General features: G+C 75.0%; 21 protein-coding genes and 10 pseudogenes (2 of these 31 cut by a window edge). 7 read left to right on the forward strand and 24 right to left on the reverse strand.

The genetic code is table 11. From position 1 onward, the window contains the following. From ACZ5GH_RS38585 to ACZ5GH_RS38635, 11 genes and pseudogenes are all read right to left on the reverse strand, one after another. Window positions 1–8202, reverse strand: partial view of a non-ribosomal peptide synthase/polyketide synthase gene (locus ACZ5GH_RS38585; protein WP_464337021.1) — the start only. Its footprint begins 10563 nt before the window's first position; the window shows 8202 of its 18765 coding nt (coding positions 1–8202); it begins with the start codon at window positions 8200–8202; its stop codon lies beyond the left edge, outside the window. 61 nt (window positions 8203–8263) lie between these two features. After that, window positions 8264–8656, reverse strand: a pseudogene (locus ACZ5GH_RS38590) (condensation domain-containing protein); the annotation flags it as partial. A gap of 73 nt (window positions 8657–8729) precedes the next feature. Then, window positions 8730–9020 (reverse strand): annotated as a pseudogene (locus ACZ5GH_RS38595) (condensation domain-containing protein); the annotation flags it as partial. A 273-nt stretch (window positions 9021–9293) separates the two neighbouring features. Further along, complete coding sequence (locus ACZ5GH_RS38600) at window positions 9294–9869, reverse strand: phosphopantetheine-binding protein (RefSeq protein ID WP_464336973.1); 576 nt, start codon at window positions 9867–9869, stop codon at window positions 9294–9296. A 41-nt stretch (window positions 9870–9910) separates the two neighbouring features. Next, window positions 9911–10543 (reverse strand): AMP-binding protein, encoded by a 633-nt coding sequence (locus ACZ5GH_RS38605; protein WP_464336974.1) that lies wholly within the window; start codon window positions 10541–10543, stop codon window positions 9911–9913. Between the two features lie 94 nt (window positions 10544–10637). Beyond that, a pseudogene (locus ACZ5GH_RS38610) lies at window positions 10638–12356 on the reverse strand (condensation domain-containing protein); the annotation flags it as partial. A gap of 193 nt (window positions 12357–12549) precedes the next feature. After that, window positions 12550–18774, reverse strand: a pseudogene (locus tag ACZ5GH_RS38615) (amino acid adenylation domain-containing protein); the annotation flags it as partial. Continuing rightward, window positions 18760–20133 (reverse strand): annotated as a pseudogene (locus tag ACZ5GH_RS38620) (amino acid adenylation domain-containing protein); the annotation flags it as partial. The pseudogenes ACZ5GH_RS38615 and ACZ5GH_RS38620, both read right to left, overlap by 15 nt. A 132-nt stretch (window positions 20134–20265) precedes the next feature. Beyond that, window positions 20266–23067: pseudogene (locus ACZ5GH_RS38625) on the reverse strand (condensation domain-containing protein); the annotation flags it as partial. Continuing rightward, window positions 23044–26928: pseudogene (locus ACZ5GH_RS38630) on the reverse strand (amino acid adenylation domain-containing protein); the annotation flags it as partial. The pseudogenes ACZ5GH_RS38630 and ACZ5GH_RS38625, both read right to left, overlap by 24 nt. Window positions 26929–27135: 207 nt before the next feature. Further along, window positions 27136–28503, reverse strand: coding sequence for a serine hydrolase domain-containing protein (locus ACZ5GH_RS38635; protein ID WP_387758790.1), 1368 nt, complete (start codon window positions 28501–28503; stop codon window positions 27136–27138). Between the two features lie 962 nt (window positions 28504–29465). On the opposite strand from ACZ5GH_RS38635, the gene ACZ5GH_RS38640 reads away from it, so the two are divergent. Further along, window positions 29466–30512, forward strand: coding sequence for a lactonase family protein (locus ACZ5GH_RS38640; protein WP_464336975.1), 1047 nt, complete (start codon window positions 29466–29468; stop codon window positions 30510–30512). A gap of 105 nt (window positions 30513–30617) precedes the next feature. Here the strand turns inward: ACZ5GH_RS38640 and ACZ5GH_RS38645 are convergent. Both ACZ5GH_RS38645 and ACZ5GH_RS38650 read right to left on the reverse strand, forming a co-directional pair. Then, window positions 30618–30731, reverse strand: a pseudogene (locus tag ACZ5GH_RS38645) (universal stress protein); the annotation flags it as partial. Window positions 30732–30795: 64 nt separating this feature from the next. Beyond that, window positions 30796–30981 (reverse strand): annotated as a pseudogene (locus ACZ5GH_RS38650) (universal stress protein); the annotation flags it as partial. 173 nt (window positions 30982–31154) lie between these two features. Between ACZ5GH_RS38650 and ACZ5GH_RS38655 the strand changes: the two are divergent. The 4 genes from ACZ5GH_RS38655 to ACZ5GH_RS38670 all read left to right on the forward strand — a co-directional run bounded on the left by ACZ5GH_RS38655 (window position 31155) and on the right by ACZ5GH_RS38670 (window position 36117). Next, complete coding sequence (locus ACZ5GH_RS38655) at window positions 31155–31913, forward strand: class I SAM-dependent methyltransferase (protein ID WP_387758784.1); 759 nt, start codon at window positions 31155–31157, stop codon at window positions 31911–31913. A gap of 158 nt (window positions 31914–32071) precedes the next feature. Further along, the gene (locus tag ACZ5GH_RS38660; RefSeq protein WP_464336976.1) at window positions 32072–33574 is read left to right on the forward strand and encodes a Y4yA family PLP-dependent enzyme; all 1503 of its coding nucleotides are present in this window, start codon (window positions 32072–32074) and stop codon (window positions 33572–33574) included. After that, window positions 33571–34905 carry a pyridoxal-phosphate dependent enzyme gene (locus ACZ5GH_RS38665; RefSeq protein ID WP_464336977.1) on the forward strand — a complete coding sequence of 445 codons (1335 nt, stop codon included), beginning with the start codon at window positions 33571–33573 and terminating at the stop codon, window positions 34903–34905. Before ACZ5GH_RS38660 ends, ACZ5GH_RS38665 begins: the two co-directional genes overlap by 4 nt. A 12-nt stretch (window positions 34906–34917) precedes the next feature. Next, a complete protein-coding gene (locus ACZ5GH_RS38670) occupies window positions 34918–36117 on the forward strand; it encodes an aminotransferase class V-fold PLP-dependent enzyme (protein ID WP_387758779.1) in 1200 nt (399 codons plus the stop codon). Window positions 36118–36206: 89 nt separating this feature from the next. On the opposite strand, the gene ACZ5GH_RS38675 is transcribed toward ACZ5GH_RS38670, so the two are convergent. From ACZ5GH_RS38675 to ACZ5GH_RS38685, 3 genes are all read right to left on the reverse strand, one after another. Continuing rightward, window positions 36207–37046, reverse strand: coding sequence for a PIG-L family deacetylase (locus ACZ5GH_RS38675; RefSeq protein ID WP_387758778.1), 840 nt, complete (start codon window positions 37044–37046; stop codon window positions 36207–36209). A 93-nt stretch (window positions 37047–37139) separates the two neighbouring features. After that, a complete protein-coding gene (locus ACZ5GH_RS38680; RefSeq protein WP_464336978.1) occupies window positions 37140–39086 on the reverse strand; it encodes a B12-binding domain-containing radical SAM protein in 1947 nt (648 codons plus the stop codon). A 698-nt stretch (window positions 39087–39784) separates the two neighbouring features. Then, window positions 39785–42256: a non-ribosomal peptide synthetase gene (locus ACZ5GH_RS38685; protein ID WP_464336979.1), complete on the reverse strand. Its 2472-nt coding sequence runs from the start codon at window positions 42254–42256 to the stop codon at window positions 39785–39787. Between the two features lie 445 nt (window positions 42257–42701). Between ACZ5GH_RS38685 and ACZ5GH_RS38690 the strand changes: the two genes are divergently transcribed. Further along, window positions 42702–43898, forward strand: coding sequence for a MalY/PatB family protein (locus ACZ5GH_RS38690; RefSeq protein WP_464336980.1), 1197 nt, complete (start codon window positions 42702–42704; stop codon window positions 43896–43898). Window positions 43899–43972: 74 nt separating this feature from the next. Then, window positions 43973–45262, forward strand: coding sequence for a condensation domain-containing protein (locus ACZ5GH_RS38695; protein ID WP_464336981.1), 1290 nt, complete (start codon window positions 43973–43975; stop codon window positions 45260–45262). Window positions 45263–45366: 104 nt separating this feature from the next. Here ACZ5GH_RS38695 and ACZ5GH_RS38700 read toward each other — a convergent pair. The 8 genes and pseudogenes from ACZ5GH_RS38700 to ACZ5GH_RS38735 form a co-directional block, all read right to left on the reverse strand. Beyond that, a pseudogene (locus tag ACZ5GH_RS38700) lies at window positions 45367–48030 on the reverse strand (amino acid adenylation domain-containing protein); the annotation flags it as partial. A 61-nt stretch (window positions 48031–48091) separates the two neighbouring features. Further along, complete coding sequence (locus ACZ5GH_RS38705) at window positions 48092–51532, reverse strand: non-ribosomal peptide synthetase (RefSeq protein WP_464336982.1); 3441 nt, start codon at window positions 51530–51532, stop codon at window positions 48092–48094. Between the two features lie 55 nt (window positions 51533–51587). Next, window positions 51588–52340 (reverse strand): thioesterase II family protein, encoded by a 753-nt coding sequence (locus ACZ5GH_RS38710; RefSeq protein WP_387758769.1) that lies wholly within the window; start codon window positions 52338–52340, stop codon window positions 51588–51590. Continuing rightward, a complete protein-coding gene (locus ACZ5GH_RS38715; RefSeq protein ID WP_387758767.1) occupies window positions 52337–52552 on the reverse strand; it encodes an MbtH family protein in 216 nt (71 codons plus the stop codon). The genes ACZ5GH_RS38710 and ACZ5GH_RS38715 overlap by 4 nt, the downstream gene beginning before the upstream one ends. 37 nt (window positions 52553–52589) lie before the next feature. Continuing rightward, a complete protein-coding gene (locus ACZ5GH_RS38720) occupies window positions 52590–53978 on the reverse strand; it encodes a condensation domain-containing protein (protein ID WP_464336983.1) in 1389 nt (462 codons plus the stop codon). Window positions 53979–54037: 59 nt separating this feature from the next. Continuing rightward, window positions 54038–54739 (reverse strand): hypothetical protein, encoded by a 702-nt coding sequence (locus tag ACZ5GH_RS38725; RefSeq protein ID WP_464336984.1) that lies wholly within the window; start codon window positions 54737–54739, stop codon window positions 54038–54040. Next, window positions 54736–56466, reverse strand: coding sequence for a non-ribosomal peptide synthetase (locus ACZ5GH_RS38730; protein WP_464336985.1), 1731 nt, complete (start codon window positions 56464–56466; stop codon window positions 54736–54738). The genes ACZ5GH_RS38725 and ACZ5GH_RS38730 overlap by 4 nt, the downstream gene beginning before the upstream one ends. Window positions 56467–56500: 34 nt before the next feature. Next, window positions 56501–57671, reverse strand: partial view of a cytochrome P450 gene (locus ACZ5GH_RS38735; RefSeq protein WP_464336986.1) — the 3' portion only. The gene runs 26 nt beyond the window's last position; only the last 1171 of its 1197 coding nucleotides appear in the window; its start codon lies off the right edge, out of view; the stop codon is at window positions 56501–56503.

The following is a 57671-nucleotide window of genomic DNA, read 5'->3' on the forward strand; positions in this document are numbered from 1 at the left end:
GGCGGCGAAGTCCAGGGCGGCGTCCCGGGCGACCACCGCGGTGGCGTCCGGGGTGCGGGCGGCCTGGGCCTCGAACAGGGCGGTGAAGGTGGTGTCCGGTACGGGCAGCGGCTCGCCCCGGCCCTGGCGCAGCACCTGCCGCCGCTCCTCCCCGGTCATCAGCGGCAGCGCCCCGACGGCCGTTCCGGGCGCCTCGGCGGCGGCGGCCAGCAGGGTGGTCAGCCGGTCGGCCAGCTGCTCTGCGGTGCGCGCGTCGAACAGCCCGGTGTCGTACTCCAGGTAGCCGGTCAGGCCTCCGTCGTGCTCGGCGAAGTCGAAGGAGAGGTCGAAGGTGGCGTTGCGGACCGGCGGGGTGACGGGTTCCACCGTCAGGCCGGGCAGCCGGGGCGCCTCGGCGCCGAGGTTGTGCAGCGCCACCATCACCTGGAACAGCGGGGTGCGGCTGGTGTCGCGCTCCGGCTGGAGGGCGTCCACCAGCCGTTCGAAGGGCACCTCCTGGTGGGCGAGGGCGTCCAGCACGGTGCGCTGCGCGGCGGTCAGCAGCTCGTGGAAGGACAGTTCGGGGCGGATGTCGCCGCGCAGCACCAGGGTGTTGACGAACATGCCGACCACGTCGTGGAGTTCGCCCTGCTCGCGGCCGGAGGTGACGGTGCCGACGGCGATGTCCCGCTGCCCGGACCAGCGAGCCAGCAGCACCTGGCAGGCGGCCAGCAGGACGGTGTAGAGGGTGCCGTCGGCCTCCCGGCCGCGCTCGCGCAGCCGGGCGGTCAGCCCGGCGGTCAGCGTGAAGGTGACCAGCGCGCCCTGCCGGGTGCGCACCGCCGGGCGCGGCCGGTCGGTGGGCAGTTCCAGCGGGGTCAGGCCGTCCAGCGTCCGGCGCCAGTGGTCGAGGTCGGCCTCGGCGGCGGCGGTGCGGGAGCGCTGCCAGGCCGCGTAGTCGGTGTACCGGACGGGCAGGGCGGGCAGCCGCGGCCGGCGCCCTTCGACGGCGGCCGCGTACAGCTCGCCGAGGTCGCGGCCCAGGACGCCCATCGACCAGCCGTCGGTGGCGATGTGGTGCACGGCCAGGGCGAGGACGTGCTCGTCGGCGGCCGTGCGGGCGAGGTGGGCGCGCAGCACCGGGCCTTCGGCGAGGTCGAAGGGGGTGGCGGCGATCCGCTCCAGCAGGGCGTCCAGGTCCTGCGGCCGGACGTCCTCGCAGGGCAGCGCGACGGGGTGCGGCGGGTGCACCACCTGGCGGGCCCGGCCGTCCCGCTCGGCGTAGCACGTCCGCAGCGCCTCGTGCCGTTCGACCAGGGCGTCCAGCGCGCCGCCCAGCGCGGCCCGGTCGAGGGGGCCGCGCAGCCGCAGCACGGACAGCGCGGTGTACTCGGTGCTTCCGGGTTCGAAGCGGTCGAGGAACCAGAGCCGCTGCTGGGCGTGGGAGAGCGGCGGCTCGGTGCCCGGGTCGGCGGCGGGGATGACGGCCGGTACGGTCTCCGGGCCCGGTGCGCCGAGCGTCTCGGCGAGGTCGGCGAGCACCGGGTGGGTGAACAGCAGCCGGGGCGAGAGGTCAGCGGAGCCGAAGGCGGCGCGCAGCCGGGCGGTGACCCGCACGGCGAGGATGGAGTCCCCGCCGAGGGCGAAGAAGTCGTCCTCGGCGCCGATCCCGTCGGTGTCCAGGACCTCCGTCCAGGCCTCGGCGACCAGCCGCTCGGCGGGGGTGCGGGGCGCGGTGCGCTCGCGGCCGGCCGCGTAGCCGTCCGGGCCGGGCAGCGGCAGGGCGCGCCGGTCGAGCTTGCCGTTGGGGGTGAGCGGCAGGGCGGCCAGCGGGACGTAGGCGGCGGGCACCAGGTAGGCGGGCAGCAGCCGTTCCAGGTGGGCGCGCAGCTCGGCGGCGGACGGGGCCCGCGCCGGGTCCCGGCCGACCACGTGGGCCACCAGCCGGCGGGTGCCGGCGGCGTCCTCGTGGACGCCGACGGTGGCCAGGGCCACGCCCGGGTGGGTCTGGAGGGCGGCCTCGATCTCGCCGGGTTCGATCCGGTAGCCGCGGATCTTGACCTGCTGGTCGGCCCGGCCCAGGTAGCGCAGGGTGCCGTCGGCCTGCCAGCGGGCCTTGTCGCCGGTGCGGTACATCCGGGTGCCGGGGGCGCCGAACGGGTCGGCGAGGAAGCGGGTGGCGGTCAGGCCGGGCCGGTTGAGGTAGCCGCGGGCCAGGCCCTCGCCCGCCACGTACAGTTCGCCGACCGCGCCGGGGGGCACCGGGGCGAGGTCGCCGTCGAGCACGTACAGCCGCAGGTCGGCGATGCCGGTGCCGATCGGGCCGGGGCCGCCGGCGGCGGCGGTGCGCCGGTCCAGCGCGGTGTGGGTGACGTGCACGGTGGTCTCGGTGATGCCGTACATGTTCACCAGGCGCGGTGAGTCCTCGGGGTGGCGCCGGTACCAGTCGGCGAGCCGGGTGACGTCCAGCGCCTCGCCGCCGAAGACCACCGTGCGCAGCGCCAGCCTGCCGGAGACGTCCGGGTGCTGGGCGTCGGCGCGGGCCAGCTGGTGGAACGCGGACGGGGTCTGGTTGAGGACGGTGACCCGCTCGTCGGCGAGCAGCCGCAGGAGGTCCTCCGGGGAGCGGGCGGTGTCCTCGGGCACCACCACGAGCCGGCCGCCGTGCAGCAGCGGGCCCCAGAGCTCCCAGACCGAGAAGTCGAAGGTGTAGGAGTGGAAGAGCGTCCAGACGTCCTCGGCGCCGAAGCCGAACAGTTCCCGGGTCCGCTCGAACAGCCGCACCACGTTGGCGTGCGGCACCACGACGCCCTTGGGGCGGCCGGTGGAGCCGGAGGTGAAGATGGCGTAGGCGGGGCTCTCGGGCAGCGGGCGGTGGCCGGGCCCGAGCGGGCCGGCCGGGCGGCGGGCCAGGTCGGCGCGCACCCCCGGGTCGGCCAGGGCGAGGACGGGGACGTCCACGCCGGCCGGCTCCGTCAGGGTCACCAGGGCCACCGGGGCGGCGTCGCGCAGCAGTTCGTCCCGGCGTCCGGCGGGCAGGCCCGGGTCGAGCGGCAGGTAGGCGGCGCCGGTCTTGAGGACGGCGAGGACGGCCACCACCAGGTCGGCGGTGCGGGGCAGCGCGAGGGCGACGTAGCGTTCGGGGGCGGCGCCGAGCTCGGCCAGCCGGTGGGCGAGCCGGTCGGCGCGGGCGTCCAGTTCGGCGTAGTCCAGGTGCTCCTCGCCGCAGGTGACGGCCTCGGCCCGCGGGGTGCGGGCGGCCTGCGCCTCGAACAGCTCGACCAGGGTGTGCCCGGGCCGGCCCTGGGCGGTGCCGTTCCAGTCGACCAGCAGGCGGCGCCGCTCCTCGGCGGTGGTCCAGGCCAGTGCGCGCAGCGGGCGCTCCAGCCCGTCGGCCAGCTCGGTGAGCAGCAGGCGGAGCCGCTCGGCGAGGGCGCTCACGGTCTCGGCGTCGAACAGTTCCGGGTCGTAGCCGAGGTCGAAGCCGAGCTGCCCGCCCTGGTGGGCGCGCAGCACCAGCGGGAAGTTGGTGGCGTCCCGGGAGGAGACCTCGGCCAGGCGCACCCCGGTGCCGGCGGCTCCGGCGTCGTCGAAGGGGTAGTTCTCGAAGGCGACGATGCTGTCGAACAGCGCGCTTCCGGACGGGACGTCGCTGAATCCGGTGAGTTCGGCGAGCGAGACCGCCGAGTGCCGGCGGGCCTCGGCCTGCGCCTCCTGGAGTTCCCGCAGCCAGTCGGCGGCGGTGCGGTCGCCGTCCACCCGGACCCTGGTGGGCAGGGTGTTGATGAACATGCCGATCATCGACTCGACGCCGGGCAGTTCCTCGGGCCGGCCGGAGACGGTGGTGCCGAACAGCACGTCCGGCTCGCCGCTGTAACGGGACAGCAGCAGCGCCCAGGCGCCCTGCACCACGGTGCCGAGGGTCAGCCCGGAGCTCCGGGCGGTGCGGGCGAGCCGCTCGGACACCCGCTCGGACAGCGCGGCGCTGTGGACGCCGGCCGAGCGGGCCCGGTGAGCCTCGCGGCGGACCCGGTCGGCGGGCAGCGGGGTGGCGGTGGCGAAGCCGTCCAGGACCTGCCGCCAGTGGGCGCGGGCGGCCCCGGTGTCCTGCTCGGCCAGCCAGCGCACGTAGTCGGCGAAGGGGCGGCGCACCGCCGGGGCGGGCGCGCCGCCGGTGGTGAGCGCCGCGTACTCGGCGAACACGTCGGTGAGCACCTGGGCGAGGCTCCAGCCGTCCAGGACCAGGTGGTGGGAGGTCCACAGCAGCTGGAGCCGGGCCTCGGGCAGCCGGACCAGGGTGAGCCGGGTGAGCGGGGCGGTGGCGATGTCCAGGCCGAGCGCGAGGTCGTCGGCGCACAGCCGGGCCAGCCGTTCGGCGCGTTCGGCCGGGTCGGCGTCCCGCAGGTCGAGGTGGGTCACCGGCAGCCGGACGCTCCGGCGGACCACCTGGAGCGGGGCGGGGACGCCCTCCCAGACCACCGAGGTGCGCAGCGCGGGCGTCCGGTCGGCGACCCGCTGCCAGGCCAGGGCCAGGGCCTGCGGGTCGGCGACGCCCTCCAGCAGCAGGGCGGCCTGGTCCAGGTAGACGTCGTCGGGGCCGCCGACCAGCCGGTGGAAGAGCATGCCCTCCTGGAGCGGGGTGAGCGGCAGCAGGTCCGTCACGTCCCGGCCGTCGCCGACGAGCCGGTCCAGCGCGGCCTGGTCGAGGCCGGCCAGCGGGAAGTCGGAGGGGGTGCGGCCGCCGGCGCCGGGGCGGGCGCAGTGCTCGACGATGGCGCCCAGCGCGGTGGTGGTGGCCAGGGCCAGGGCCCGGACGGTGTCCTCCCGGTGCGTCCGGTCGCTGTAGTGCCAGGTGAGTTCCAGCTCGCCGTCGGCGACGACGGCGGAGACGTCGAGCAGGTGGTCCAGCGGTTCGTCCGGGGCGAGGTCCCGGCCCGGGGCCTCGCCGGCGGGGGCGAAGTCGCCGCCGGCGGGGGCGGTCCACTGCCCGTGGTAGTTGAAGCAGACCTGCGGCAGCGGGACGTCCCGCAGGGCCGCGGCGCCGGGGGCGGGCGAGCCGAGCCGGGCGAGGGCCTCGTAGCCGAGGCCGCGGCGGGGCACGGCGCGCAGCCGTTCCTTGGTCTGCTTGAGGGTGGCGGCCCAGTCGGGGGCGTCGGCCGGGCCGGCCGGGGCGAGGGTGACGGGGTACTGGGTGGTGAACCAGCCGACGGTGCGGGAGAGGTCGAGGTCGTCGAACAGCTCCTCGCGGCCGTGGCCCTCCAGGGCGACGGTGACCCGCCCGGTGCCGGTCCAGTCGGCGAGGGCCCGGCCCAGGGCGCTGAGCAGCACGTCGTTGACCTGGGTGCGGTAGACCTCGGGGACCTTGCGCAGCAGCGCCTCGGTGGTGGCCCGGTCGAGCCGGGTGCGCAGGGTGCGCACCGAGCCGGCGGTGGGGGTGCCGGGCAGGTCGACGGGCAGCGGCTCGGCGGGGGTGCCGGTCTCGGCGGTCCAGTACGGCAGGTCCTGGTCCAGGCCGCCGGCCCGGACCAGTTCGGCGAGCCGGTGGGCCCAGTCGGTGAACGCGGTGGGCTCGGGCGCCAGGTCGGGGGCGGCGCCCTCGGCGGCCTGCCGGTAGGCCCGCTCCAGGTCGGCGAGCAGCACCCGCCAGGAGACGCTGTCCACGGCGAGGTGGTGGGCGGTCAGGAGGAGCTGGGGCCGGGCGTCGGCGGCGGGCCGGAACAGGACGGCGCGCAGCAGGGTGCCGGTGGCCGGGTCCAGTGCGGCGCGGGCGGCCTCGGCGGCCCCGGTCCGGTCCGCGCCCGGTTCGAGGACGGCGAGCAGCCCTCCGGCGTCCGCGACCGGTTCCTGTCGCCAGGCGGCCCCGGTGCGGGTGAAGCGGGTGCGCAGCGCGGGGTGGGCGGCTACCACCGCGGCCAGCGCCCGTTCCAGGGCGTCCTCGTCGAGCCGGTACGGCAGGTCGAGCAGCATCGACATGGTGAAGTGGCGCAGCGGGCCGTGGGCGGCGAGGAACCACTCCTGGACCGGGGTGAGCGGGGCGGGCCCGGCCTGGTGCCGCGGTTCGGCGGTGGCGGGCGCCGCCGTGGTGCGGGCCGCGGCGGCGAGGTCGGCGACGGTCTGGTGGCGGAAGACGTCCTGGGACGCGATCCGCAGGCCCGCGGCGCGGGCCCGGGAGACGGCCTGGATGCTCAGGATCGAGTCGCCGCCGAGTTCGAAGAAGTTGTCGGTGACGCCCACTCTCGGCACGCCCAGCACCTCGGCCCAGACGGCGGCGAGGGTCTCCTCCTCGGGGGTCCGCGGGGCGATGAACTCCCCATCCCGGACGTCGACTTCGGGGGCCGGCAGGGCGCGCCGGTCCAGCTTGCCGCTGGTGGTGAGCGGCAGCGTGTCCAGCACGGTGAAGGAGGACGGCACCAGGTGGTCGGGCAGCACCCGGCGCAGGGCCGCGCGCAGGTCGGCGGCGGGACGGGCGGCGCCGTCGGCGAACACCAGGTAGGCGGCCAGCCGGTGGTGTCCCCGGGCGTCGGGTACGGCGAGGACGGCGGCTCCGGCGACCTCCGGCAGGTCGAGCAGGGCGGCCTCGACCTCGCCGGGTTCGATCCGGTGGCCGCGCACCTTGACCTGGTCGTCGGCGCGCCCGAGGTACTCCAGGCGCCCGTCGGCGGTCCAGCGGGCCAGGTCGCCGGTGCGGTACATCCGGCTGCCGGGCGGGCCGTACGGGTCGGCGGTGAAGCGGGCGGCGGTCAGGCCGGGGCGGCCGGCGTAGCCGCGGGCGACCTGCTCGCCGGCCAGGTGGAGTTCGCCGCTCACCCCGGGCGGCACCGGCTGGAGCCGCCCGTCCAGGACGTAGGCGCGGACGTTGGGCAGCGGGCGGCCCACCAGCGGCCGGTCGCCGTCGTCGATCCGGCAGGCGAGCGCGTCGACGGTGCACTCGGTGGGGCCGTAGTAGTTGTAGGCGGCCACCTCGGGGCGGGCGGCGAGTTCGCGCCAGAGCCGGGGCGTGACCGCCTCGCCGCCGAGCATCAGCACCCGGGGGCGGTGGCGGGGGTCGTCGAGCAGCCCGGCGGGCAGCAGTTGGCGCAGGTAGGAGGGGGTGAGGTCGAGGAAGTCGATCCGGTGGCGCACGACGTACCCGACCAGGGCGGCCGGGTCCATCCGGGTGGTCTCGTCGACCAGGTGCAGCGGGTGGCCGTCGGCCAGCAGCAGCACGCCCTCCAGCGAGGTGTCGAAGGAGAACGAGGCGGTCAGCGCGACGTTCAGCGGCCCGCCGCCGGCGTCGGCGACGAAGCCGGCCCGGTGGGCGGCGAGCAGGTGGGTCAGAGCGCCGTGGGGGACGGTGACGCCCTTGGGGCGGCCGGTGGAGCCGGAGGTGTAAAGCACGTACGCGGTGGTCGACAGGTCCGGCGGGGCGAGCGGGCCGGCGTCCTGCGGGTCGGTGTCCGGCAGGGCCCGCAGCGTCTCCTCGTCCAGCAGCAGGGCCGGGCGGGCGTCCTCCAGCAGTCGGCGGACGCGTTCCTCGGGCAGCGCCGGGTCCAGCGGCAGGTAGCCGGCGCCGGCCTTCCAGACCGCGAGGACGGCCACCACCAGGTCGGCGGTGCGCGGCAGCCGCAGCGCGACCAGCCGCTCGGGGCCGGCGCCGCGGGCGGCGAGGTGGCGGGCGAGCCGTTCGGCGCGGGCGTCGAGGGTGGCGTGGTCGAGCCGCTCGTCCCCGGCGACCAGGGCCGGGGCGTGCGGGGTCAGGGCGGCCCGGCGGCGGAACAGTTCGGGGAGGCTGACGGCCTCGACGGGCAGCTCGGTGGCGTTCCACTCCCGGGTGACCTGCGCGGTCCCGCTCGCGGAGAGCAGCGGCAGGGTGGCGAGCGGGCGGTCCGGTTCGGCGGCGGCGCCCTCCAGCAGCCGCAGCAGCTGGTCGGCCATCCGGCGGGCGGTGGGCGCGTCGAAGAGGTCGGCGCGGTACTCCAGGACGCCGGCGAGCGCCTCGCCGTCGGGGACGAACTCCACGCTGAGGTCGAAGGTGGCGGCCTGCCGGGGCACGGTGACCGGGGCGGTGGCGAGGCCCTGCGGGTCGCCGGCCGCGGGCGGCGCGGGGTGCAGCAGCACCAGGACGTCGAACAGCGGGTTGCGGCCTGCCTCGCGGGGCGCGCCGACCGCCTCGACGAGCCGTTCGAAGGGCGTGTCGCCGTGCGCGAGGGCGTCGTTGCCGGTCTCGGTGGCGGCCGCGAGCAGGGTCGCGGAAGGAGCCGTCGGGCTCCACCCGGGTGCGCAGCACCACCGTGTTGACGAAGCAGCCGACGGCCCGTTCCAGCTCGGTGCGGGAGCGCCCGGCCATCAGCGTGCCGACGGTGACGTCCGGTCGGCCGGACCAGCGGGCCAGCAGCGCCTGGGTGCCGGCCACCAGCGCGGTGTTGAGGGTGCCCTGCCGTTCGGCCGCGAGCTCGCGCAGCCGGGCGGTGAGCGGCGCGGGGACGGTGAAGGCGTGCAGGCCGCCGGGGCCGGCCTCCTCGCCGCGCCGGGGGTGGTCCAGCGGCAGTTCGGGCGGCACGGCGCCGGCCAGCTTCTCCCGCCAGTGGGCGAGTTGGCGCTCCAGCCGGTCGCCGGAGAGCTGTTCGCGCTGCCAGAGCGCGAAGTCCGGGTACTGGGTGGCGACCTCGGGCAGCCGCGGCTCGGCGCCGCGGGCCAGGGCGTCGTAGGGCGGTGCGCAGTTCGTCCAGGACGACGCCCATCGACCAGCCGTCGGTGACGATGTGGTGGGCGGTCAGCTGGAGCACGTGGGAGTGCTCCGCCTCGGCGACCAGCAGGGCGCGCAGCAGCGGCCCCCGGGCGAGGTCGAAGGGCCGGGAGTACTCCCGGAGCAGGACGTCGTCCAGGCCCTCCCCCGCGGCCGGGGCCAGGACCGGCAGCTCCACCGGCCCGGCCGGCTCGACGGTCTGCACCGGCCGGCCGTCGTGCTCCGCGAAGACGGTGCGCAGCGCCTCGTGGCGGGCGACCACGGTGGTCAGCGCCGCGGCCAGCGCCGCGCGGTCCAGCGGTCCGGTGAACCGCAGGGCGACGGCGCTGTTGTAGCGCGGGTCGCCGGGGGCGCAGCCGGTCCAGGAACCAGAGCCGCTGCTGGACGAAGGAGGGCGGCAGCGGGCGGCCGCGGTCGGCGCGCGGGATGGCCCGCTCGGCGGCGGCCCCGGTGCCGCCGGCCCGGCCGGCCAGCCGTTGCCGCAGGGCCTCGCGCAGGTCGGCGGGCAGCGCGGCGGCGCGGTCCCGCTTCGAGGGCGTCGAGGGTGTCGGAGGCGTCGAAGGCGTCATGGTCGGCTCCTCACCGTTCGTCATCGTCGGGGCTGCCGGAGGCGGCGGCTTCGTCGGGTCCGCCCAGCGCGGCGGCTTCGAGTTCGCTCAGCACCAGGTCCTCCACCAGGTCCGCCAGGGCGGCCACGGTGCGGGAGACCAGTACGTCGCGGGGGGGTGAGCGTGACGCCGAAGGCATCGTTGGCCCGGGAGGCGATCAGCAGGGCGCGCACGGAGTCGCCGCCCAGCTGGAAGAAGTCGTCGGTGGCGCCGACGGCGGTGTGCAGGGCCGCGGCCCAGATCTCCGCCACCGCCTCCTCGGTGGGGGTGCGGGGTTCGACCCGTCCGGCCGGTTCGGCCTCGCCGGGGCCGGGGGCGGGCAGGGCCGCCCGGTCGGTCTTGCCGCTCGCGGTGAGCGGGAAGCTCTCCAGCACCGCGAAGGCGGCGGGGACCATGTGGCCGGGCAGCGAGCGGGCGGCCAGGGCGCGCAGTTCGGCGCCGGTCGGCGGCTCGGTGCCGGGGGCCGCCAGCAGGTGGGCGACCAGCCGGGGCAGCCCGGGCTCGTCCTCCCGGACGCTCACCACGGCGTCCAGCACGGCCGGGTGGCGCGTCAGCACGGCCTCCACCTCGCCCGCCTCGATCCGGTGGCCGCGCAGTTTCAGCTGGTGGTCGGTGCGGCCCAGGTAGTGCAGTTCGCCGTGGCGGGTCGCGGCGCACCAGGTCCCCGGTGCGGTACATCCGGCTGCCGGGCGGCCCGTACGGGTCGGCGGTGAAGCGGGCGGCGGTCAGGCCGGGGGCGGCCGAGGTAGCCGCGGGCCAGGGCCGGTCCGCTCAGCCACAGCTCGCCGGGGACGCCGTCGGGCACCGGCCGCAGCCGGGCGTCCAGGACGTACGCGCCGGTGCCGGGCAGCGGGCGGCCGATCGGCGGGGCGGCGCCGTCCGCGGTCAGCGGCGCGGACCAGGTGGCGACCACGGTGGCCTCGGTGGGGCCGTAGGAGTTGACCATGCGGTGGTGCGGGGCCCAGCGGGCGACCAGGTCGGCGCCGCAGGCCTCCGCGCCGACGATCAGGGTCTTCAGCGCGGGCAGGCTGCCGGGGGTGTCGGCGGGCAGCGTGGCGAGGGCGGCGGGCGGCAGCAGGGTGTGGGTGATCCGCTCCGCCCGGAGCAGCCCGGCCAGTTGGGCGCCGAGCAGCGGGCCGGGCTCGGGCACCACCAGCCGGGCGCCGTGCGGCAGGGCCAGGCACAGTTCCAGCACCGAGGCGTCGAAGCTGGGGGTGGCGAAGGCCAGCACCCGGTCGCCGGGGGGCGAGCCGGTAGTGCTCGGCCTCGGCGGCGGCGAAGGCCGCGAGGCCGCGGTGGGTGACCACGACGCCCTTGGGGGTGCCGGTGGAGCCGGAGGTGAAGATGACGTAGGCCGGGTCGTCCGGGTCGAGCGGGCGGCCGCGGTCGGCGTCGGTGGGGCGGTGGCCGGGGGCGCCGGCCGGGTCGGCGGCCAGGAGTTCGGCGACCTCCTTGGCGTCCAGGGTCAGCGCGGGCGCCGCGTCGCGCAGCATCGCCTCGATGCGCTCCTCGGGGTGGTGCGGGTCGACGGGCAGGAAGGCGGCGCCGGTCTTGGCCACCGCGAGTTCGGCGAGCACCGTGTCGGCCGAGCGGGGCAGCAGCAGGGCGACGGTCTCCCCGGGGCGGGCTCCGCGCGCGATCAGCCGGTGGGCCAGCCGGTTGGCGTGCGCCTCGGCCTCGGCGTAGGTCAGCTGCCGGTCGGCGGCGCTCAGCGCGACGGCCTGCGGCCACCGGTCGGCGGCGGCCTCGACCAGGGCGGGCAGGGTCGCCGGGGGCACCGGGGCGGTCGCCGGTCGGGCGGGGGCCGCGCAGCAGCCGCTCCCGTTCGCCTGGCGGCAGCAACGTCGAGCTCGTCCAGCCGGGTGGTTGCCGCCAGAGGCGGCCAGCGCGGACAGGGTGTGCAGCAGCTGGTCGGCGAGGCGCCCGGCGGTCTCCCGGTCGAGGAAGCGCGGGTCGTGGCCGAGTTCCACGGCGAGCCGCTCGCCGGGCGAGACGACCCACGGTGAGCGGGTAGGTTGGTGGCCTCCCGGGCGTCCAGTTCGCGCACCCGCAGGCCGTGCGCGCCGGCCGTGGCGTCGCCGACCGGGTAGTTCTCGAAGACCACCAGGCTGTCGAACAGCTCGGTGCCCGGCGGGACCCGGCTCAGCCCCGTGCATCCGCGCCAGCGGCAGGTGGTCGAACCGGCGGTCCTCGGCCTGCTCCTCCTGGAGGGTGCGCAGCCAGTCGGCGCAGGGCCGGGCACCGTCGACGGTGACCCGGGCGGGCAGGGTGGTGATGAACAGGCCGACGATGCCGTCGGAGCCGGCCAGGTCGGCGGGCCGGCCGGAGACGGTGGTGCCGAAGCAGACCCGCCGCTCGCCGCTCCAGCGCGACAGCAGCAGCGCCCAGGCGGCCCTGCACCACGGTGTTGAGGGTGAGGGCGGTGGCGGCGGGGCGAACTCCTGGAGCCGCTCGGTTTCGGCCGCGTCCAGCCGGTGCGAGAGCCACTGCCCCGGAGCGGGCGGTGTCGCCCGGGGCGGGGCCGGCGGTCGTAGGGCAGCGCGGTGGGGGGCGGTGAGGTCGGCCAGCACACCGCGCCAGTGCTCGACGGCGGCGCCGGTGTCGCGGGCGGCGAGCCAGCCGACGTAGTCCGCGAAGGGCCGGCGCTCGGGCAGGGCCGGCCGTTCGCCCCGGGCGAGCGCGGCGTGGGCGGCGAGCACGTCCCCGAGGACGTGGAAGACGCTCCAGCCGTCCAGCAGCACGTGGTGGAAGGCCCAGACGACGCGGACCGCGTCCGGCCCGAGCCGGATCAGGTCGAGCCGCAGCAGCGGGGCGCGGTCCAGGTCCAGCGGCCGGGCCCGCCGGTCGGCGAGCAGTTCCTCCAGCCGGGCCGCGCGCCGGGCCTCGGTGAGGCCGCTCCAGTCGTGCTCGGTGACCGGGAGCACCGCGTGCCGGTGGACCACCTGGAGCGGCACCGGTACGTCGCGCAGCACCACCGAGGTGCGCAGCACCGGGGGTGCGGTCGACGACGTGCTGCCAGGCGGCGGCCAGCAGGCCCGGGTCACGGGCGCCGTCCAGGACGAAGGTGATCTGCTCCACGTACAGGCCGTGTTCGGCCTCGTCCAGGCCGTGCACCACCATGCCGGTCTGGGTGGGGGTGAGCGGCTGGATCTCCGTCACCTCCCGTCCGGTGCCGGCCAGCCGGTCGACGGCGGCCTGGTCGAGCCCGGCGAGCGGGAAGTCGGAGGGGGTGCGCCCGCCGGCGCCGGGTTCGGCGCAGTGGCGGACGATCTCCCGCAGTTCGTCCCGGAGTTCGGCGGCGAGCCGGGCGACCGTCCGGCGGTGGTGCACCGCGCGGGAGTAGGACCAGGTGAAGGAGAGCCGGCCGTCGGCGACCTGCCCGAGCACGTCCAGCAGGTGGGGGCGGCGGGCGGTGCGGTCCATCCCGCCGGTGAGCGGGCCGGCCGGGGCGAGCAGCAGGCTGCCGGGGGCGGCGCCGCGGTCCTGACGGCCCAGGTAGTTGAAGCCGATCCGCGGCAGGTCCAGCCCCGGGACCGGCCGGAGGTGGCGCAGGGCGCCGTGGCCGAGGCCGCCGCCCGGGACGGCGCGCAGCGCCTCCTTGACGGCCTTCAGGGCGGTGCCGGTGCCCGCAGCCCGGGGCACCTCCAGGGCGACGGGGAACATGGCGGTGAACCAGCCGACGGTGCGGGACAGGTCGAGGCCGTCGAAGAGGTCCTCGCGGCCGTGGCCCTCCAGGGCGACCAGTACCCGGCGCCGTCCGGTCCAGCGGGTCAGCACCCGGCCGAGGGCGCAGAGCAGGACGTCGTTGACCCGGGTGCGGTAGGCGTCCGGGACGTCCTGGAGCAGCCGGCGGGTGTCCTCGGCGCCCAGCGCGACGGTCAGCGACTCCTCGGTGTCGGCGGTGTTGGCGCCGTCCAGGTCGATCGGCAGGTCGTCGTCCACCAGGCCCTGCCAGTACGGGAGTTCGGCGTCGAAGCGGCCGGCCGCGGTGTGCTCGGCGAGCCGTTCGGCCCAGGCCCGGAAGGAGGTGCTCTTGGCGCCCAGGTCGGGCCGCTCGCCGGCGGCCAGCGCGCGGTGGGCGCGTTCCAGGTCCTCCAGCAGGATCCGCCAGGACACCGCGTCCACCACCAGGTGGTGGGCGGCCAGCAGCAGCACCGGGCGGGAGTCGCCGGCGAAGCGGCAGAGCGCGGCCCGCAGCAGCGGTCCGGCGGCCAGGTCGAAGCCCTCGGCGAGCCGCTCGGCGAGGTCGTGCAGGACGGTCTCCCGCGCCTCGCCCGCGGCCGCCTCGTGGACGTGCAGTTCGGGGGCCTGGCCGGGTTCGGTGCCGTACTGGCGCCACCGGCCGTCGGCGAGCGGTTCGTAGCGCATCCGCAGCGCGTCGTGGTGGTCCAGGACGGCCGTCAGTGCGGCCCGCAGGGTGCCCTCGTCGGTGCCGGGGGCGAGGGTGAAGGAGACGGACTGGGTGAGCCGGGCCGGGTCGCCGTCGAGGGTGTCCAGCAGCCAGTGCTGGACGGGGGTGAGCGGGGCCTCGCCGGTGACGGCGCCTTGTTCGGCGGCGGTGCCCGGGAGCGGGGAGCGCTCGGCGGCGGCCGCGAGTTCGGCCAGGGTCTGGTGGGCGAACAGGTGCCGGGGGGTCAGCGCGAGGCCGGCCCGGCGGGCCGCGGAGACGACCTGGATGCCGAGGATCGAGTCCCCGCCGAGGGCGAAGTAGTTGTCGTCCGCGTGGACGTCGGGCACGCCGAGCACCTCGCGCCAGATCGCCGCGAGGGCCCGCTCGGTGTCGGTGCCCGGCGGCCGCTCGCCGCCGGTGCCCCCGGCGGCGGGGGCGGGGACGGGCAGGGCGCGCCGGTCCAGTTTGCCGGTGGCGCCGAGCGGCAGCCGCTCCAGCGGCACCACCAGGGCGGGCACCAGGTGGTCGGGGAGGGTGCGGCCGAGGAAGGCGCGCCACTCGGCCGGGTCGGGCAGGGCGGCGCCGTCGCGGGGCACCGCGTAGCCCACCAGCCGCCGGTGGCCGTCCTGGTCGACCACCCGGGCGGCCGCCGCCGACACCCGGGGGTGGCGGGCCAGCGCGGCCTCGACCTCGCCGAGTTCGATCCGGAAGCCGCGCACCTTGACCTGGTCGTCGGCGCGGCCGAGGTAGTCGAGCCCGCCGTCGGCGCTCCAGCGCACCCGGTCGCCGGTGCGGTACATCCGGCTGCCGGGCGGGCCGTACGGGTCGGACAGGAAGCGCCCGGCGGTCAGCCCGGGGCGGCGCAGGTAGCCGCGCGCCACGCCGGTGCCGGCCAGGTACAGCTCGCCGGGCGCGCCGACGGGCACCGGGCGCAGCCGCTCGTCCAGGACGTAGGCCCGGGCGCCGCCGACCGGTCGGCCGATGGGCGGGTCGCGGTCCGGGTCGGCGGGGTCGCAGAGGTGGGCGGTGGCGTACACGGTGGCCTCGGTGGGGCCGTAGACGTTCAGCACCCGGCAGCCGGGGACGGCCTCGCGGACCACGCGCACGGTGCGGGCGGGCAGTCCCTCGCCGGCCAGCACCACGGTGTCGGCGCCGAGGTGGACGGTGCCGTCGGCGAGCAGTCCGCCGAGCGCCGAGGGCACCGCGCTGAGCAGGCCGGCCCGCCGGGGGCCCGGCTCCGGCCCGGCGCCGGCGGGGTGCTCGGCCAGGGCGAGCAGGTCGCGCAGGAGTTCCACGCGGCCGCCGGACAGCAGCGGCGCGAAGATCTCGAACACCGAGACGTCGAAGTTGAGCGAGGTGGCGGCGAGCACGTGCTCCAGGCCCCGGCCGGCGAACTCGGCGGCGGCCCAGTCGGTCAGGGCGAGCACCGAGGCGTGGGCGACCACCACGCCCTTGGGCCGGCCGGTGGAGCCCGAGGTGTGGATGACGTACGCCGGGTGCTCCGGCCGCAGGGCGCCGTGCCGCTCCCGGTCGGTCACGGCGTCCGCGCGGGCGGCGGCCAGCCGTTCCCGGCAGGCCGGGTCGTCCAGCACGATGCGGGTGGACGGGCCGTCGGGCAGCCGCTCCGCGGTCGCCGCGCGGGTGACCACGGCGTCGGGCCGGACGTCCTCGAAGAGGTAGGCGATCCGCTCGGCCGGGTACCCGGGGTCGACCGGCAGGTAGCCGGCGCCGCTCTTGAGCACGGCGAGCAGTGCCACGGCCAGTTCGACGGTGCGGGGCAGCGCGAGGGCGACGAACCGCTCGGGGCCGGCCCCGGCCTCGATCAGCAGCCGGGCCAGCCGGTTGGAGCGCTCGTCCAGTTCCCGGTAGGTCAGCTGTTCGCCGCCGGAGCGGACCGCCGGGGCGTCGGGGGTGCGGGCGGCCTGCCGGGCGAAGGCCGCCGGCAGGGTGTCCCGGGGCGCCGGGCGCACCGCCCCGCCGAGGCGCTCCAGCAGGGCGCGCCCCTCGGCCGGGTCCAGCAGCGGCAGTTCGCCCGCCGGCCGGTCGAGGCCGGCCGCCATCCCGGCGAGCAGGGTGCGCAGGCTCGCCCCGAGCCCTTCGACGGTGGCGGTGTCGAAGGCGGCCGGGTCGTGGTCCAGGCCGATCTCGATGGACTCGCCGGGCGCCACCACCACGCTGAGCGGGTAGCTGGTCGGCTCCAGGACGTGCTCGGTCTCCACGCCCAGGCCGTGCCGGGCCGGCGACCGGGCGTCGAAGGGGTAGTTCTCGAAGACCACGATGCTGTCGAACAGGGCGGTGCCGCCGGGCAGTTCGCTCCAGCCCTGGAGCTGGGCCAGCGAGACGGCGTCGTGCCGCCGGGCCTCGGACTGGTGGTCCTGCACCTCCCGCAGCCACTCCAGCAGCGGGCGCCGGGCGTCGATCCGCACCCGGGTCGGCAGGGCGTTGATGAACAGGCCCACCATCGAGGTGACGCCGGGGAGTTCGGCGGGCCGGCCGGAGACGATGGTGCCGAACACCACGTCGTCACCGCCGCCGTAGCGGGAGAGCAGCAGCGCCCAGGCGCCCTGGAGCACGGTGTTGACGGTCAGCCCGGCCTGCCGGGCGGTGCCGCGCAACCGCTCGGACAGCTCGGGGCCGAGGGCGACCCGTACCGAGGCCGAGGAGGAGGCGCGGTGGGCGCCGGCCGGGCGGCGGTCCCGGGGCAGTTCGGTGGGGGCGGGGAAGCCGGCCAGGACGTCCCGCCAGTACCGTTCGACACCCGCCCGGTCCTGGCCGGCCAGCCAGCGCAGGTAGTCGGCGTAGGGGGCCCGCTCGGCCGGGGCGGGGCGGCGGCCGGCGGTCAGCGCGGCGTAGCGCTCGCAGACCTCGTCGAAGACCTGGGCGGCGCTCCAGCCGTCGAGCAGCACGTGGTGGAAGGTCCACACCACCCGTACCCGGCCCGGCGCCAGCCGGATCAGGGCCAGCCGCAGCAGCGGCGCGGCGCCGAGGTCGATCCCGGCGGCCCGGTCCTCGGCGAGCAGCCGGGCGGTGTCCCGCTCGACCTGCCCGGCGGGGCGGCCGGTCCAGTCGTGGTGGGTCACCGGGACGGCGGCCCGGTGCTGGACGACCTGGAGCGGTTCGGCGCCGTCCTGCCAGCTGAGCCGGGTGCGCAGGATCGCGTTGGCGTCGGCGGTCTGCTGCCAGGCCTCGGCCAGCGCGTGCGGGTCGGTGACGCCGGTCAGCACCAGCTGGACCTGGTTGACGTAGGTGTCGCCGTCCGGGTCGAGCAGGCTGTGGAAGAGCATCCCGGCCTGCATCGGCGTGAGCGGGAGGACGTCGGCGACCGACCGGCCGTCCCCGGCGATCCGGTCCACCGCCGCCTGGTCCAGGCGGGCGAGCGGGAAGTCGGAGGGGGTGCGGCCGCCGGCGCCGGGCTCGGCACAGTGCGCGACGATCTCCTCCAGCGCGCGCAGCACGGCCCGCGCCAGCCCCTCGACGGTGTCCGGACGGTGCCGGCCCGCGCTGTAGTACCAGCCGATCTCCAGCCGGCCGTCCTCGACCCGGGCGACCACGTCCAGCAGGTGGGGGCGCTCGGCGCCGGGGGCCTGCGCGCCGCCGAGGCCGCCGGGGACTGCGCGGACCAGGGCGGCGCCGTCGGCGGACCAGTCGAAGCGGCCCAGGTAGTTGAAGCTGATGCCGGGGGCGGGCGCGTCGGCGAGCGCCTCGTCCCGGGCGAGGTGGCGCAGCGCGCCGTACCCGAGGCCGCGGTCGGGCACCGCCCGCAGCTGCTCCTTGACGGCCTTCAGGGCGGTGCCCCAGTCCCCCGCCGGGACGTCGAGGGCGACGGGGTACAGCGAGGTGAACCAGCCGACCGTACGGGACAGGTCGAGGCCGTCGAACAGCCGGTCCTCGCGGCCGTGGCCCTCCAGGCCGACGGCGACGGTGGCGTGCCCGGTCCACTCGGCGAGCACCCGGCCGAGGGCGGTGAGCAGCACGTCGTCGATCCGGGTGCGGTAGACCCCGGGGACCTCGCGCAGCAGGGCGTCGGTGCGTTCGCGGTCCAGCCGGACGGTCACCTCGCGCAGGTCGGCGGCGGTGTTGCCGCCGTCGCCGTCCACCGGCAGCGGCCGGGCGCAGGCCCGGGCGGCGGCGGCCCAGTGGGCGCGCTGCCCGGCGAAGCCGCCGGCCGCGGTGTGCTCGGCCAGCCGGCGGGTCCACTCCCGCACCGAGCTGGTGCGGGCGGGCAGCCGCAGCGGACGGCCCTCGACGGCCTGCCGGTAGGCGGTCTCCAGGTCCTCCAGCAGCACCCGCCAGGAGACGCCGTCGACCACCAGGTGGTGGACGGCCAGCAGCAGCCGGTCGGGCCGGGTGCCGTCGGCGGCGGTGAACAGCCGGGCGGTGAGCAGCGGGCCGCCGTCCAGTCGGAAGGAGGCGTGGGCGGCCCCGGTCACGGCGGCCTCGTCGGCGGCGTCGTGGACCTCCAGCAGCTCGGGGGCCGCCTCCTCGGCGGGGGCGCAGTGCTGGCGCCAACCGCCGTCCTCGGCCCGGACGAAGCGGGAGCGCAGCGCGTCGTGGTGGGCCCACAGGGCGGCCAGCGCGCGGCGCAGGGCCCGCGGGTCGACCCCGGCGGGGGCCTCCACCACCAGGGACTGGTCGAAGTGCCCGGCGGACGGCGGGTTCGGGTCGAGGAACCAGTGCTGGATCGGTGTCAGGCCGACCTCGCCGCTGACCGGTCCGGTCCCGGCGACGGCGACGGCGCTGCCGGCCGCCGCGGCCAGGGCGGCGACGGTGGGGTGCCGGAACAGGTCGCGCGGGGAGAGCGCGAGTCCGGCGGCGCGGGCCCGGGAGACGACCTGGATACTCAGGATGGAGTCGCCGCCGAGCAGGAAGAAGTCGTCGTCCAGGCCGACGCGTTCGACCCCGAGCAGCTCCGCCCAGATCCCGGCGAGCAGCCGCTCGCGGGCGGTGCCGGGGGCGCGGTGGGGGCGGTCGCCGCCCGCCGACCAGTCGGGGGCGGGCAGTCGCCGGCGGTCCACCTTGCCGTTGGCGGTGAGCGGGAGTCCGGGCAGCGTGACGAAGGCCGCGGGCAGCATGTAGTCGGGCAGGTCGGCGGCCAGGTGGGCGCGCAGTTCGGCGGCTCCCGGGGGTTCGGCGCCCTCGGCCGGCACCAGGTGGGCGGCGAGGCGCTTGCGCCCGCCGTCCTGGTGCAGCGAGACCACGGCCTCGGCGACGGCCGGGTGGGCGGTGAGCCGGGCCTCGATCTCGGCGGGTTCGATCCGGAAGCCGCGGATCTTGATCTGGTCGTCCGCGCGGCCGACGAAGTGCAGTTCGCCGTCCTCGCTCCACCGGACGGTGTCGCCGGTGCGGTACATCCGCTCGCCGGGCGGGCCGAACGGGTCGGCGAGGTAGCGGGCGGCGGTCTCACCGGGGCGGCCCGCGTAGCCGCGCGCGAGGCCGGCTCCGGCGATGTACAACTCCCCCGTGACGCCCGGGGGTTGCGGTTGGAGCGCGCCGTCCAGGACGTACACCCGGGTGTTGTCCAGCGGGCGGCCGATCGGCAGGGCGGCGGGCAGCTCGTCGCCGGCCCGGAAGGCCCGGCGGGTGGCGAAGGTGGTGGTCTCGGTCGGTCCGTAGCCGTCGACCACGGTGAGGCCGGGGCAGGCCGCCAGGACCCTGCGGACGGCGGCGGCGGGCACCGCCTCGCCGCCGGTCCACACCTCGCGGGCGCCGCGCAGGCAGCCCGGGTCCTCCTGGGCGAGCAGCCGGAACAGGCCGGCGGTCAGCCACAGGCAGCGCACGCCCTGCTCGGCAACGGCGTGCCGGACGGCGGCGGCGTCCAGGTCGTGCGGCGGGGCGAGGACGGCGGTGCCGCCGCGCAGCAGCGGCACCCACAGCTCGTAGGTGGCGGCGTCGAAGGCGTGCGGGGAGTGCACCAGCACCCGGTCGTGGCCGGTGAAGGCGCGGTCCAGGGCGAGCGCCGCGACGTCCCGGCGGCGCACCGCGACGCCCTTGGGGGTGCCGGTGGAGCCCGAGGTGAACATCAGGTACTGGACGTTGTCGGGGTGGACGGCCGCCGGGGCCGCCGCCGGCGCGGCGCCGTCGGGCCGGTCCACCCGCAGCACCCGCTCGGCGGGGAGCAGTTCGAGGGCCTGCCCGGCCCGGTGGGCGTCGGTGAGCAGCAGTTCGGCGCCGGCCTCGGCCAGCATCCGGTGCAACCGCTCGCGCGGCGCCCGGCCGTCCAGCGGCACGTGGACCCCGCCGGTGCGGACCAGCGCCAGCTGGGCGACGACCAGCTCGACGGAGCGCTCCGCCAGCACCCCGACCGGCTGCTCCACCCGGACTCCCCGCGCGGTCAGCCGTCCGGCCAACTCAGCGGCGCGGGCGTCGAGTTCGCGATAGGTCAGGCGTTCCTCGGCGGTTTCCAGGGCGACCGCTTCGGGGGTGCGGAGCACCTGCGCGGCGAACAGTTCGGCGATGTCGGCGGCGGGTTCCCCGGTGGCGGTGGCGTTCCAGTCGACCAGGACGCGCCGGCGCTCCTCGGCGGTCAGCAGCGGCAGCCGCGCGGGCGGCCGGTGGGCCCCCTCGGGCAGCGCGGTCAGCGCGGCGGTGAGCTGCCCGGCCAGCCTCCGCACCGTGGACTCGTCGAACAGCCGGGGGTCGTAGCAGAGCCGCAGGGACAGCTCCGGGCCCGGGTAGGCCAGCAGGGCGAGCGGGTAGTTGGTGGTCTCGATGCCGTCCAGTTCGCGCAGCCGCAGGCCGTGGGCGTCGGCCGCGTCCTCGTCGACCGGGTAGTTCTCGAAGACCACCAGGCTGTCGAACAGGGCGGTCTGCTCGGGCAGTCCGGTGCCGGCCCGCAGCCGGGTGAGCGGGACGAAGCCGTGCCTCCGGTCCTCGCTCTGCTCCCGCTGCAGGGCCCGGAGCCAGTCGAGCAGGGTGCCGTCGGCGGGCACCGTGGTGCGGGTCGGCAGGGTGGTGATGAACAGGCCGGTCATCGTCTCGACGCCGGGCAGCTCCGGCGGCCGCCCGGAGGAGGTGGTGCCGAAGACGACGTCGGCGCGCCCGGCCTGGCGGCCCAGCAGCACCGCCCAGGCGCCCTGCACCAGGGTGTTGAGGGTCAGCCCGGAGCCGCGTGCCAGGTCCTCCAGCGCCCTGGTCGCGGCGGCGGGCAGGGCGAACGGCACGGCCCGGGTGGACTCCGCGCGGTGGCTCTGCACCGGCTCGCGGTCGTACGGCAGCGGCGTCGCCTCGGCCAGCCCGGCGAGGCGGTCGCGCCAGTGCCGTTCGGCCTCCGCGTGGTCGCGCCCGGCCAGCCAGGCCAGGTAGTCGCGGTAGGGCCGGCGCTCCGGCACGGTGCCGTACGGGACGTCGCCGTCCGCTCCCGGGCGGGCCAGGGCGGCGTGCGCCGCGAAGACGTCCGAGAGCACCTGGAACAGGCTCCAGCCGTCCAGGACCAGGTGGTGGAAGGACCAGAGCACCCGCACGCGGTCCTCCGGGAGGCGGATCAGCAGCAGCCGCTGGAGCGGGGCCCGCCCGAGGTCGAGGCCGCGGGCCCGGTCGCGGTCCAGCAGCTCGGCCAGCCGGTCCCGGCGCTCCCGCTCGGGCAGCTCGCGCCAGTCCAGGTGGGTGACCGGCACCGCCACCCGGCGGTGCACCACCAGCAGCGGCTCGGGCACCTCCTGCCAGCGGACGTGGGCGCGCAGCACCGCGGTGCGGTCGGTGACCCACTGCCAGGCCTCGGCGAGCCGCGCCGGGTCGGGCACCCCGTCCAGGACGAAGTCCAGCTGCTGGAAGTAGGCGCCGCTGTCCTCCTCGGCGAGGCCGTGGAAGAGCATGCCGGACTGGGTCGGGGTGAGCGGCAGGACGTCCTCGACCGCGCCCGGGTCGGCGCCGGTGATCCGGTCCACCGCCGCCTGGTCGAGCCGGGCCAGCGGGAAGTCGGACGGGGTACGCCCGGCCGAGCCGGGCCGGGCCGCGTGGCGGGCGAGGTCGGCCAGCTCCTCGGCGAAACGCCGGGCCAGCGCCTCGACGGTCGCGCGGCGGTGGACGGCGGCGGAGTGGAACCAGGTGAACTCCAGCGCGTCGCCGTCGAGGCGGCCGACCACCTCCAGCGGGTGGGGGCGTTCGACGGCCGGGTCGGCGTCCAGCTCCAGCGGCCGGAAGGTGCCGCGGAACAGCCCGTCCGGGTCGTCCGGCAAGGCGATGCGGCCGAGGTAGTTGAAGCCGATCCGGGCGGCCGGCACGTCGGGCGCGGTGCCGGGGCGCCCGAGGTGGCGCAGCGCCTCGAAGCCGAGGCCGCGCCGGGGGACGGCGCGCAGCCGCTCCTTGACCTGCTTGAGGACGGTGTCCCAGTCGGCTCCGGCGGGGACGGCCAGGGCGACGGGGTGGCGGGTGGTGAACCAGCCGACCGTACGGCCGAGGTCCAGCTCGGGGAACAGCTCCTCGCGCCCGTGGCCCTCGACGTCCACCACGACCTGCTCCAGCCCGCTCGCCCCGCACAGCGCCCGGCCGAGCGCGCTCAGCAGCACGTCGTTGGCCTGGGTGCGGTAGGTGTCGGGCAGGGTGCGCAGCAGGGCGGCGGTGTCGGCGGGGCTCAGCCGGACGGTGACGGAGCGTTCGGAGGCGTAGGTGTCGGGGCCGTCGAGTTCGGCGGGGAAGGCCTCGGGGGCGCTCCGCGGGGGGACCGCCCGCGCCCAGTACCCGCACTCGTCCTCGAAGCCGCCCTCGGCCGCGAAGGCGCTCAGCCGCTCGGCCCACTGGCGCAGCGGCGAGGACTTCGCCGGCAGGGCCCGCGCGCCGTCCCGGCCCTCTCGGCGGGCGCGGTAGGCGGTGTCGAGGTCCTCCAGCAGCACCCGCCAGGAGACGCCGTCGACCACCAGGTGGTGCACGGCCAGGTGCAGGACCGGGGGCCGGCCCCCGGCGCGCTCGTGCAGCACGGCGCGCAGCAGCGGCGCGCCGCCGACCAGGTCGTACGGGCCGAAGTGCGGGGTGTCGTCGTCCGGGCCGGTGTGCCGGGCAAGGGTGATCCGGCGCGTCGGCTCCTGGATCCGCCAGTGCACGGCCCCGGTTCCGTCCGGGGTGGTGAAGGCGGAGCGCAGCGCGTCGTGGTGGGCGACCAGGTCGTTCAGGGCCTCCTCCAGGGCCGCCCGGTCCAGGTCGCCGGGCAGCAGCAGGGAGAGCGCCTGGCCGAAGTGGCCGGCTCGGGCGCCGGCCCGGCCGAGCCACCAGCGCTGGATCGGGGTCGGCACGGCCTGCCCGGTGGCGGCCACCGGCGCGGGCGCGGCCGGGGCCTCGGCGTCCTCCGCGGCGCGGGCCAGCGCGGCGACCGTCTGGTGGCGGTAGAGGTCGCGGGAGGTGACCGCCAGCCCGGCCTGCCGGGAGCGGGCCACTACCTGGATGCCGAGGATGGAGTCGCCGCCGAGGTCGAAGAAGTTGTCGTCGGCGCCGACCCGGTCCAGCCGCAGCACCTCGGCCCAGATGCCGGCCAGCGCGCGTTCGGCGGGGGTGCGGGGGGCGACGTGGCGGACGGCGGGCGCGGCCGGGCCGGGGTCGGGCAGCCGGTCGCGGTCGAGCGTGCCGTCGGGGTCGAGCGGCAGGGCGGGCAGCGGCACCACGACGGCGGGGACCAGGCGGTCGGGCAGGGTGAGGGCGAGGGTGCGGCGCACCGCCTCGGGGTCGATCCGGCCGCCGGGGACGGGCACCGCGTAGCCGACCAGCCGCCGGGTGCCCTCGGTGAGGACGGCGGCCGCCTCGGCCACGCCCGGGCAGCGCCGCAGCGCCTCGGCGACCTCCTCGGGGTCGGTCTCCTGGTGGCGGGGCCGGGCCCACTGCTCGACCCGGCCCAGGTGCTCCAGCTCGCCGTCGGCGGTCCACCGGACCAGCTCGCCGGTGCGGTACAGCTGCTCCCCCGGCGCGCCGTACGGGTCGGCGACGAACCGCTCGGCGCTCTCCCCCGGCTGCGGGGGGAGGCCGCCGGCGAGGTACAGCTCGCCGGGGACGCCGTCGGGTTGGGGGCGCAACCCGCGGTCGAGGACGTAGCCGCGGGTCCACCCGGGCCGGGCGGCGCCCTCGGGCGGTACGGGCGTGCGCCCGGCGTCCAGCAGCGCGCGCTGCTCATCGCCCGGGATCATCGGCAGTTCGGCGAGGGTGCGCTGCGGCCCGTCCGCCATCCCGGCCAGCAGGCGGTGGAGGTGGCGCGCCAGGGCGGCCGCGGTCCGCCGGTCGAACAGGTCGGTGTTGTACTCCACCGTCAGCACCCAGCCGCCGGCCTGGTCCGGGGCGAACTCCAGCACCAGGTCGAAGCGGGCGGCGGCGCGCGGCAGCGGGTGGTCGGTGAACCGCAGGCCCCCGGTGGGCGCCGGGGCGGCGGAGGTCTGCTGGACGACCACGACCTGGACCAGCGGGGTCCGGCTGGGGTCGCGCGGCGGTGCCAGCTCCTCGACCACCCGGTCGAAGGGCACCCCGGCGTGGGCGAAGGCGTCCAGCAGGGTTGTGCGCATGCCCTCCACGAAGCTGTCCACGGTGGCCCGCTCGTCCACGTCGCCGCGCAGCACCACGGTGTTGACGAAGAAGCCGGTCACCTCCTCCAGTTCGCGGCGGTCCCGTCCGTTGGTGACGGTGCCGAAGGCGACGTCCCGCTGGCCGGTGTGGCGGGAGAGCAGCAGCGCGCAGGCGCCGGCGAACAGGGTGAACACGGTGGTGCCGCGGCCGGCGGCGAGGTGGCGCAGCCGGTCGGCCAGGTCGGCCGGGAGGTGGTGGCGGTGCGCCGCGCCGTTGCCGGTGCGCCGGTCGGGCCGGGGGCGGTCGGTGGGCAGCCGCAGGGTCGGCAGGTCCGCCAGGGCGCGCTTCCAGTAGGCGAGGTCCGCCGCGTGGTCGGTGCGGTGGTGCTGCTCCCAGTGCGCGAAGTCGGGGTACTGGAGGGCGGGGGCGGGCAGGCCGTCCGGCTCGCCGGTGGCCTCCGCCCGATAGAGGGCGGCCAGTTCGCGGGTGAGCACGCCCACCGACCAGCCGTCGGTGACGATGTGGTGCTGGGCCAGCAGCAGCAGGTGCTCGTCGGCGGCGAGCCGGACCAGCAGCACCCGGGCGAGCGGGCCCCGGGTCAGGTCGTACGGCCGCTCCAGTTCCTCGGCCAGCAGCCGTTCGGCGGCCGCGGCGCGCTCCCCGGCGGGCCGGGCTTCGAGGTCCTCGGTGCGCAGCGGCAGCTCCGCCTGGTCGGCGACGCGCTGCACCAGTTGCCCGTCGAGGGTGACGACGGTGGTGCGCAGCGAGTCGTGCCGGGCGGTGAGCCGGCGCAGGGCCCGGCCGAGGGCGTCCTGGTCGAGGGGGCCGTGCAGCCGCAGGGCGACGCCGGTGTTGTTCCCGGTGCCGCCGGGGGTGAGGTCGTCCAGGAACCAGAGCCGGCGCTGGGCGCTGGACAGCGGCAGCGGCTCGCCGGGCGGGGCGGGCGGGATCGGCCCGGCCGGTGCGGCGGCGGCCGGCCGGTCGAGCAGCGGGGCGAGGGCGGCGACGGTGCGGGCGGTGAAGACGTCCCGCAGGGTGAGCCGGACGCCCAGCCGCTCGGCGGTCCGGGTCAGGGTGCGGGCGGCGAGGATCGAGTCGCCGCCGAGGTCGAAGAAGTCGTCTTCGGCGCCGACCGCGTCGAGGCCGAGGACCTCGGCCCAGACGGCGGCCAGGGCGCGTTCCCGTTCGGTGCGCGGGGCGAGCCGTCCGGTGCCGGCCCGGCGGGCGGGTGCGGGCAGCGCCCGCTGGTCGATCTTGAGCTGCGGGGTGAGCGGGAACGCGGCCAGCACGACGACGGCGGCGGGCACCAGGTGGGCGGGCAGCGCGGCGGCCAGGGCGGTGCGCAGTTCGGCCGGGTCGGGGGCGCGCTCCGGGTCGGCGGGGGTGGCGTAGCCGACCAGCCGGGGGTGGCCGGGTTCGTCCTCGCGGACCACCACGACGGCCTGGTCGACGGCGGGGTGGGCGCGCAGCGCGGCCTCGATCTCGCCGGGCTCGATCCGGAAGCCGCGGACCTTGACCTGCCGGTCGAGCCGGCCGAGGAACTCCAGCTCCCCGTCGGCGTTCCGGCGGGCCCGGTCGCCGGTGCGGTAGAGCCGGGCGCCGGGCGGGCCGAAGGGGTCGGCGACGAAGCGGGCGGCGGTCAGGCCGGGGCGGGCCAGGTAGCCGCGGGCGACGCCCTCGCCGCCGAGGAACAGCTCGCCGTCGGCGCCGGGCGGCAGGGGCCGCATGGCCTCGTCGAGCACGTACGCCCGGGCGTGCGGCAGGGCGCCGCCGATGGTGGGCGAACCGGTGCCGGCGGTGAGCGGGCCGGTCCAGGTGGCGACGATGGTGGCCTCGGTCGGGCCGTAGGAGTTGACCATGCGCCGGCCGGGCGCCCAGCGGTCGACCAGTTCGGCGGGGCAGGCCTCGGCGCCGACGATCAGGGTGCGCAGGTGGCGGCCGGCTCCGGCGGGGACGGTGGCCAGGGCGGCGGGCGGGATCAGGGCGTGGGTGATCCGGTGCTCGTCCAGGACGGCGGCGAGTTCCTCGCTCAGCCAGGGGCCATCCGGGGGGATCACCAGGGTGGCGCCGATGAGGACGGAGACGAACAGCTCCAGCACGGAGGCGTCGAAGCTGGGCGAGGAGAACTGGAGCACCCGGTCGCCGGGGCCCACCGCGTAGTTCTCGACGGCGGCCGCGGTGAAGCCGGCGATCCCGCGGTGGGTGACGACCACGCCCTTGGGGGTGCCGGTGGAGCCGGAGGTGTAGATCAGGTACGCGGGGTGGTCGGTGCCGGCCGTGGCCGGGGCGTGCGGCTCACCCGCCGGGGGCGTCTCCGGCGTCTCCAGGACCTCGCGGACCGCGGCCGGGTCGTCCAGCACGATCGCGGGGGCGGCGTCGGCGAGCATCAGCGCCCGGCGCTCGGCGGGGTAGGCCGGGTCGACGGGCAGGAAGGCGGCGCCGGCGCGAGCGGCGGCCAGTTCGGCGGCGATCAGCTCCATGGAGCGCGGCAGCACCAGGGCCACCGTCCGTTCCGGTCCGGCGCCGCGCCGGTGCAGGTCGCGGGCCAGCCGCTCGACGCGTTCCGCCAGTTCGCGGTAGGTCCAGCTCCGCCGGCCGTCGGTCAGCGCGGGCGCGTGCGGGGTGCGCGCCACCTGGTCGGCGAACAGCGCGTCGAGGGTCCGGGGGGCGCCGTCCCCCGGGGTCGCGGGGGTGCCGCCGGCCTGCGGCGGAGCGGACGGACGCACGGGCTGGGCAGGCCGGTCGGCCATGGCGGAAGGTCCTTCCGAGGGGGGCGACGACGCGGGCACCGGGGCAGGCGGTAGCCGGCCCTCGGGCCCGGGAACGGTGCGGTGGCGGCGGTGCGGGGTGGGTGCGGTGGCGGCTCTGCGGCGGTGGTGCGAGGCGGTGCGGTGGCGGGTCTGCGGCGGTGGTGCGAGGCGGTGCGGTGGCGGTTCTGCGGCGGCGGGCCGGCCGGCTCAGCCGGCGGCGGTCCGGCGGGCGGTGCGTCCGGAGACCTGCACCCGGTCGATCCGGCCGGTGGCCGGGTCCCGGTGGAAGCGGCCGCCGGGCTCGGGCCGGCCGGTGTCCGGGGCGATCAGGTCGTAGCGGAGGTCGGCGTGGCAGCGCAGCGGTATCGGCAGGTCGCCGTCCACCGCGAGGGTGGCCGGTCCGTCGCCGGCCCACTCGACCCGGTAGCGGACCGCGCCGTTGCGGTAGTCGCCCGCGCACTCGGCGAGGGTCGCGGGCCCGGCGAGCGGCACGGGACCGCCGGCACCGACCGGCGGGATCGCCGCGGGCACCCGGATCCCGGCCAACTCGTCCAGTTCGGCCGCGAGTTCGCGCCAGAGGGCGGTGGCGGCGCCGGCGTTGCCGGTGAAGGCGACCACCACGCCGCTGTCCGGGTCGGCCCGCAGGTGGCAGGAGGTGCCCATGGCGTTGCCGTCGTGGCCGCACCACAGCCGCCCGTCCTGCCGGTAGAGCGCGACCCCGGCGCCCCAGCCGTCCGCGAGCGTTCCGGGCCGGGCGCCGGGCTGCGGGCGGCGCATCCGCTCGGCGACCTCCGGGGGCAGCGCCTCGGCCCGGCCGACCAGGGCGGCGCCGAGCGCGGCGAGGTCCGCGGCGCTCGCCAGCAGGGCCCCGGCCGGGGCCTCCAGCGGGGCCAGGTTCTGCCGGACGGCCCGGGCCCGGCCGGTCGCCGCGTTGAGCGCGTGCCCGGCGGCGACCGGCCGGCCGGGGGCGGCCGTGTCGACGAACACCGGTCCGGTGCCGAGGGGTTCGAGCAGCAGGGCGCGCACCGCCTCGTGCCAGGGCATCCCGGTCACCGTCTCGACCAGGCGCCCGGCGGCGACGTAGCCGGCGTTGGAGTAGGAGAAGTCCGTCCCGGGCGGGAACAGCGCGTCCCGGGCGGTGCACACGGCGGACAGGTAGCGCGTCGCGGTGGTGCGGGCGGCGGCGTCGGAGTCCGGTCCGGTGGGCAGTCCGCCGGTGTGGCCCAGCAGGTGACGAATCGTTACTGCGGGCAGTTGCCGGAGCTCCGGGAGATGCTCGGCGGCCGGTTCGTCCAGATCGAGGTCGCCGTCGTCGGCGAGCAGCATCACCAGGGCCGCCGTGTAGGGCTTGGTGAGCGATCCCACCGGGACGGCGGTGTCCCCGGTGAAGGGCGCCCCGGTACCGGTGTCGGCCACCCCGGTGTGCAGGACGACGGCCTCCGAGCCGGTGTCCAGCGCCAGTTGGGCTCCGGGCACCCGGTGGGCGCGGGCGAGGACGTCGAGGCGGTGCCGCAGTTCGCGGCGCGGGAGGAGCGGCGCCCGCTCGCGGGTGGGCGCCGGACTGGCGTACGGCATGGCGGAAGCTCCCGTCGACTGGTTCTCGGGTGCGGGCGCGCCGGGCGCCCGCACGGAATCGCGGATCGGGTCACGGCACGGCGGGGAATTCCCGGCCCTCGGCACCGCCCGCTTCAGGACGTGCGGGAACGAGGCGGAATCGGCGCGGGACCGGTCGGCGACGGCGGCCGGGCGGCCCGGGAACGGGAATCCCCGGGCATCCGACCCGCCCACGCGGAGCCGTTCCGCGGCCGCCCCGGCGCGTCCGGGGCCGGACGGTGCGAATGCGACCGGAATTCCCCGCGGCCCGATGAACGGCGGGCCGCGCAACGGCGCCCGGTGAACCGGGAACGGCCGAATACCCTTACCCCGCCGGAACGCTCGGACAGAAACCCGTGCCCCGCCGACCGGCCGCTCTCCCGGCCGCCACCTGCCCATTACCCGTATCCGGCATGTCCATCCCCCTTATTGGCGATCCGCCCCCGCAACCGTCGCGCGGAACGCGCCGACACGGCCGGGGAGTCGCGGAATCCTTGCCGTCCCGAACGTCCGGACGACGAACGCGCAACAGTCTTCACGGCGGCCCAGTCGCTCGCAACCCCTTCCGATTGAACGGAAAGCGGCTCCACCGGGAATCGGAACCACAAAATCCCTGGTTGCCTCCCGGCCACACCCGGAACAACCCGATGCCGAGTGCGAATTCTTTGGCCGAAAATATGGGGTTCAGACCTCACCATCCACTCGAACAACTATTCGCGGAAATATCCGAGTGATTTCCCGGGCTGCTGTGACGACTGGGACGGCTGTGCCGGAACGCGACGGAATCGGTCGGATGGGCCGCGAGTGGGACCGCCCCGGCCCGACAACAGCTCCGGGGCCGCGTCGACGAGCACGCCGGGGGCCGGTACGGCGTCCGTGCGGTCCGACCGGCCCCACGGGCACCTGCTAGGGTCCGAACGCAACGGCGGACGGCGGAGGTTGCTGTGGTGGACAGGGGCGTGGAGCGGGCCTTCATCGGGTCGTTCACCTCGACGGGCGGGCGCGGGATCGTGCTGGCCTCGCTGGATCCCGGCACCGGGGCCCTGACCGTGACCGGCGCCGTGGACGCCGTCGACCCCTCCTACCTCACCGTCGGGCAGGTGGCGGGCGCCCCGGTGCTCTACGCCGTGTCCGAGACGGAGCCCGGCGCCGTCACCGCCCACGACCTCGCCGGGCCGGTCCCCCGCCCGCTGGGCGCCCCCGTGCCGGTGGACGGCGACCACCCGACCCATCTGAGCCTCGCCCGGGGCCACCTGCTGACCGCCAACTACGGCTCCGGCAGCGTCAGCGTGCTGCCGCTCGCCGCCGACGGCACCCCGCGGCCCCCGAGCGCCGTCCTGCGCCACCGGGGCAACGGGCCGCACCCGGACCGCCAACTCGCCCCGCACGCCCACCAGGTGCTCCCCGACCCGTCGGGGCGCTGGGTGCTCAGCGTCGACCTCGGCACCGACTCGGTGCGGGTCTGCGCCCTGGACCCGGCGACCGGGGAGCTGGCGGTGCACGCCGAGACCGCGCTGCCGCCCGGCACCGGGCCGCGGCACCTGGCCTTCCACCCCTCCGGCCGGCACGCGTACGTGCTCGGCGAGTTGCGCCCCGTCGTGACGGTCTGCCGCTGGGACGCGGCGGCCGGGGCGCTGGACATCGTCGGGGAGGCCCCGCTGTTCCCGGACGGCGTCGAAGGGCCGGTCTCGCCGTCGGCCCCGGTGGTCTCCCCCGACGGCCGGTTCCTGTGGGCGGCGGAGCGCGGCACCGACACCGTCGTGGTGCTCGCCCTCGACGGGACGGGCGAGCGGGCGCACGTGGTCGCCTCGGTGCCCTGCGGCGGCCGCTGGCCGCGCGACCTGGTGCTGGGCCCGTCCGGCACCCGCCTGTACGCGGCGAACGAGCACTCCGGCGACGTCACCTGGTTCGACGTGGACCCCGTCACGGGCGTGCCCCGCCGGGCGGGCTCGGTGGCCGTCCCGGCGGCGTCCAGCGTCGTCTTCGTCTGACGGCCGCGGCCGGCCCGGCGACGGCCGGCCGCTCACTCCCCACCGCGGAACCACCACGACCGGGACGGTCGTGTGCCAGGTGCAGTGCTGGGCCACCGGGCCCAGCAGCGTCCCCGCGCAGCCCCCGAGGCCGCGGCCGCCGACCACCGGCAGGTCCGCTCCCCTGGACGCCTCGACCAGCGCGCCCGCCCGGGTGCCGTAGCGCACCTCGGTGCGCACCTCGACCGGCGGGTCCTCCCCGGTCGGCCCGCTCGACGGCCCGTTCGACGGCCCTGGCGACCTCCTGCCGCGCCCGGGACTCCGGCGCCGCCTCGTCGGTGCCCGCCGGAGGGAACCAGCCGCGCGCGCCGTGGCAGGTCGGGTACTCCCGGGCGATCACCGCCACCAGCGCGCCGCCGGTGGGCTCCGCCCGGCGCACGGCCCGGCGCAGCGCCCGTCCGGACGACTCCGAACCGTCCGCCCCGACCACGATCCGGCGCTCGGGCGGGGCCCGGTGGAAAGCTTCAGATGAAAACGGATATCGTTTCGCTGGAAAAGTTTCGCGGGAACCTCACGCCGAACCGGTTGCAGAGCTGGATGGACATGACAAACACTGGCGGGAAGTCGAGCCTCGAACGCGCACGGGACACCGCGGGAGTCGGGATGCGAGTGGACGCCGCCCTGGCCGGCGCCTGGGTGGACCGCTGGGAGCGCCAGCAGGAGCGGTACGCGGTGGAGCGCGAGGAGCGGTTCACCGTCATCGCCGACGTACTGGAGCAGACCGTCGGCCACCGCGAGCGCCCGCTCGTCGCGGACCTCGGCAGCGGCCCCGGCTCGCTGTCCGCGCGCGTCGCGGCCCGGCTGCCGCACGCCGAGATCCTCGCGGTCGACATCGACCCGCTGCTGCTCGCCCTCGGCCGCGCCCGGCACCCCCGGATCGCCCGCTGGGTGGAGACCCTGATCGGCCGCCCGGGCTGGGTCGAGGCGCTCGAACTCGACCGCCCGCTGGACGCCGTGATGTCCACCACGGCGCTGCACTACCCTCCGCCGGACGCGCTGCTCGGGATCTACCGCGACCTCGCCGGCCTGCTGCGGCCCGGCGGCGTCCTGGTCAACGGCGACCACCTCATCCCCGACGACCGGCCGCTCGCCGAACTCGCCCTGGCGATCGGCCGGCGCCGCGCCCAGCGCCGGGGCACCGCCGCCGCCGAGGACTGGTCCCAGTGGTGGGCCGCGGCCGGCCGGGTCCCCGAGTTCGCCGACCTGCTGACGGCCCGCGAGCGCCAGCTGCCCCCGACCGACGGCCCCGGCAACGGCCTCTCGGCGGCCCGGCACGGCGAACTGCTGCGCGAGGCCGGCTTCCGCCAGGCCGGCCCGGTGTGGCAGTACGGCACCAGCTCCGTCCTGGTCGCCCTTCGCTGACGATCCGTCAGAACACGTCCGGAGCGCGGGATTCCCGATCGGCACAGTCGTTGCGATGGTGTGACAGAAGCGCCCTGTCGATCACCCGGGGAAACGGTTACCGTTTCCCTCGGCTCGGCCCCCCCTCATGCCGACTTCTCATGGAGAGCTGGTTTCGCATGCGGCCCCTACCGCTGTATCTCGAACCACGGCTGGAGACTCCGCTCCGCTCCCTCCTGGAGGAACGCGACCTCCTGCACACCCTCACCGACGCGCTGGGCTCCCCGCTCAACCTGCTCCTGCCCGAGCAGATCGCGGAGAACCTGGCGCGCTTCCAGGCCGTCTACCGCAAGCACCGCCTCACCGGCCGGATCCACTTCGCCCACAAGGCGAACCGCTCCAGCGCCCTCGTCCGCCGGCTCGCCGCCACCGACGCCGGGATGGACGTCGCCTCGCTCGCCGAACTCCAGCACGTGCTCGGGGCCGGCTGCCCGCCCGACCGGATCATCGCCACCGGCCCGAAGAACCGCGAGTACCTCTGGCTGGCGGCCCGCACCGGCGTCACCGTCCACCTGGACTCCCGCGCCGAACTCGACGACCTGGCCGACCTGGTGCGCAAGCACGCCCTGCCACCGGTGCGCGTCCTGCCGCGGCTGTCCGGCTTCCGGGCGCCGGGGGTCACGGTGCTCACCCGGCCGAGCCGGTTCGGCACCGACGCCGCCGAGCTCGACGACCTGCTCGACGCCCTCGAACGCCACCGGGACGCCGTCGAGACCACCGGCGTCGCCTACCACCTGGACACCACCGGCGTGGCCGAGAAGGCCGTCGCCCTGGAGACCTGCGTCACCGTGCTGAACGAGTGCCGACGCCGGGGCCTGCGGCCGCGCACCGTCGACATCGGCGGCGGGTTCGGAGTCGACTACCTGGCCGACGCGGCCCAGTGGGAGCGGTACACCACCGAACTGACCGACGCCGTCCTGGGCCGGCGGCCCCCGCTCACCTGGCAGGGCCACGGCTACGGGCTGCGCGCCGAGTCCGGCCGGCTGCGCGGCGCCCTCGGCCTCTACCCGGCGCACCGCCCGGTGGCCGCCGAGGCCTACCTGGACGAGCTGCTCTCCCACCCGGCGCCCACCCTCGGGCGGCCGCTCGGCACCCTGCTGCTGGAGAACCTGTACGACCTGGTGGTGGAGCCCGGCCGGGCGCTGGCCGACCAGTGCGGGGCGACGCTCGCCCGGGTCCTGGAGGTCCGGCACACCCCGGCCGGCGAGCGCCTGGTCCGGCTGGAGGCGAACGCCCGGGACGTGGGCCTGGAGGAGCACGGGGTGCTGATGGACCCGCTGCTGGTCCCCCGGCCCGGTGCGCCGGACGGCCCGGTCGGCTCGGACGCACCGGACGACCCGGTCGGGGTGTACCTGATCGGCAACCTCTGCCTGGAGACCGACCTGATCACCCGCCGGAAGGTCTTCCTGCCCCGCCTGCCCGCCCCCGGCGACCTGCTCGCCTTCGCCAACACCGCGGGCTACCTGATGGACTTCAGCGCCGGCCGGGCGCTGCGCCAGCCCGTGGCGCGCAAGGTCGCCGCGTACCGGCAGGACGGCGCCTGGCGGTGGCGCCTGGACGAGCAGTACTGGCCCGTCGACGCGACGGCGGCCGCGGGAGACCGGGGGGACGGACGGGCATGAGGTACGACAGCATCACCGACGCGATCGGCAACACCCCGCTGCTCCGGATCGACCCGGCGGTCACCGGCCTGCGGCACATCGACCTGTACGCCAAGCTGGAGATGCTCAACCCCTTCGGTTCCGTCAAGGACCGCGCCGCCTGGAACATGACCCGCGAGGCGCTCCCCGGGGCCGTCGAGCGCGGCGACACCGTCGTGGAGCTGTCCAGCGGCAACACCGCCAAGGCGCTCGCGCTGATCGCCGGCCTGCACGGACTGCCGTTCAGGAGCGTCACCAACCGGATGCGGGTCCCCGAGATCAAGGACCTGCTCCTGCTGCTGGGCGCCGAGATCGAGGAACTGCCCGGCCGCACCGAGTGCCTCGACCCGACCGACACCGACGACCCGCTCACCAGCATCCACCGGCTGCTCTCCGAGGCCGACTCCGGCTACCTGCACACCGACCAGTACTACAGCCGGCTCAACGTCGACGCCCACCTCACCGGCACCGGCCCCGAGATCGTCCGGGACCTCGACGGCCGCGCCCCGGACCACTTCGTCGCCTGCGTCGGCACCGCCGGCTCGTCCACCGGCGTGGCGGCCGTGCTGCGCGCCCACAACCCGACCGTCGACGTGCTCGGACTGGTCGCCCACAAGTCCGACTTCATCCCCGGCATCCGCACCATCGACGAGGTCCACGAGGTCGGGCTGTTCGACCCCGCCACCTACGACGCCATCGACTCGGTGACCGCCGACCAGGCCATCGACGGCATGCTCACCCTGGTGCGCCGCTGCGGCCTGCCGGCCGGCCCGACCGGCGGCGGCGCCTTCCACGGCGCGCTGCGCCACCTGCGCACCGTGGACGCCGAGTTGGCGGAACGGGCGACCGGCGAACGGCACACGGCGGTCTTCATCGTCTGCGACCGGGTGGAGAGCTACCTGAGCTACATCCGCCACCGGCGGCCCGAGCTGTTCAACCAGCCGGCCCGGCCGAACTCGGTGGGTTCGGTGACCCCGGCCGAACTGGCCGCCGCCCGGACCGTCGAGGTCGACGCCGCCCGCAAGTGGATCGCCGAGGAGCGGCCGCTGGTGGTCGACCTGCGCGGGCCCCACGCCTACGCGGCGCTGCACATCGAGGGCTCGATCAACATCGTCGACGAGGTCTTCGACGAACTCCTGCACGGCGGGCTGCCGTTCGGCACCCACCAGCCGGTGCTGCTGGCCTGCCCGGTCGGCGAGAAGTCCGTCCGGTACGCCGCGCTGCTCACCCGGATGGGCCACCGGGACGCCCGCAGCCTGACCGGCGGCGTCATCGCCTGGCGCGACGCGGGCGCCCCACTGGTCCGGAACTGAGCGGGGACGGCCATGACCACCCCCGACCGGGCCCTCGACGGACTCCGCGACTGGCACCGCGAGCTGCGGGCGCAGTTCCCCATCATCACCGGCAACCCGGACCAGGCGTACCTGGACAGCGCGGCCACCTCGCAGAAGCCCCGGGCGGTGCTCGACACCGTCCAGCGCTACCTGACCACCGCCAACGCCAACGCCGGACGCGGCACCTACACCTGGGCCAACGCCACCACCGCCCTGGTCGAGCGCACCCGCGTCCGGGTGGCCCGCTTCCTCGGCGACCCGGACCCGCAGGAGCGCTCCGGCGTCCACTTCGTCAGCGGCGCCACCGAGGGGCTGCGCACGGTGGCCCGGGACTGGCTGCCCCGCCACCTGCGGGACGGCGACGAGATCCTCGTGCCGTTCGCCGACCACCAGGCCAACGCGCTGCCCTGGCTGGAGGCGCGGCGACTGCTGGCCCGCCAGGGCGTCCACGTCACGGTGCGCGAGCTGCCGTACGACCCGGCCTCGCACGACTACGACCACCGCGCGCTGGCCCGGCTCGTCACCCCGCGCACCGCGTTCGTCGCCGCCACCCACGTGCACCACGTGTACGGCGGCGACATGAACGTCCACCGCATCCGGGCGGCGGTCGGGCCCGACGTGCCGATCTGCCTGGACGCCGCGCAGGGCGTCGGCCACCTGCCGGTGGACGTCGGCACCCTGGACGTCGACTTCGTGGTCTTCTCCGGGCACAAGGCGATGGCCCTGCCCGGCACCGGCGCGGTGTGGGCCCGCAACACCCGGGGCCCGGAGTTCACCCCCGGCGGCTGGACCGGGACGCCCAACACCTGCGGGATCGCCAGCCTGGAGGCCGCCCTGGACTGGCTCGACGCCGCCGGGCCGGAGCGCGTCCGGCTCTGGAACACCGCCCTGGCCGCCCGGCTCACCGAGGGGCTGCGCACGCTGGCCCCGTACGAGGTCCTCGGCTGCCAACGGAGCCTGGCCGCCGACTCCGAGGTCCAGCGGCGGGAGGGCATCGTCACCTTCCGGCACCGCGGGATCGGCTCCAACGACCTGGGGTTCGTCCTGGCCAGCCACGGCCTGATGGTGCGGGCCGACGGGCACTGCCAGGGGCGGGCCGGGGAGAGCGAGAGCTCGGTGCGGGTGAGCCTGCACGTCTACAACAGCCCGGAGGAGGTCGACCGGCTGCTCGCCGTCCTGGCCGGGCTGTGACCGCGCCGGCTACGAGGCCGCCGGGCGGTGACCGCGCCGGCCGCGAGGCACGTCCGCCTCGCAGCCGGCGCGCCGGGCCGGTGCCGGGGTCAGCGCAGGCCGGCGAAGAGGTCGTTCTCGGGGACGGCCGCGCCGGTGGTGTCCCGGACCCGCAGGAAGGTCTCCACGCCCATCAGTTCGGCGAACCGTTCCTTCCCCATCTTCAGGAAGAAGATGTTGTCGCCCTGGCTGGCGTGCGCGGCCAGGGCGTCGAACTTCTGCCCGGCGAAGGCGGTGGTGTCCACCCAGGTGGTGATCTCCTCGTCGGGCAGGCCGATCTCCGGCAGCTCGACCGCCTCCGCCGACCCCGGGTCCGGCTCCTCGAAGTCCGCGCCGAACTCGCGCATGACCTCCCCGAACCGCTGCATCGCCGAGCGCGGCGCCGTCGTCCAGTAGACCTTCGGCGTCAGGTCGACCAGCTCCAGGGCCGCCATGGTGATCCGGTGGGCCTGGATGTGGTCGGGGTGGCCGTAGAAGCCGTTCTCGTCGTAGGTGACGACCACGTCGGGCCGGTAGTGCCGCATCAGTTCGGCGAGCCGGGCGGCGCCCTCCGCCACCGGCGTGCGCCAGAAGGAGCCGGGCTCGTCGTTGCTCGCCCAGCCCATCATCCCGGAGTCGGCGTACTCCAGCAGCTCCAGGTGGCCGACGTTCAACACCTCGCAGCTGGCCTCCAGTTCCTGCCGGCGCATGGCGGCGACGGCCGCCGGGTCGTGGCCGGGCTCGCCCGGCTTGGCCCCGCCCGGTCCGTCGCCGCACCTGCCGTCCGTACACGTCACGAGCACCGTGCGCATGCCCTCCGCCGCGTACCGGGCGAGGACACCGCCCGTCCCGGTGGCCTCGTCGTCGGGGTGGGCGTGCACTGCCATCAGCGTCAACGGCCGGTCGGCCATGTGATCCGTCCTCGGGTCCGAAAGAGTCATCGCCCCCAGTCTGCGCCACGCGGACGGGTGCTCGCCATCCTTGCCGTGCTGTCCGGACAGCGGCTAGGAAGCGGTGTCGGCCGGCTCTTCCTGGACCGGAACCGCGGCGGCGTCGTTGCGGGCCCCGCCCCAGCGCTTCTCGGTCTCCCGGTGTATGTGCCAGATGTCGTCCTCGGTGAGGAGGACGGAGACGACACCGGGGAAAGCTTCCTCGAAATAGATGTAGGGCTCCCGGTTGTCGATGCGCGGGGAGTGGTAGTCGAGTCGGTCCCGCATGCCGTGCTGGCGCGTGACCGGTGTCGCGGGGTGATAGGTGAGGATGTTCGGGCTGGCCAGATCGACCAGCTCGTCGTCGATGAGACGGCCCACCTCGTGGATGGTCTCGTCGATGCTGTCCCGCGTCTCACCGTCGAGGCCGAAGAGAACGGAGGTTCCCAGCTGCAGGTCCTGTGCCTTGACCAGGGCCGCGGCTTCCCGGACCTTTTCCCTCCAGGGCTTCCGTTCGTCCCGGCGGAGGTTCTTGTGGATGTTGTTCATGACTTGCGTCGACATGCTCTCGATGCCGATGTAGATGTAGCTGCACCCGGCATCCTTCATCTTCCGCAGGATCCTTGACGACTCCTCAGCCGAATGGAGCGCGACCAGGGTGTCCACGGTCAGCTGGGCACCCCACTGGAGGTCGCGCAGCCGCTGGACGTCGTCTTCCCCGCGAACGAATCTGCGGTAGCGCGGTTCGAGCGAACCGCTCTCGTCCCGGCGGATCCGGCTGAGCTCCTCGCAGAAGTTCTCGATGTCCCGGTACCGACCGCTCCAGAAGACGGAGTCGTCGAAGAAGAGCGACTCGGCGCCATAGCCGACGTATTCGCAGACCCGCTCCGCCGCCGCACCTATCGCATCGTCCTTGAACCGCTTGAGCCCGGTGAGTTGTGACGACTCGGAGCAGAAATTACATCGGTACGGACAGGCGTTGGACACCATGAAGTGCGCGGTGCGCAGCACCTCCCCCGTCCCGGGGCGGGTGAAGATGGGGAACCGGGACCGGATCGCGAACGCCTCGTACGGCGAGGGTAAGGTCGCGAGGTCGAGCGTTCGGCCACGGAGCGCGACGGCGTCGAAGGTCTCCCCCGCCGCCAGGACGACGACCGACACGCCGGGCACGGGACCCTCTTCGGCGAGCAGCCCCTGCAGGCACGGCAGAACCTGGTCACGGTCCACCCAACGCCGGTCGAGGTCGGTGGCGAGGGCGAGGGCCCGCATGAGCAGGTCCACTGCGAAGTAGGCCTCGCCGCCGACGACGGCGTCGACCACTCCGGGAGCCCTGCCCTCCTGGATGACCGCCACCGTGCTGCTGGGTTCGAGCAGGAGGGCCTGGCCGTCGGGGGTGCAGGTGACGGTCTCGTCCACATGCCGGCCTCCGAGTACGACGAAGGCGTCCGGGACCTCGCGCTTGGCCAGTCTCGCGATGTCGAGCGCGTAGCGGTGCGCGGGTGACACGGCGCTGATGAGCACGACCCTGGGCTGGACCTCGCGCAGTAGCCGCACCCATCGCGCGCGCGCCGCGTCGTCCCAGACCCGGGGGTCGAACACCGTCTGGTCGGTGTTGGGTGACGTGCCGTAGGCCCGGTATCCGTCGTCACTGACGGAAAGCCGGTACTCCTTGGACGGGAACCGGGTCCACTCGGGCGCGAGGTCGCTGTAGTGGACGGCGTCCTCCAGCGGGCCGGCGTCCGCCACCGCACGGTGCACGGCGACGCTCAGCGCCGTGTAGAGGCACATCGGGTCGCCCGGATAGGTGATTTCACCCTCGGATTGGGTCATGACGGGCGCCAGTACCGACAGCACGGGGAAATAGCGGGTGCCCGTTCTCGCACTCGCCAGGTCCGCCGACAGCCGGCGCCTGCGTGTCAGACGCCGTTCCCGGAACGCGTCCGGATCGGACACTCCTCCCGGGCGATGCATCTGAATGTCGCCACCCCCCGAATGCACCTTCTGAATAGCGTGCGTGGCCATCAGTCCTCCGGATTCTGTCTTCCAGGGTCTTGTCCCCGAACACGGACATCGATGACGAACTACTCCGGCGGGCCATCGATGGACATTCCCGTCCTTCTGCTCCCCGAAAACACCCATCCCAGTCCGTCAAAAGGCCGGGACTTCCCAGAGCCTGGCCGCATTCATCCCGTGGCGGTCCAGCGGCTCTTCCATCGAGGGCTCCCCCGGTACGACCTCGAACTCACCCGTGATCTTACTCGACCTCACCAGGCCGTGTCTTCGAAAATGTCACGTCCGCATCATCTCCCATTCATTCACGTCCGGGCCGGCCCGAGGGCTCCGACGGGGTTTCCGGGAACGCACGCGAACCGGCCGGCCGAGCCCCGGGGATTCCCGTGGGCCGGCGCGATCAGCAGGCGTGTTCGTGGCGGCCGCGAGGACCGTCGCGGCCGGTTCCCGCCCGGCCCGTCGGACCGGGCAGGCGGCGGAAGCAGTTCGCCGCCGCACCGGCCGCGCGTACGCCCCGGCCGCGGAGCTCCACCGTCCCGGCTTCCACCGCGGCGTGCCGGCCGTTCACCGCGAGCCCCTCGGCGAGGACGCTTGCCGACTCCCGGGACGCCTGCCCCGGCACGGACCGTACGCTGCTCGACGACCGGCCGAGGCCCGACGGGGCCCGGCGGACGGCAAGGCGTCCGCGCCTCGTCCCCGGGCCCGCCCCGTTACGCCGCGCCGCTCCGCCCCGGGTCGGAGTCCCCCGCCCCGGGCAGGGCGGCCGTGGCCTGAAGATACGCGGCCAGGCTCTGCAGCGTCGGATGGCTGTGCAGAGCCACCAACGTCAGCTCGGGCACCTGCGCCATACTGCGCATGGCCGTCATCGAATCGCCGCCCAGGGCGAAGAAGTCGTCGTCGCGCCGGATCGCGTCGATGCCCAGAACGTCCCGCCACGCCGCGGCGATCCGCTCCTCCCACGGACCGCTGGGCTCGGCATCCACGGGCACGGTGCCGCCACGGCGTTCCTCGTGGAGCGAGGGGGCCGCGGGAAGCGACTTGCGGTCCAGCTTCCCGTTGGGGCTCAGCGGCATGGCCGGCAGCACGAGCACGGTGCCGGGAACCATGTGAGCCGGGAGGCTGGCCGCGAGGGTCCTGCGGACGTCCTCCGGGTCCAGCACTTCGCCGTCACGCGGCACGGCGTATCCGACCAGGACCGGGACGCCGACGGCATCGGTCCGTGCGGTCACCGCCGCATCCTTGACCTGGGGATGGCCGCGCAGGACGGACTCGATCTCGGTCAGCTCCACCCGCAGTCCGTGAATCTTCACCTGGAGGTCGGTCCGGCCGATCAGTTCGATCAGTCCGTCGGCACCGAACCTCGCCAGGTCGCCGGTACGGTACAGCCGCTCGTCGGCCACCGGGCCACAGCTCCACTCGATGAATCGCTCGGCGGTGAGGGCGGGCTGGTCCAGGTAGCCGACCGCGAGGCCGACGCCGGCGAGGTACAACTCGCCCGTCACACCCGGCGGAACGGGTTGAAGCGACTCGTCCAGGATGTACGTGCGCTGATTGGCCATCGGGCGCCCGTACGGAATGCTCCTCCAGGTGGGTTCGGTGGCCTCGACCTCGAATATCGTCGAATAGATCGAGGCCTCGGTGGCCCCACCGAGGGAGATGAACCTGGCACCGGGCGCGGCCCCGCGGGCGCGTCCGGGCAGCTTCAGCGGGATCCAGTCTCCGGCGACCATGATCAGTCGCAGTGCGCCCACCGGTGAGGGCGCGCCACCCCCGCCGTGCTCGACGTGGTCGAGTACCAGTTCCAGCAGTGCCGGCGCGGTGTTCCACACCGTGACGCCGTGCTCCGCCGCCAGTTCGGCCCAGTGCGCCGGATCCTTGGCCCGGCCGGGCGCGGGAAGGACGAGGGTGCCGCCTGCCGCCGTCATCCCGAGGAACTCGTAGACCGACATGTCGAAACTCGGGGACGACAGGCCGAGGACACTGTCGCCGATGCCCACGGCGAAGCGGGAGTTGAGATCCTCGATGTTGTTCACCACGCCCCGGTGGCGCAGCGCGATCGGCTTCGGCTTCCCGGTAGAACCTGACGTGTGCATGACATAGCAGAGGTTGTCCGGCCCCGCCTGGGCCTTCGGATCGTGATCGGGCCGAGCGGACAGGGCGGCGGACTCGCGGTCCAGCAGCACCAGGCGTTCCCGCCGCACGGAGTCCTCGCCGGTCAGAGCGGCAGCGAGCTCGCTCCGGCTGATCAGAGCCACGCAGGAGGCACCGGTGATCATGGTGGACACCCTGGCCCGCGGATAGCCGGGGTCGAGTGGGACATAGGCCCCGCCGGCCTTGAGCACCCCGAGCATCGCGATCAGCAGGTCGGGCGAGTGCTCGAGGTAGAGGCCGACGCGGTCGTCGGGGCCGACGCCCAGGTCCCTCAGATGATGTGCCAGCCGGTTCGCCGCGGCGTTGACCTCCTGGAACGTCAGCCGGGTCGCTCCTTGGACCACGGCGACGGCCTCGGGGGACCGCGCGGCCCGCTCCTCGAACGCCTCGTGCAGGCAGCCCTCCTCACGGGGCAGCCGGACAGCGGTGTCGTTCCATTCCACGAGGATCCGGTGCACCTCGGGCCCGGTGAGCAGCACGAGGTCCGCCAGTGCCTGGTCCGGCCGGTCCGCGCCGTCCTCGAGCAGGTTCTGGAAGTGGGCGAGCAGCCGGTCGCCGGTCGCCGTCTCGAAGAGTCGCTCGTCGAAGTGGAGAGCGACCGACCGGGAGGCCGCCTCGGCCACCGGCAGCACGAGCTCGACCTCGTACGGCCGATCGTCCCCGCCGGCCCGGTCCGCACCGAGCCGTACACCGATGCGCGCGGGCTCCTTACCGGGGCCCGCCACGGCGCCGGCCGCACCGGTCAGCCCGCGGAGCGTACTCTCCCCGGTGACGGAGAAGCGGAGCAGCGAGTCCCCACCGCCTTCGCGGTGCACCTGGAACTCGACCTGGTTCTGGCCGGAATACCGGTACAGCAACGCGGCGAAGCCGGCCAGCAGCACACTCTCCGGGGCGGTCGCACAGGACGCCGCCACATCCCTGACGGCGCCGGCGTAAAGACCGGGAATGTCTCGGCGTAACACCCCCGTGCAACGGGGTGCGTCGATGCCACGCGGCCGGTCCGCAGGGAATTGGGCAGCACGGGAGGACAATTCCTGACTCCTGTCACAGATTCTCGACATCGCAGATGTAATTCGACTGTGAATATCGGATGGGCGCATGTGCGCACCGACTGCCGGGCCAGGAGGCTCCGAGATTTGCGAGCGACTAGCCTCAGCGTCTAATCCGGGCTGAGGAAGGCGCTGTTGGCGACATTACCGGGGGGTTGCGAACGCCGCAATGTGACCGACATCACACATCATGGGCCAAAGGCTGCCGCATAACCTTGTGTGCTCCCCTTGAGGTACTCGGGGAACTCCCCAGTGGCCGGCTGGACGGTGGGGATGCGACTGGAGGACCGGCGGAACCGCGGGAATTCCGCCGAGCGATCGGTTTACTGCCGCACGCTTTCCGTACCGGCCTCCTCTCCGTCGTGCGGCACCGCACCGACATTCGTCCGCGCAACTCTGCGCCATCGAACCGACACGGAACAGGACTATGAACGCCGAAACTTCGTCAACCGCTCTCGACGCCCTCGAACTGAGCCACCTGTCCCAGCGGGACGGGGAGAAGTGGGCCACCGCGGGCGACGGCATGCTGGCCTCCTGGGTCGCGGACATGGACTTCCCGACCGCACCCGCGATACGCGAGGCCCTGCTGCGCCGCGTCGACGGCGATCTCGGCTACCCCCCGTGGTTCGACCAGAGCGGCGGCGGCCCGCTCGGCGAGGTGTTCGCCGAGCGGACGCGGCACCGGTACGGCCACAGGCCCGATCCCACGCACGTCCGGCTGTTCACGGACATCAACCAGGCGATGCTCGCGACGATCCGGATCGCCACCGACCCCGGCGACGCGGTACTCCTGCACACCCCCGCCTGCCCGCCGTTCGTCGATGTCATCGAGAGGATCGGCCGCAGGGCGCTGACCGTTCCGATCCAGGAGGGCGAGGGCGGGTGGGAGTTCGATCCCGCACTCATGGAGCGGACCGCGGCGGACGGGGGCTCGGGGCGCTGCCGGGTGCTCTTCCTCGTCAACCCCCACAACCCCACCGGCCGGGTGTTCCGCCGTGACGAGCTGGAGTCACTCGCGGAACTCGTGCTCAGGTTCGACCTGTTGGTGATCTCCGACGAGGTGCACGCGGATCTGGCCCATGCCCCGCACCAGCACATCCCGTTCGCCTCGCTCAGCCCGGAGATCGCCGCCCGCACCGTCACCCTCACCTCGGGGAGCAAGGCGTTCAACCTCGCCGGGATCCGCTGCGCGCTGGCACACATGGGACCGCGGGCCGTTCGGGACGCCGTCGACGCGCAGCACGGGCTGCTCTTCGGCCAAGTGGGAGTGCTCGCGGTCGAAGCCCTGAAGGCCGCCTGGACTTCGGGCGACGCCTGGCTGGACGACGTCATGGCCGTCCTGGGCCGGAACCGCCGGCTGCTGGCCGAGCGGCTCCCGGAGGGGATCCGGTGTCGGACTCCGGAGGCCACCTTCCTCGCCTGGCTCGACTGCCGGCAGCTGGGGACCGGTCCGGACCCCATGCCCTTCTTCCGCGACGAGGCCAAGGTGCTTCTCTTCTCCGGACCGGCCTTCGGAGCCGGCGGCGACGGATTCGTACGGCTCAACTTCGGCACGTCCCCGCAGGTCCTGACAGAGACCCTGGAACGCATGAGCGCCGCGTTGCGACGGTGCGGACGTGCCTGAACACCGCGAGCCGCGCGACACGGACGTTCCGCTCAACACCGACAACCCCGCAGGCACGGACAAGGAGCTTTCCTGTGACTGACCACGCGACGGTGCGGGTCCAGCCGGCCTCCGCCCTGGAGATGCAGCTCTGGCTCGCCGAGCAGATCGCCCCGGCGAGCCGCGCCGGCTGGATCCTCGCCCAGGTCCGCGTCGACGGCCCGCTCGACCTCTCCGCCCTCGACGCGGCGCTGGCGGCGGTGGCGCGCCGCCAGGAGGCGCTGCGCACCGCCTTCGACTTCGAGGACGAGCAGGTGGTCCGCAGGGTCCTCGCGGAGCCGGTCGCGGAGCCGCTGCTGCAGCTCGGGTCCGGCACCGGCTTCGAGGAGGCGGCCGCCACCCTGCTGAACGCCGACACCTTCGATCTCGCCACCGGCCGCGTCCACCGGGCCGCGGTCGCCCCGGACGCACTGGGCGCCACCGTCTTCCTGGCGGTCCATCACATCGCCTTCGACGGTCTCTCCCAGGAGGTGTTCGCCGCCGATCTGGCGCGCGCCTACGCACGGGCCGTCGACGGCGTCGCGACAGATCTGCCCGTGCTGGAACGCAGGGAGCCCGCAGAACTCACGCCGGCGCGACACGCCGAGCTCACCACCCACTGGCGCGCCGTGCTGGCGGGGGCGGCCGACCTGCCCACCCCGGACGGCGGCCCGGCGCCGAACCAGCACGAGCTCGCCGTGGGCGGGTCGGCCGAGCTCCGAACCAGCTATCCGCCCAGCACCCGGCAGGCGGTGCGCGACCAGGCCAGGCGCAGCGCCTGCTCACCGTTCGCGGTGCTGCTGGCCGCGTACGGCCGGGCCCTGGCCGAGATCACCGGCGGCTCCGACTTCTGCGTCGGCACGCCGGTGGCCACCCGCTCGGCCGGGCAGCAGGACGAACTCGGCTGCCTGATCGACATCCTGCCGGTGCGGATGCCCGAGCTGTCCGCACCCGGGGTGGTCGAGCGGGTCTGGGCTGCCGTGCGGGAGAGCATCGCGGGCTCCGCGCTGCCCCGTTACGACATCGTCCGGGTCGTGGACACCGTCGCCGGTGGCCGGATGCCCGTCTACCAGGCGCTGTTCGCCTTCGAGAACTGGCAGCGCGTCGAGCATCCGGCCGGTCCGGTGAGGATGCGCGCCGTTCCGGTGCCGCCGGTCGGCGCGGTCGCCGAGGTCCAGCTCCAGGTGTGCGAACTGCCCGACGGGACCCTGACCTGCGTCGTCCAGGCCCCGCTGGCCGGTTCCTGGTCGCAACGGCTCCCCGATCTGCTGCGCGCCTTCGACCGCCGACTCGCCGAACTCGCCCCGGCGGCCACGCCCCGCTCCTCCTCGGAAGCTCCGGCATGACCACCCGTTGACGTGCCCGCCGTACGCCGGTGCCGGCGGCCCCCTGGCAGCTTCCCAGGGGGCCGCCGTGCTGCGCACCCCTCCCGTCCAGGTGCCGGGACGGGTCATGCGTCGGGCGGGAACGGGCCTCCGTCGGATCCGTCGGCCAGCAGTTCGGCGAAGCCGGCCACGGTCGGGGCCTTGAACAGGCTCGGGACGCTCACCGCGACACCCAGCGCCTCGCGGATCCGGGCCACCAGGCGGATCGCGTCGAACGAGTTGCCGCCCAGGCGGAAGAAGTCGTCGTGGATCCCCATGTCGGGCGCCGCGAGCACGTCGGCGAACAAGGAGCGGAGCAGCACCTCGGTCGTGTCGCGCGGGGCGGCCGGTCTCCCGGTCGGCCCGCGCCGGGGCGCGGGGAGTGCCGCCCGGTCGAGCTTGCCGTTGGCCGTCAGGGGAAGCGCGTCGACGATCACGAAGTGGTCCGGAACCATCTGCGGCGGCAGCCGGAGCCCCGCTTCCCGCCGCACGTCCTCGACGTACAGTTCCGGAGACGACCAACCCGGCCCACGGGACGCCGGTGCGGCACCCGTCCCTCCACCGGAGGCCGGCTGCCCGCCGCGGACCGCGTAGAGGGTGACCAGACCGGTCTGCGAGAGCATCGCCAGCCCGTCGACGGTGACCCGGTACCCCCGCTCCTCCAACCGGCCCCGGATCCAGTCGATCCGGCCCGGGGCGTCGTGCACTTCGATCACCAGTTGGCGGACCAGGTTCCAGTGCTCCTCACGGAGCCCCAGAAGCACCTCCCGTTCGCTCTTCTCCGCATCGATCTTGAGCAGGTCGATCCGTTCCACACCGGTCTCGTCGATGACGTCCGACAGCGTGCGCAGCTCGCAGGTCACGTCGGTGTGTCGCAGCCGCTCCGTGAGCAGACTGTCGAGATCCGCCGAACCGCTCCGCGGAAGGGCTTCCCGCACCGGCTGCTCGTTGCGGACGAAGGCCTCCAGGACGCCGCGCTCCTCGGCGGTGTCACCGAAGCGCCCCGACATGATCGAGAGTTGCGGGTAGTAGGTGAACGACGCCGTGCCCGCCGCCTCGGCGAGGCCGCACGGGAACAGCCTGGCGTCGACTCCGTGCAGCCGGGTGTTGAGTTCGAGCATGCGGAACAGCTGCGGAATCGGCTCGAACGCATGGACCACGCTGCCGGGACGGGAGCGGGCCACCGCGAGCGAGAAGAACCCGATGTGCGCGCCCACGTCGAAGACGCAGGCCCCGGTGTCGGGCAGCGTGATCCCGTGCCGCAGGTACTCGCCCTCCTCGAAGATCTCGCGGTACAGGAAGTCCGCCTCCGAGCGGTTGGACGCGACCACGGCCATGCCGTTCGGCAGGGTCTGCAGGTCCTTCCGGTCGAGGAGCCCGGCTTCCTCGAGGCGGCACAGGTTCCGCAGCGCGGCGGCCTCGACGGGGTCGGGTACGAGGTAGGCGGTCAGCCGCGTCTCGCCGGCCTCGTCGGGCCTGGCGGCCACCACCGCGTCGGCGACCGCGGCGTGCCGGGCCAGCGTCGCCTCGATCTCGCCGAGTTCGATGCGCACGCCGCCCACCTTGACCTGGTGGTCGGCGCGGCCCAGGTAGTGCAGGACGCCGTCGGGGTCCTGCCGGGCGAGATCCCCGGTCCGGTACATCCGGCTGCCTTCGGGGCCGTAGGGGTCGGGGACGAACCGCTCCGCCGTGAGCCCCGGCCGGTTGACGTACCCCCGGGCCAACTGGACACCCGAGATGTAGAGCTCGCCGGCCGCACCGGGCGCGGCCCGGTTCAGCCGCTCGTCCAGCACGTACAGCCGGGTGTTCCGCACCGGGGCACCGATCGGCACCGGGCCGGGTGGGTCGTCGGGGCCGCAGCGCCAGTAGGACACGTCCACCGCGGCCTCGGTGGGCCCGTAGAGGTTGTGCAGTTCGGCGCCCAGGAGGCGGAAGAACCGTGACCGCAGATCGGCCGAGAGCGCCTCGCCGCTCGCGAACACCCGGCGCAGCGAATCGCACCGGGCCGTCGTCGGCTCTTCGAGGAAGTGACGCAGCATGGACGGGACGAAGTGCACGGTCGTGATCCGCTCCGCCCGGATCAGCTCGGCGATCCGGGCGGGATCCCGGTGCTCGTCCGGCCCGGCCAGGACGAGGCGCGCACCGACGCACAGCGGCCAGAAGAACTCCCACACGGAGACGTCGAACCCGGCGGGGGTCTTCTGCAGGACGCGGTCGTCGTGGCCCAGCGGATACTCCGCCTGCATCCAGCGCAGGCGGTTGACGATGGCCTCCTGGGACACGGCCACCCCCTTGGGCCGGCCGGTGGATCCCGAGGTGAAGATGACGTAGGCGGTGCTCGACGGGTGCGGCGAGGGCCACCCCGTCCCGTCCTCCTCGGGCGCGCCCTCCTCCGACATCCGCCGGACGTCCTCGCTGTCGAGCGTCAGCACGGGCCGCGCGTCCTCGGTCATCTCCCGTACGCGCTCGGCGGGCAGCAGCGGATCGACCGGAAGGTACGCGGCCCCGGCCCTGTGCACCGCGTGGAGGGCGACCACCAGTTCCACGGATCGCGGCACCGCGACCGCCACGGTCGTCTCGGGCCCCACCCCCTTCGCCATGAGCGACCGCGCCAGTCGGCCGGCCCTGGCAGCCAGCTCGGCGTACGTGAGGGACACACCGGCGCCGACGAGCGCGACGGCGTCAGGGGTACGGGCCACCTGGGCCGCGAACAGATCGGGCAGGGTCTCTGCCGCCGTGTCGTGAGCCGCGGTGTCGCTCATGACGTCACTTCCCATCGTTGTCGAACAGACCGCCGCACCGTGAGGCCGGCTACGGAAGGGGCGTTGCGGACGGCTGGACGGCCGCCCGGCGCAGTGCCTCGATGTGCGCGGCCAGCGTCTCGACGGTCGGCGCGTCGACCAGGGCGCGCACCGGGATGTCCAGTCCGAGCTCAGCCCGCAGTCGGCTGACGACCGCCAGCAGGGAGAACGAGTCCCCGCCGGCCTCGAAGAAGTTGGCCCGCACGTCCACCTCGGCGAACCCGAGCACCTCCGCCCAGGCCGCCGCGACGGTGCGCTCCGTCTCCGTGCTCGGCGGTGTCACGGCCGCCGGGAGCACGGGAACCGGCTCGGGTCGGGGCAGCCGCCGGCGGTCCACCTTGCCGGTCGGGGAGAGCGGCATGGCGCCGAGCCACATGAACACGGCCGGCTGCATGACGATGGGCAGCTTCGGGGCGAGGTGGGCACGGAGCGCGGCCTCGTCGAGCCCGCTGCCCGGCGTCCTGACCACGTGGGCGACCAGCCGCTGGTCGGGCTCCAGGACCACCACGGCGTTCGCCACCTCCGGGTGACCGCGCAGCACCGATTCGATCTCCTCCAGCTCGACCCGCACGCCGCGGATCTTGACCTGACTGTCGACCCGGCCCAGGAACTCCATCTCCCCGTTGGGCAGGCGGCGCACCAGGTCGCCCGTGCGGTAGAGGCGTCGGCCGGGCCGGGCCGGGTCCGGGGCGAACCGGTCGGCGGTCAGGGCGGGCTGGTTGCGGTAGCCGCGGGCGACTCCGTCACCGCCGATCCAGAGCTCGCCGGGCACGCCGATGGGCTGCGGGTTCCCCCAGCGGTCGACCACCGCGCAGGAGGCGTTGGCGATCAGCTCACCCAGCGGCATGGAGCTGCGCTCCAGCGGTTCGTCGCCCATCCGGCCGACCAGGGCCGCGCCCGCGGTCTCCGTCGGCCCGTACTCGTTCCAGATCTCGCACCCGGCGGGGACGACCGCACGGGTCCGCGCCACCAGGTCGGCGTCCAGGTTCTCGCCGCCCATGGACACGTGCCGCAGGGTCGGCATGTCGAGGCCGGCGTCGGTGATGCCGCGCATCTGGGTCGGCGTCAGGTACAGCATGTGGATCGACCGCTCGTTGATGAACCGGGCGGTGGCCGCGCCGTCGGCCTTGACCTCACGGGGCAGCATGACCAGGCAGGCGCCCGCGGTCAGGGCGTGGAACATCTGCTCGACGGACCAGTCGAAGTGGTAGGAGAGGTTGTGCACCACCCGGGTTCCGGGCCCGATCGGGCGGATGTCCTGGGCCCACTGGATCCACGGGGTGATCGCGGTGTGCGGCAGGCCGACGCCCTTGGGCCGGCCGGTGGTCCCGGACGTGTACATCAGGTACACCAGCTGCGAGGGATGCAGCGCGGACCCCGGGGTGCCGCCGCGCGCGCCGTCCTGCGCGGTGCTCACCACGTCCACGCACTCCAGGACGGCCGTCGGCAGCTGGTCCCGCAGTTCCGGGGTGGTGACCAGGACCTTCATCCCGCTGTCCGCGACGACGTACGACATCCGGTCGACGGGGGCGAGCGGATCGATCGGCACGTAGGCGGCACCGGACTTCAGGATGCCGAGGATGCCGACGATGAGGTCCACCGACGGGTCCGCGCACAGGCCGACCAGATCGTCGGTGCCGATGCCGCGCGCCGTCAACTCGTCGGCCAACCGGGACGCCCTGCCGTCGAGTTCGCGGTAGCCGACCCGCTCGTCGCCGCTCTCCACCGCGTCCGCGTCCGGGGTCCTGAGCGCCTGCTCCTCGAACAGCCGGTGCAGGAAGAGGTCCGTGGGGTAGGGACCGCAGCCGGCGGTTGACCACTCCTCGAGCCGGCGGCGCTCCTCCTCGGGGAGGATGGTCAGCTCGGAGAGGCGCTTGGCGGGGGCGGCCACCGCGTCGGCCGCGAGTACGGCCAGGTGGTCGAGGATGCGCCAGGCCTTGTCCTCCAGGAACAGGTCGGTGTTGTAGTCGACCGCGAGGCGGTACGTCGACTCGGTCTCGACGACCCGGAACACCAGGTCGAACTTGACCGCCTTCAGGGTCAGGCCCAACTCGACGTCGTTGACGGTGATCCCGGCCAGCTCCGGCGCCGGGACCGCGTGCTGGTAGGCCAGCATGACCCGGAACGGCCCCTGCCGGGAGGAACGGTCGGTCGAGACCGCGTTGGCCACCCGCTCGTAGGGGACGTCCTGGTGGGCGAAGGCCTCCAGGACCCTGCCCCGGACCCGGCCGAGCAGCTCGGCCAGCGTCGGGTCGCCGGACAGGTCGCTGCGCACGGCGAGGGTGTTGAGGAAGCACCCGAGCATGGACTCGAGCTCCGGCAGGTCACGGTTGGCGCTGGGGATGCCGACCACGATGTCCGTCTGGCCGCTGTACCGGCTGAGCAGCACGTTGAGCAGCGTGAACACGGTCATGAACGGCGTGGCGTTGTGCTCCCTGGACAGCTCGCGGATCCTGCGCGACACCGCTCGGGGCAGCTCGATGTCCACCGACGCCCCCCGGCTCGTGCCGGTCTCCCGGGGCGGCAGGTCGGTCGGAAGGTCCAGCACGGGGAGCGGGCCGCGCAGGCGGTCCTTCCAGTAGTCCAGTTGGCGTTCGAGCGTGGTCCCGGTGACCGTGCGCCGCTGCCAGGCGGCGTAGTCGGCGTACTGCACCGGCGGCTCCGCGGCCGCCGGGATCCCCCCGCCGGCGGCGGCGGCGTAGAGCTCCAGCAGCTCGGCCATGGCGAGTTCGAAGGAGTACACGTCGGTGATGATGTGGTGCAGGTTGATGAGCAGGACGTGCCACTGCGCGTCCAGCCGGTACAGCTCGACCCGGAGCAGCGGCCCCCGCTCCACGTCGAACGGCCGCTGGGCGGAGTCGAGGAGCAGACCGGCCAGGACCTCCTCCTGCTTCTCCTCCGGCTCGTCCCGGAGGTCGACCACGGTCAGCGGCGATTCGGCCCTGGCCCGGATCACCTGCTCGGGGATGCCGTCGACCGCCTCGATGGTGGTGCGGAAGACCTCGTGCCGGTCGACCAGCGCCTGGACGGCCTGCCCCAGGGCCGTGACGTCGAGCGGGCCCACGAGCTCGTTCGCCATCGGGATGTTGTAGCGGGAGCTCGGGCCCTGGATGTGCTCGTCGACCCACAGCCGCTGCTGGGTGAACGAGGTGGGCGCGTGGAAGACCTCGCCCGAGCGCCCCTCGAACGGCTCGATGGTCTGTTCCGCCCCGGGCTCCGTCTCCCGCATCGCCTCGATGGCCGCGGTCAGCTCGACGAGGGTCTGCGCGTCGAAGATCACGCCGAGCGGGATCCGGATGCCCAGCTCCTCGCGCAGCCGGCTGATCGCTCTGGCGCCTTTCAGTGAATTCCCGCCCAACGCGAAGAAATTGGCGTCAGGACCGGAGATCTCGGTGTGCAGGACGGCCGCCCACACATCCGAGACCACGTCCATCACGGACCGCTGCGACATGTCGTTCCACCTGAATCCGTCGATCGAGAGGATGGTCGTCTTGAAGGGCTTCGGGTCAGTGACCGTTCTGCCGGGGCACGGCGGCGAGTCGCCCGGCGATCTCGGCGAGCACGGCCGGCCGGGCGGAGTGCAGGAAGAAGTGGCCGCCGGGAAACATCCGCAGGTCGAAGCCGCCTGCTGTGAGCTCGCCCCAGCGCGGCATCGCCGCGACGCCCGCGGGATCGTCCTCGGTCCCGCCGAACGCCGTGACCGGGCACGTCAGAAGCGGCCCGCCGGTGAACCGGTAGGTCTCCACCACCGCGAGGTCGGCCCGGATCACCGGGAGCGTCAGGCGCATCAGTTCCGGGTCCGCCAGCACCGCTTCCGGTGTCGCGGACCAGGAGCGCAGTCTCCCGACCAGCTCCTCCTCCGAACCCGCGTGGTACGCGGTCTCCTGCCGGGCCTGGGGCGGTACGCACCCCGAGACGAACAGCCGGGCGGGCGAGCCGATCTCCATCCGCTGCAGGGTGCGGGTGAGGTTCCAGGCCACCAGGGCGCCCATGCTGTGCCCGAAGAACGCGAACGGACGGTCCAGGTGCTGGATGACCGAGGGCACCAGGTCGTTGAGCACCGCGCCCATCCGGTCGAACAGCGGAGCGCCCAACTGGTCCTCCCTGCCCGGAAGCTGTACCGACCACGGCTCGATGTCGGCGGGCAGGCCGGCGGCCCAGCCGCGGAACACCGAGGCGCCGCCGCCGGCGTACGGGAAGCAGAACAGCCGGGTGGCCGCCTGTGGCCGCTCGGCGAGCGGCCTGACCGTCACCCTCATCGGCCGGTCCCGCCCGCCAGCTCCCGGCGCAGGGTCAGCGGACGCATGTCCGTCCACACCTCGTCGACGTGCGCGAGACAGGCCTCCTTCGAGCCCCGCGCGCCCGTCTCCCGCCAGCCGGCGGGCAGCTCGCGGCCCTGCGGCCAGATGGAGTACTGCTCCTCGGAGTTGATCACCACGACATAGCCGTCGTCGTCGCGCTGTCCGTCCATGGGGCCCTTCCTTTCGGTGAGATGGCGGGATACCGGTTCAGGCGCCCGGCGTCCCGGGGCGGGAGGCTCGCAGGGCCCCCAGCCGACGACGGCCGGCGGGTACGGTCCGCGCCGCCCGCCGGGCCCGCGCCAGCGGCTCCGCCAGGGCGGCCAGCGAGACCGTCACGTCCTCGACGACCGTCCGCAGGACAGCCAGGAAGGCCGTCCGGACCTCCTCGGCCTCGGACTTCGCCAGCCGTCGGGAGTTGTAGTTGAGCCGCATCCTGAGCCGGTCGCCGTCCGGCCTGCCGAACAGGCAGAGGTCGAGCTGCGAGGTCTGCCGGGCCGGGGGCAGGAAGTCCGCGAACTGGAAGGAGGTCGAGAAGACCGGGTTCCGGCCGGGTCGGGCCTCCACGTCGAGCTTCTCGAGCAGCAGGGTGTACGGATAGCGGCTGTGCGCGTAGGCGCCGACGCTCGCGGCCCTGGTCCGGCGCACGACCTCGTCGAAGGGGTCCGCGCCCGACATCCGCACCCGGACGGAGAGCGGGTTGACGAAACTGCCGAACATCCCGTCCAACTCCTTGGTGTCCCGGCCGGAGAACGGGACGCAGACCACGATGTCGTCGTCGGCGCTGATGTCCCGCAACGCGACCGCGTAGGCGCTGAGCAACAGGATGTGCGGCGTGACGTGCAGCTCCTTGACCAGTGCCGCCAGCCCTGCGGCCGTGTCGGCCTCGACGTCGAACTCCAGCGTCTCGTTCACCACCTCGTCGGCGGGCGCGTCGTAGTCCCCGATGCGCAGCCGCGGCAGCGGGGCGGCCAGCTGGTCGAGCCAGTACGCCTCCATGGCCTTGCTCTGGTCGCTCGCCAGCCACTCCCGCCGGCCCCGCACGAAGGCGTCGTAGGTCGTCGGGAGCGGGGGCAGCTCGGGCTCTGCGCCCGCGGCGAAAGCCCGGTAGCAGAGCAGCAGTTCGCGGAGGAAGATGCCCATGCTGGTGCCGTCCGTGAGGATGTGGTGCACGTTCACGTAGAGGCAGTGGTGGTCGGCGGCCAGCTTGAACACCTTGAGCCGCACCGGCGGGGTGGCGAGGTCGTCGAAGGGGGTCGCGTTCTCGACCCGGACGCACCGGTCCAGTTCGACCGCCGGATCAGCCGCGCCGGTCAGGTCGACCAGCGGCACGTCCAGGTCGAACTCCGGCAGCACACGCTGGCGCGGACCCTCCGGAGTGTCCCGGAAGGACAGCCGCAGCGCCTGGTGCCGGTCCACCAGGAAGGCCGCGGCACGGCGCACGGCGACGATGTCCACCGCCTCGTACACGTGCTGACAGTACGGGAGGTTGGAGTCCGCCCGGCCCTCGTCCAGCTGGTGCTGGAGCCACAACCCCCTCTGACCGTTCCACAGTTCGAACCAGGCCCCGTCACCTTCGAGATCGTAGGGGTCTTCCACTTGGCCAGCCAATCTTCACATCGACGGTTGACAGAACGCCCGGACCGGATGCGGCCGGTTCACAGAGACCTCAGCAGGTCGGTGAGCAGGACCTTCGCGGCGGGCGCGTGGAACAGCTCCTCCGCCGTCGCATCGACCCGGTGCACCACCCCGGATCCCGGCCAGTCGAGCGCCTCGCTCAGCAGGACGTGGGTGGGAGCCGGTGGGACTTCGGGGGGCACCGCCGCGGTCAGGGTGAAGCTGAGCCAGGCCCGCTGCCCCTCGGTCAGTTCGACCAGGATCTCCTCGTCGAGCCCGGGCGAGCAGCCGTCGATCACCGAGAGCAGGAAGGAGCCGGCCAGGGTGAGCGCGTCACCGGGCGGCAGGCCGGTGATCGTGGGCACCTCGGCGGACTCGTCCATGGCCAGGGCGAGGTCGTCCAGCAGTACCTGAGGAGCCTTGGGGTCGGCCGGCGCCGGGTCGAGCACGATGAGCGGGACGTCCGGCCCGGGCAGCGCCTCCACCAGCGCCGAGGCCAGGCCGGTGGCCGAACAGTAGGCCAGCACCGCGACCGGGAGCGGCCCGGCGGCGGTGATCCGCCCGGCCCAGTGGGCGGCCTGCTCAGCCGTCCCGACGACTCCGTCGGCGAGGCCGGGGTAGTGCAGCGGGTCGATCCTGAGGGTCCGCTCGCGCCAACCGTCGGGCAGGATGCCGGCGAAGCTCCTCCGGGGCACCTCGTTCCCGAACTCAAGTATCACGAGAGGCCGTTGGTCCTGCGTCACGCTGCACTCCTGACGGCTTCGTCGACCACGGCGGAGAAGTCCGCGAGGACCGGATGGTCGAAGATGACCTGCAGCCCGATCTTGATGCCGAACTGCGCCCGCGTCCGGGACACCGCCCGGGCGGCGATCAGCGAGTGGCCCCCGATCTCGAAGAAGCTGTCCCCGGAGCGGGGGAGGTTCCCGGTCAGATCGGACCAGATCTCGGCGATCCGCGCCTCGGTGGCGCCGAGGGGGGAGGGCTCGGCCACGGCTGCGACCGGCGTGTCCGGCAGGGCCTTCCGGTCGATCTTGCCGTTGGGTGTCAGCGGCATCGCGGCGAGCCGGTGCAGCCCGGTGGGGAGCATGTACGCGGGCAGCCGACCGGCCAGTGCGGCGCGGATGTCGCCCGGCTCGGCCTCGCCGCAGAAGAAGGCGTGCAACGATCCGCCGTCCTGGTCCGGCACGTGGACGACGGCCGCCTGGTCCACCCCGGGAACAGCCAGGATCTCCTGCTCGACCTCGGCCGGCTCCACCCGGTGACCGCGGATGCTGACCTGGGCGTCCCGCCGCTCGACGAACTCCAGCTCGCCGTCGGCCGTCCAGCGGCAGAGGTCGCCGGAGGCGTACCAGCGGTTCCCGTCCTGGTCGGCGAGGAACTTGCGGCCGGTGAGCTCCGGGTCGCCCCGGTAGCCGAAGGCCAGGACATCGCCTCCGATCAGCAGTTCCCCGGGTACGCCGGGCTCGGCGACCTCGGCCCCGTCGGCATCCACCAGCCGGACCTTCGCACCGGTGATGGGGCGTCCGATCGCCGGCGCGCCCTCGGTGGGGCAACGGCGCAGGTCCGCGCCGGCGGTGGTCACCACAGTGGCCTCGGTCGGCCCGTAGTGGTTGAAGACCGCGGCGGGGAAGCCGGGCGGCGGGCTCACCCGAAGGCGGTCCCCGCCGGTCAGCAGGACGGCCAGGCCGACGGGCGGGGCCGGGAGGGCGAACAGTTGCTCGGCGAGCGGGGTGCTCAGGAAGCAGTGCGTGATGGCGCTGCGCTCGATGAACTCGGCGATCACCGCGCTGTCGACGATCAGCCGCTCGGTCGGCAGCACCAGCGTCGCCCCGCTCGCGAGAGCCGCCCACACCTCCCAGACCGTGGCGTCGAACCCCAGCCCGGCGAAGGCCCCGACCCGTACCCCGGGCCGGGTGCCGTAGGTCTCCCGGTGCCAGGACACCAGGTTCGCCAGGCCCGCGTGGCCGACCTCGACGCCCTTGGGCGTACCGGTCGAACCGGAGGTGTAGACGACGTAGGCCAGCGGGGCGGGCGGCCCCGGCGCCGGGGCCGCCCCGGTGCTGCCGAGTACCGGAACGCCCGCGGGCACCCGTCCGGCGAGCCCCTCCTGCGCGAGCACGGCCACCGGCCGGGCGTCGCGCAGGATCGCCTCCACCCGGCCGTCCGGCAGTGCCGGGTCGAGCGGCAGGTACGCGGCACCCGCGAGCCAGCTTCCGAGCTGCGCGACGATGCCCTCGATGCCGCGCTCGAAGAGCAGGCCGACGAGGCAGCCGCTCCGGTGGCCCTCGGCCTGCCGGACGCGTCCGGCCACCGCGGCGGCCGCGTCCCAGAACTGGCGGTAGGTGAGCCGCTGTTCGCCGCACTCGACGGCGACCACGTCCGGATGCGCGTCGACGATCGCGCCGAGCATCCGGACCACGGTCCGTTCGTCCACGATCGACTCCGGGGAGCCGCTCGTCTCTCGTGTCATCCCAACTCTCCTTCCAGGGACGTGCGGTCGGCCGTCACGAGGCCGTGCCGCGCACGGCCAGGCGTTCCAGGACGGTGAAGCCGAAGTGCTGCCTCGTCACCGGCGGCCCGTCGAGGGTGAGGTCCGCCCACCTGCCGGCGAGGCGCTCCAGGACGATCTCGGACTCCATCCGCGCCAGCCCCGCCCCCAGGCAGTAGTGCGCGCCGTGGCCGAAGGCGAGGTGTCGCCTGATCTCGCGGTCGTGGTCCAGGAGGTCCGGGTCGGCGAAGACGGCCGGGTCGCGGTTGGCCACGCCGAGCATCAGCAGGACGAGGTCCCCCTCCGCGATCAGGTGACCGGCCGCCTCCACCGGCGCGGTGGCCACCCGGGCCACCTGCTGGACGGAGGTGTCGAACCGGAGCAGCTCGTCGACCGCCGAGCCCGGTTCGCCGCTCCGCAGGTCCGCCCAGGCATCGGCGTGCAGGGCGGCCCGGACGGCCTTGCCGATGAAGGTCGAGGTGGTCTCGAACCCGGCGTAGATCAGCAGGCTCGCGGTGGCCGCGATGTCGGCGGTCTCGATGACGCCCTCCCGGCGGGCGTTGCGCAGCAGCCAGAGCCCAGTGCCCTCGCGGACCTCCGAGCGCAGGGCCTCGTCCACCACGTCCGCGATCTCCCGCAGGGCGCGGTTTCCCCTGGTCCTGACCTCCGGCAGGTAGTCCGCCGTCAGCAGCGCCGCGATGTCGGGGGACCAGTCGTGCAGCCGGGGCGCGACCTCCCCGGGCAGACCCAGGATCCGGCAGATGACCCGGCTGGAGAGCGGGACGGCGAGTTCCGCCATCACCTCCAGCCGGTCCGTCCGCCCCGCCAGGAGCTCGTCGACCAGCTCTTCGACGGCGGGCCGCATCGCGGCGAGCCGGTCGGCCGCGAAGAGCGGCGCGACGACCCGGCGGGCCGCCGCGTGCTCGGGGTCGTCGTTGAACATGAACCACCTGCGCACGACCTCCGCGGCCCGCCCCTCGCCGTCCCCCTCCCGGTGCAGGGTGGTGGTGCCCCGCTGCGGCCAGGCGGCCGACAGGGCGGGGTGCCGCAGCAGGGCCGTCGTCTCGCGGAACCCGGAGACGATCCACACCCCCAGGTCCTCGTCCCAGCGGACCGGCTCTTCCTCCCGCAGCGGGAGGTAGTCCGCGCAGGGGTCGGCCGTCGGACGGCCGTCGTCGCGGTAGGGG

The sequence above is a fragment of the Kitasatospora sp. Xyl93 genome (assembly GCF_055383135.1).

Bases quoted from the DNA above. Each gene is read 5' to 3' on its own strand.
- ACZ5GH_RS38635 (WP_387758790.1), bottom strand. From the start codon at position 28,503: ATGCCGTACGCCAGTCCGGCGCCCACCCGCGAGCGGGCGCCGCTCCTC.
- ACZ5GH_RS38655 (WP_387758784.1), top strand. From the start codon at position 31,155: ATGCGAGTGGACGCCGCCCTGGCCGGCGCCTGGGTGGACCGCTGGGAG.
- ACZ5GH_RS38660 (WP_464336976.1), top strand. From the start codon at position 32,072: ATGCGGCCCCTACCGCTGTATCTCGAACCACGGCTGGAGACTCCGCTC.
- ACZ5GH_RS38665 (WP_464336977.1), top strand. From the start codon at position 33,571: ATGAGGTACGACAGCATCACCGACGCGATCGGCAACACCCCGCTGCTC.
- ACZ5GH_RS38670 (WP_387758779.1), top strand. From the start codon at position 34,918: ATGACCACCCCCGACCGGGCCCTCGACGGACTCCGCGACTGGCACCGC.
- ACZ5GH_RS38675 (WP_387758778.1), bottom strand. From the start codon at position 37,046: ATGGCCGACCGGCCGTTGACGCTGATGGCAGTGCACGCCCACCCCGAC.
- ACZ5GH_RS38680 (WP_464336978.1), bottom strand. From the start codon at position 39,086: ATGGCCACGCACGCTATTCAGAAGGTGCATTCGGGGGGTGGCGACATT.
- ACZ5GH_RS38690 (WP_464336980.1), top strand. From the start codon at position 42,702: ATGAACGCCGAAACTTCGTCAACCGCTCTCGACGCCCTCGAACTGAGC.
- ACZ5GH_RS38705 (WP_464336982.1), bottom strand. From the start codon at position 51,532: ATGTCGCAGCGGTCCGTGATGGACGTGGTCTCGGATGTGTGGGCGGCC.
- ACZ5GH_RS38710 (WP_387758769.1), bottom strand. From the start codon at position 52,340: ATGAGGGTGACGGTCAGGCCGCTCGCCGAGCGGCCACAGGCGGCCACC.
- ACZ5GH_RS38715 (WP_387758767.1), bottom strand. From the start codon at position 52,552: ATGGACGGACAGCGCGACGACGACGGCTATGTCGTGGTGATCAACTCC.
- ACZ5GH_RS38730 (WP_464336985.1), bottom strand. From the start codon at position 56,466: ATGACACGAGAGACGAGCGGCTCCCCGGAGTCGATCGTGGACGAACGG.